This is a genomic window from Subtercola endophyticus (assembly GCF_021044565.1).
GTDB lineage: Bacteria > Actinomycetota > Actinomycetes > Actinomycetales > Microbacteriaceae > Subtercola > Subtercola endophyticus.
On record NZ_CP087997.1, the window covers coordinates 3,045,434 to 3,101,263 of the forward strand.

Sequence of the window (55,830 nt, forward strand, 5' to 3'; positions counted from 1 at the left end):
GGCTGAGCTCGCTCGGCGTGAAACGCGGCGACCCGGTTGCACTGTTTCTGCCGATGATTCCCGAGGCCGTGATCGCGTGTTACGCCATCGCGTCGCTCGGCGCCATCATCGTGCCGCTGTTCTCGGGTTTCGCACCCTCGGCCATTGCGGCGCGAATCCAGGACGCCGGGGCGGTCGCCGTGATCGTGGCCGATGGCACCCTTCGCCGCCACCGCCGTGTCGAAATGAAGAGACTGCTCGATGAGGCTGTGGCGAATTGCCCGAGCGTCGAGCACGTCATCGTGGTCGAGAACGTCGGGGGTGACACCGCGACATCCCCTCTCGACGTCGCGTGGAACACCCTGCTCGAGACGTCGACTGCGGCCGGCGAAGCGCTCGGAGTCTCCGCCACAGAAACGTTGCTGTTGGCGTACACCTCGGGCACCACCGGAAAGCCGAAGGGCGCCGTTCACACCCACGCCGGGTTCTTGGTGAAGACCGCCAGCGAAGTCGCCTACTCGTTCGACGTCGGGCCCGACGGGGTGTTCTGCTGGATCACCGACATGGGCTGGATCATGGGGCCGCTCTCGATCTTCGGCACGCACGCCAACGGGGCGACGCTCGTGCTCTACGAAGGCTCACCCGACGTTCCCGACATCGATCGGCTGTGGGCGCTCGTTCAGACCCATCGGGTGACGATGCTCGGGGTTTCGCCGACACTGATTCGAACGCTGCGGGCGGCGAACTCGACCACCTACGCCGACTACGACCTGTCGAGCGTGCACGTTCTCGGCTCGACGGGAGAACCGTGGGATCCGAGCGCCTATGAATGGCTCGCCGTCGATGTTTTCGACGACCGCGTTCCGATCATCAACTTCTCGGGCGGAACCGAGGTCGGCGGGTCGTTTCTCGCGCCCTACCCGGTCGAGACCATCCGCAGCTGTTCGCTCGGCGGCCCGTCGCTCGGCATGGATGTCGACGTGGTCGACGCGAACGGCGACTCGGTGCGCGGCGAGGTGGGCGAGCTCGTCTGCCGTCAGCCCTGGCCGGCGATGACGCGCGGCATCTGGAAAGACGACGCCCGTTACCTCGACGCGTACTGGAACACCTTTCCCGGCCTGTGGCACCACGGCGACTTCGCCCTCGTCGACGACGGCCAGTGGTTCATTCTCGGCCGATCAGACGACGTCATGAACGTGGCGGGCAAACGACTGGCGCCGGCCGAGGTCGAATCGGTGCTGATCACGCATCCCGCTGTGGTCGAGGCGGCCGCGGTCGGTGTGCCCGACTCGACGAAGGGCGAGACCGTCTGGGCATTCTGGGTGCCACGCGCCTCCTCGACCGAAGACGTGTCAGACGAGTTGCGCGCTCTCGTTGCCAGCGAGCTGGGCAAACCGTTTGCGCCGTCGCTGGTGCGGCGCGTCAGCCAGCTGCCGAAGACCCGCTCACAGAAGATCATGCGGCGCGCGGTTCGAGCCGCCGCGCTCAACCTGCCTCAGGGCGATCTGTCGGGGGCCGAGAATCCGGATGCGGTCGACGAGATCGCCCGCGCCGTGGGAAGCCAGACCACCAAATGACGGCGGATCACCCCGTGACGCCGGATCACCGCATGAAGCCGGAGAACCACATGAAGCCGGAGAACCAGGCTCGCGGTTACGGCAGCTCGATCTCGGCGCGTTCGTCGCGCTTCAGAATCTCTTGGGCGTAGGAATGCACATGGCGCTTCATACGACGCACGGCCGCCTCGCCGTCTTTGTCGCGGATGGCCGCGGTGATGGTCTCGTGCGACCGGATCGTGGTGTGCCGCACCTCGGTGTCGACGAAGTTCTCGTCTTCGGTCGCGGTGTAGATCGCGCGCGACAGAGCCGTCATCATGCCCGAGAGCAGCTCGTTGTGACTCGCTCGCGCCACCGCGACGTGCCAGTCGACATTGGCCTGCAAGAACTTCGCCAGCCCGCCGGTGTCGTCGGAGATCGCCGCGTTGGCGGCATCGAGGGCGGCGAGGTCATCGTCGGTTCGGGCACTCGCCGCGAGCTGGGCGCAGAACGGCTCGATGGCCTCACGCGTCTCGAGCAACGCGGCGAGCCGAATCTGACGGCCGCGGATGAGCAGGTTGACGGTTCGCGCCATGGCCTCTTCGCCCGGCTGCTGCACGAAGGCGCCGCCGGTGCGTCCGGCCTTGATGCGGATGAGACCCTGCACCTCGAGAATGCGCAGCGCCTCGCGTACGGTCGTGCGGCTCATTCCGGTCTGGGTGACGAGATCTCGTTCAGCGGGCAGCCCCATGCCCTCGGCGAATTCACCGGTCAGAATGCGCTCGCGAAGCTCGTTCGCCAGCACGTCAGACGCCTTCGGAACCTTCATCGGAGAGAGCTGGATCGACGAGCGCCCGCTTCGACCCTGCGCGTTCGTGTCCGACATCGAATCCCCTTTTATGGCCTGATATTTAGTCCCAATGTATCATTGACGCTTCGCCATTTACCGTTGAACGGTACCTGTGCGGGCACCTCGCAAAGGAGCACCCCATGCGGTGGGCAGTAGATCCAGAACAGCAGATGTTCATCGAAGCGTTCTCCGATTGGCTCGATCGCTTCGCCACAGCAGAACGAGTGCGCGCCTGGCTCGACGAGGGCGATGCCGCGACATTCGAGAACGGACTCGCCGAAGAAGGCTGGCTGGCCGTCGGGCTGGCCGAGGAGCGCGGTGGCCAGGGCGGCGGGTTGCTCGAACTCGCCCTGATCGCCGAACAGCTCTCCCGGCGCGCCGCGCCGTCGTCGGCGTGGCTTGCAACAGTGCTCGCGCTGCCCGCGCTCGACGCAGAGCAGGCGACGGCCTTCGTCGAAGAGGGCCGCTTTCTCGCCCTCGCCGTAAGCGCCGACAGCGCGATGCTGGCGAGCGACTTCACCGTCGAAGCCGGCCTCATCAGCGGCGTAGCGCACACGGTGCTCGGCGCCGATCGGGCACACTCGCTCATCGTCTCGGCCGACGGCGCGCTCTATCTCGTCGAGGCGACCTCGCCGGGCGTCTCGATCGAGTCGACGCCGTTGCTCGACCGAAGCCGCAGTACTGCGACCGTGACCCTTACCGGCGCCACCGGTACCCCGCTCGAGGCCGACGCCGACGACGTTCTGACAACGGCGCGGCTTCGAGCCGCTGTTCTCGTGGCCGCCGACAGTCTCGGCGCAGCGTCGCGCCTGCTCGAGTTGGCCGTCGAATACAGCAAGCAGCGCACGCAGTTCGGCGCACCCATCGGGTCTTTCCAGGCGATGAAACACGCTGCCGCAACCATGTTGGTCGACGAGGAAGCGACGCGTTCGATCGTGTACTTCGCAGCGGCATCCGTCGACCAGAACCTGCCCGAGAGCGCGCTTCACGCGGCGACCGCCAAGGCTCAGGGCACGGCGAACGGGTCGCATTCAGCGGAGTCTGCTCTCACCATGCACGGAGCCATCGGGTACACGTGGGAGCACGACCTGCAGCTTCTGTACAAGCGCACCAAGCTCGACGTGCCGCTGTTCGGCAGCCCTGCCGAGTGGAACGAACGGATCGCCGAGGCATTGGTGCTGGTGCCGGTAGCCTAAATGGTCAGTCCTTTGATAAGGTAAGTCCAAGAACGCGAAACGGAGTCATTGTGGATTTTGAGCTCACCGAAGACCAGGTGACGATACGCGACGCCGTCACCGACCTCGCCAAGCGGTTCGACGACGAATACTGGATGCACAAAGACCTCGACAAAGAATTTCCCACCGAGTTCTACAACGCCATGGCCGAGGGCGGCTGGCTCGGCATCACTACTCCCGAAGAATACGGCGGTCACGGTTTCGGCATCACCGAGGCGTCGCTTCTCATCGAGGCGGTTGCCGCATCGGGAGGCGGAATGAACGCCGCTAGTTCGATCCATCTCAGCATCTTCGGCATGCACCCGGTCATCGTGCACGGCTCCGACGAGATGAAGCAGCAGAACCTGCCGCGCATCGTGAACGGCGACCTGCACGTCTGTTTCGGCGTGACCGAACCCGACGCCGGGCTCGACACGACCCGCATCACGACCTTCGCCAAACGCGACGGCGATCACTACGTGGTCAACGGTAAGAAGGTGTGGATCTCGAAGGCCATGGAGTCAGAGAAGATTCTGCTGCTGACCCGCACGGCGAAGTTCGAAGACTCCCCCAAGAAGACCGACGGCTTGACCCTCTTCTTCACCGACCTCGACCGCTCGGCAATCGACGTGAAGCCCATCAAGAAGATGGGCCGCAACGCCGTCAGCTCTAACGAACTCTTCATCGACAACCTGCACATTCCGGTCGAAGACCGCATCGGCGAAGAAGGCAAAGGCTTTCGCTACATTCTCGACGGCCTGAACCCCGAACGGATGCTCGTCGCAGCCGAAGCGCTCGGAATCGGCCGAGCCGCCCTTCGCCGTGCGGTGCAGTACGGCAACGACCGTCACGTCTTCGGCCGGCCCATCGGCATGAACCAGGGGCTGCAGTTTCCGCTCGCCGATGCGCTCGCCCGGCTCGATGCTGCAGAGCTGATGCTGCGCAAGGCCACCTGGCTCTACGACAAGGGCCTGCCGTGCGCCCGCGAGGCGAACATGGCGAAATACCTCTGCGCCGACGCCGGCTTCGAGGCCGCCGACCGCGCGCTGCAGACGCACGGCGGCATGGGTTACGCCGAGGAGTACCACGTGGCGCGTTACTTCAGAGAGTCCCGGCTGCTGCGCATCGCTCCGCTCAGCCAGGAGATGGTGCTCAACTACATCGGCGAGCACGTGCTCGGTCTGCCGAGGAGCTACTGATGGGCATCCTCTCGGGGCGGTCGGCGCTGGTGACGGGCGCGGGCGGCGGAATCGGTGCAGCGGTGTCTCGTGCACTCGCGCGAAACGGGGCCGCCGTACTGGTCACCGACATCTATGCCGAGGCGGCACAGGCGGTGGCCGATGCCATCGTGGCCGACGGCTTCACCGCCGAAGCGTTCGCGTTCGACGTTCGCGACAGCTCGGCTGCCGCTGACGCTGCTGCGGCGGCCGCCCGTCTCGCCGACGGCGTGCTGCACATTCTCGTCAACAACGCCGGTGCGATCGCGCCCGCGATGTTCAAGAACCTCGACGAAGACGACTTTCGCCGCATCGTGGAGATTCACCTGATGGGCAGTTTCAACTGCAGCAAGGCAGCGCTCGGCTACCTTCCCGACGACGGCTCGGGGCGCATCATCAATGTGACCTCCGCCGCCGGCATCGTGGGCACCATCGGGCAGGCGAACTACGGCGCGGCGAAGGCCGGCATCATCGGGCTGACAAAATCGTTGGCCAAAGAGCTGGCTCGCCGGGCGATCACCGTGAACGCGATCGCACCGCTCGCTGCGACGGCCATGACGCAGAACATTCGCGACAACGAGAAGCTGGCCGCGGTCACGCTCGCCCGCATTCCCCTCGGCCGGTGGGCCGAACCCGACGAGATCGCCGAGACGTTCGTCTTCTTCGCCTCAGACGCGGCGGGGTACATCACGGGGCAAGTACTGCCGGTCGACGGTGGAACGGTGATCTGATGGTCTTCGACAATCCCTTCATCGCTTCGGGCCGCGAGGCCCTCATCGCCGAGGCGGTGCGCACCCCCATGGGCAAGGCCAATCCCGAAAAAGGCTGGTTCCGCGACACGCACCCGAACGTGATGCTCGGAGCGGTGTACACCGACCTACTGAACCGAAGCGGCATCGACCCGAGCGACATCGACGACCTCATCATCGGCTGCACCGCACAGTTCGGCGAGCAGTCCCGCAACATCGGGCGCAACGCCTGGCTCCAGGCCGGTTACCCGCCCGAGGTTCCCGCCGTGATGGTCGACCGGCGCTGCGGCTCGGCCCAGACCTCTGTCGCCATGGCCGCGGCGTTCGTCGCCTCGGGCACGCATGAGCTCGTGATCGCCGGCGGTGTAGAGAGCATGACCCACGTGCCGATGAACTCGGTCGGCAAAATCGAAGAGCTCTACGGCAAGGCCTGGCCGAAAGAACTGCTCGACCAGTACGAGATGGTCACCCAGGGCGAGAGCGCCGAACTCATCGCCGAACGCTGGAACATCAGCCGCACCGAGATGGACGAATTCGCCGTTCGATCGCATGCCCTGGCTGCTGCCGCCATAGCGGACGGGCGTTTCGACGCCGAGATGGTGCCCATGACCCTCGACGGCGAACAGCGGATGAGCGATCAGAGCGTTCGCCCCGGCACCAGTCTCGACACCCTCGCCGGTCTGAAAACCGTGTTCCGCCCCGAGAACGGTCGCGTGACGGCGGGCACCTCGTCCCCACTAACCGATGGTGCCGCCGGCGTGCTGCTCGCATCGCGGGCCGCCTCCGAGAAGCACGGGCTGAAGATCAGGGCCAGAATCCTCGACCAGACCACCGTGGGCGTCGACCCGATCATCATGCTCACCGGGCCCATTCCCGCGACGCGCAAACTGCTCGCGCGCAACGGCCTCACTATCGGCGATATCGACCTCATCGAGATCAACGAAGCCTTCGGCTCCGTGGTTCTGGCCTGGCAGCAAGAGCTCGAGCCCGACATGCAGCGGGTCAACGTGAACGGCGGCGCCATCGCTCTCGGGCATCCGGTCGGTGCAACGGGCTCGCGCCTCATCGCCACCCTTCTCGCCGAGATGGAACGCCGCGACGTCGAACTCGGCCTCGTCACGATGTGCTGCGGCGGCGGCCTCGGCACGGCCACGCTCATCCAGCGGCTCGAGACATGATAGATCTCACAGGCCTGATCAAGGCGGGCGATCAGGTCTGGTGGAGCCAGACCAGCGCAGAGCCGACCCCGCTCGTGCATGCCCTGCTCGACCAGCTGCACACCATCGGGCCGGTGACCGCGTTCGTGGGCCTGACCTTCGACAAGCGCGTCACTCGAACCCCGCCCGACGAACTGACCGTCATCTCGTATGGCGCCCTGGGCGACCTGCGGCACCTCAGCAAAGAGGGCCGGCTCGAGGTGATTCCCGCGAACTACTCGGCGTTGCCCGAACTGTTCGCCACCGGGGAACTGCCGTGCGACGTTGCGCTCGTGCAAGTCTCACCGCCCGACGAGAACGGGCTCTGCTCGCTCGGCGTCGGCGTCGACTACGCGGCAGACGCGCTGCGGCACACCCGCGTGATCATCGCCGAGATCAACGAACGGATGCCCGCCACCGTCGGCAGCGAACGCATCGCCCTCTCGCGGTTCGCCGCAACGGTGCGAACCGATAGGCCGTTGCTGCAAGCCCCGCTCACCTCACCGACGCCCGTCGACACGGCCATCGCGGCCGTCATCGCCGACCTGATCGAAGACGGCGACACCATTCAGCTCGGCGTCGGAGCCCTGCCCAGTGCCGTACTGGCCGATCTCAGCGAACACCGCGACCTCGGCGTGCACTCGGGCCTGATCACCGACGGCGTTGCCGACCTCGTCGACCTCGGGGTGATCACCGGCGCCCGCAAAGAGATCGACACGGGCCTCATCGTGACGGGCGCCGCCCTCGGCAGCACCGCCTTCTACGACCGGCTCGCTACGCTCCCGGTCGAATTCCGACCGGCCAGCTACACCCACGATCCAGGTACGTTGTCACTGCTGCGATCGCTCGTCTCGATCAACTCGGCCATCGAGGTCGACCTCAGTGGCCAGGTGAACGCCGAGATGCGGGGCGGCACCTATATCGGAGCCGTCGGCGGGCAGTCCGACTTCTCGAGGGCGGCGAGCCTGTCGGGTGCACGCTCGATCATCGCCGTGCGCTCTCGTGGCGGTTCGCACTCCACCATCGTTCCGATCGTCTCGACGGTCACCACTTCGCGCACCGACGTCGATGTCGTCGTCACCGAATACGGGGCGGCTCACCTCCGTGGCTGCGGATTCGCCGAACGCACTCGGCGCTTGATCGACATCGCTGCGCCCGAACACCGCGAGGCGCTCGAGCGCGCCGCCGGCAGCCTTGCGGAGCTGACGGCATGACCGCACGCACCAGCATGATCAGCATCACCAGCATCGAGAGAAGGAGACGCGCATGACGAGTCGCAGACCGAGCAGCGTGCTCATCAGAGAGGTCGGGCCTCGTGATGGGTTTCAGAACGAGCCCGAGGTCATTCCCACCGCAGAGAAGATCCGCCTCATCAATGCGCTGGGCCGAGCCGGCTTCAGCCGCATCGAGGTGGCGAGTTTCGTTCGCCCCGACGTCATCCCGCAGCTCTCCGACGGCGTCGCCGTATTAAAGGGAATCGACCTGCCCCCCGAGGTGTCGCGCATGGTGCTCATTCCGAACAGCAAAGGGCTCGATAACGCGCTCGCCGTGCGCGAGTATTTCGACGAGGCATCCATTTTCGTCAGTGCTTCAGAAACGCACAACATGAAGAACATCAATCGCACGGTCGAGCAGACCATGGCCGACGACACGGTGATGGCCACCCGCATTCTGGATGCCGGGCTGAAACTCGACGCCGTGATCGCCACCTCGTTCGGCTGCCCCTACGAAGGAAAGGTGCCGCTCGACCGGGTTCTCGGGCTCGCCGAGCGATTCGCCGAGCTGGGAGCAACCGAGATCGGCTTCGGCGACACCACCGGCATGGCCAACCCCGCCTACGTCTCCGACTTCTTCGAGGCAGCCTTCGAACGCCTTCCGGGCGTCGAACTGACCGCGCACTTTCACAACACGCGCGGCCAGGGCCTGACGAACGCCTATGCGGCCCTCGAGGTGGGCTGCCACAGCTTCGAGTCGAGCTTCGGTGAACTGGGTGGATGCCCGGTTCCGGCCGGCTCGACCGGAAACATCGCCACCGAAGACCTGGTCAGCATGTTCGAAGAGATGGGCGTCGATACCGGTCTTGACCTCGGTCTCGTCATCGACGCAGCCCGCGAGGCGCAGACCTGCCTCGGGCGAAAGCTCACCAGCCACTCGATTCTCGCCGGGCCCGTCGATTGGACGGGCACGCTCGTCAGTCACGGAACACCACTGGAACACCTCTGAAACACCGCTGAACACCCGAATCAGCACCCGCACCACCCACCCGCATCAGACATCAATGGAGATCAAGAATGAGTAACAGAGTCGCGTTCGTCACGGGCGGAGCCTCGGGCATCGGCAAGGGAATCGCCCTCGCCCTCGGCGCAGCCGGCTACCGGGTCGCCGTCGCCGACCTGAACGCCGAGGCAGCGAGCGGCGTGGCCGACGAGATCTCTGCGGCGGGCGGCGAGGCGCTGCCGGTCACTATCAACGTGACAGACAGCGCGTCGGTCGGTGCGGCGGTTCAGACCGTCGGCACCGAGTTCGGCCCCATCGAGATCGTGGTCAACTGCGCCGGCTGGGACGACTTCATGAACTTCGTCGATACCACCGAAGACTTCTGGGACAAGATCATCGACCTCAACTTCAAGGGCCAGCTGCGCGTGACCCACGCCGTCGTGCCGGGCATGATCGAGCGGGGCTGGGGGCGCGTCATCAATATCGGTTCCGACGCCGGGCGTGTGGGGTCGTCTCTCGAAGCGGTGTATTCCGGCGCGAAGGGCGGCACCATCGCCTTCACGAAGACACTGGCCCGCGAGGTCGCGACGAGCGGTGTCACCGCGAACACTGTCTGCCCCGGGCCCACCGACACCCCCGCACTGCGCAAGTTCGCCGACCAGTCCGGCGCCGACGCCGAGAAGGTCATCTCGGGCATGACGCGGGCCGTTCCGATGCGCCGCCTGGGAAAGCCGAGCGACATTGCGGCTGCCGTCGTCTTCTTCGCCTCCGAAGAGACGAGCTACATCACCGGTCAGACGCTGTCGGTCAGCGGCGGCCTCACGATGGCGTAGGGGGGCAGCTGATGCCCGAAAGCACGTCAGAGGCAGTGAGCTGGCAGTGGGCCTCGCCCGGCGTACTGCTCGTCGACCTGCACAGCGCGCCCGCAAATGCGCTCGGCACCGCCATCATCACGGGACTGGATGCCGCGCTCGACGCAGCGCTCGCACCTGAGGCCGGCACGAAGGTCATCGTCATCTCGTCGTCGATCGCGGGCTTTTTCGCCGCCGGCGCCGACATCAAACTCATGGCCTCGATCGATTTCGCGGGCTTCGAGAGTTACGGCGATCAACTCCGCGCCGTCGTCGACCGTCTCGCGAATGCACCGGTGCTGGCCATCGCCGCTGTTGAGGGGCTGGCCCTCGGCGGCGGACTCGAAGTGACGCTCGCCTGCACCCTTCGTGTAGCCGGCGGCGACGCCCAGTTCGGGCTGCCCGAGGTGAAACTCGGGCTCATTCCTGGCGCCGGCGGAACCCAGCGACTACCGAGGCTGGTCGGCCGCGGCCGAGCGCTCGACATCATGCTCACCGGTCGCCAGGTCAGCGCCGCGGATGCCCATTCCATCGGCCTGGTCGACCGCCTGGCTCTGCCCGGCGAAGCTCTCACCGAAGCGCTCGCGCTTGCGAAGACGTTGACCCGGGCATCCGCACCCGCCCAGGCGGCCGTCGTGCGCACTGTCGACGCTGCCTTCGACCTGCCGTTGGCCGAGGGAAACGCCTTCGAGCGGGCGCAGATCGCCGACCTCTTTCAGCACGGCGAAGGCCAGGAGGGCATCGCCGCCTTCGTCGAAAAGCGCCGACCCGATTTCTCCTGACTCACCGCTCTTCACCAATCGCCATTTCCCGAAAGGACACCCCCGACAACATGGAATTCACCGATATCACGTACGAGGTCGAGAACGGCCTCGCCTGGATCACCATCAACCGCCCGGAACGCTACAACTCGTTTCGCGCACGAACGGTCGACGAGCTCATCCACGCCTTCAAACTCGCGTGGAGCAGTGACGAAGTCGGAGCGATTACGCTCACCGGGGCGGGCGAAAAGGCGTTCTGCACCGGCGGCGATCAGAAGCAGCGAGCCGAGACGGGCGACTACGGCCCGTCAGAATCCGGACTGTTCGAGGTGGAGTCGTTGCACCGCGTCATTCGTGACGTGCCGAAGCCGGTCATCGCGGCGGTGAACGGCTTCGCCATCGGCGGCGGCCACGTTCTGCACATGCTCTGCGACCTGACGATCGCGTCTGACAACGCCATCTTCGGCCAGAACGGCCCGCGCGTCGGCTCGTTCGACGCAGGGTTCGGCACCGGGTACATGGCCCGCATCATCGGCGAGAAGCGCGCCCGCGAGATCTGGTTTCTCTGCCGCAAGTATTCGGCAGAGCAGGCCGAGGCCTGGGGCCTCATCAACAAGGTCGTCGCGCCCGATCAGCTGAAGGCCGAAGTGCGGCAGTGGGCCGATGAGATCTTGAACCTGTCGCCGACGTCTCTGAAGGTGCTCAAGCAGTCTTTCAACACCGACACCGAACACTTCGCGGGTATCGGGCAGATGGCGTATTCGAGTCTTCGCCTGTTCGGAGAATCGCCCGAGGCCCTGGAAGGCATCACCGCTTTCAACGAAAAGCGCGCCCCGAACTTCGCGCCCTACCGCGGAAATTGATCCGTCGAAGCGGATCTCGCTAAATGGTTGAATTAACGTTTGGTTAGTCCTAATCTAATGTACGACGGTTTTGTCTAGTTCGTCATAGAACGTGTAGAGCTTTCGAGAGCACCGCGCACAACAACCGCAATGAACGTAACGACCTGCAATGAAGGAGAGTCGATGAATGCTCTGAACGCACCACTCACGGTGTCGAGTTGGCCCGCCGAGGCGAGCAAGGGCGTGCGTGAGATAGCACTGCCCGGGTTGTTACGTGAAGCGGCGGCCGACGTGCCAGATCGTCTTGCCCTCGTCGACGGTGTCGCCGAGCCCTCCGCCCGCCGCCATTGGAGTTACGCGGAATTTCTCGCCGACACCGAAAAGGTCGCCCGCGGGCTCTTGCGTTCGTTCGAGCCCGGAGACCGCATAGCGATTTGGGCGCCGAACGCTGCGGAGTGGGTCATTCTGCAGCAGGCCATCGCGATGGCCGGCATGCTCGTCGTGGCGATCAACCCCGCCTACCGAGAGCACGAACTCGAGTACGTGCTCTCGCAGTCGGGCGCGGTGGGCATCTTCTTCGTCGACGAGTACCGCGGGTGCAATCTGCGCGAGATGATTCTCTCGGTCTCGCCGCACACCCCGGCTCTGCGCGAATTGATCAGCTTCACCGAGTGGAACGACTTTCGAGAGTCCGGCGACCCGGCGCAGGAGCTTCCGGCGGTGAAGCCCCTCGACCCCGTGCAGATTCAGTACACCTCGGGCACGACCGGCTTTCCGAAGGGCGCGCTGCTGCACCACAAGGGCATCGTCAACGAGGCGGCCTTCGTCGGCCAGCGGGCCGGAATGACCGATGGAGCGGTGTGCATCAATGGGATGCCGATGTACCACATCGGCGGCGGCGCGGTCACAGAGCTGGCGACCATCGCGGCTCATGGCACCTACGTCGTGATGCCTGCCTTCGATGCCGCGCTGACGCTCGAGCTCTTCGAGACCTATCGGGGCACCCATTCCCTCATGGTGCCGACGATGCTTCTGGCCGTTCTCGAGCATCCCGACAGCCAGACTCGAGATCTGTCGAGCATCCAGACCATCTTGTCGGGAGCGGCGACCGTTGCAGAGGCTCTGGTCTTGCGAGTGAATGAGCAACTCGGCTGTGACTTCAGCATTCTCTTCGGTCAGACCGAGATGCACGGCGTCATCAGTCAGACCAGAATCAGCGACTCGCCGGCCGACCAGGCGACCACGGTCGGGCAGCCGCTGCCCGAGCTCGAGGTGAAGATCGTCGACCTCGAGACCGGCGACGTGATGCCGCTCGGTGAGCAAGGCGAGATTCTCTGTCGGGGCTACCAGAACATGCTCGGGTACTACAACATGCCCGACGAAACCGCGGCGACCATCGAAGCAGATGGGTGGCTGCACATGGGCGACCTCGGCACCATGGACGAGCGGGGATTCATCAAGATCACGGGGCGCGTGAAAGACATGATCATCCGTGGCGGCATGAACCTCTACCCGCGCGAAATCGAAGAACTGCTGTTCTCGCACCCCGACATCGCCGAGGTTGTGGTGGTGGGTATACCCGACGAGAAGTGGGGCGAACAGGCCGGTGCGATCATCCGGCTGAAGGCGGGCGCAACGCCGCCGTCGCCCGCCGAGCTCAAGTCGTGGTGCCGCGAGCGCATCTCTGCGCACAAGACGCCCGCACACTGGTTCTTCACGGAGGCCTACCCGATGACACCGTCGGGCAAGGTTCAGAAGTTCGTACTGCTCGAGCGCATCACGGCGGGCGAGCTGGTTGCTGTCGAGGTGCCGCTGGCGGTCGCGCAGCACTGACCGTCGGCCAGCGTCGACGGCGCACGTTGCTCAGCGGTTCGGCGAATTGATTCTCTGCCACTGCTCGGCGACGTCTGCCGCCCAGCTCGCGCGCAGCGCCTGAAGGTGACGCGCAGTGCGTCGGCCGACCCAGTCGGGCAGCAGGGCCTCGGGGAGTTGCGGGTCGGAGAAGGGAAAGCGCTGCAGCTCGCTCAGTATACGAATGTGCGTGAAGAGCTGATCGTCTCCCGGCTGCGGATTCGGGTCGCGAAACTCTTCGAGCACGGCCTCGTAGTCTTCGGCTACCGCGTCGAGATCCCAGCCGCGCCGCACAATGTCGGGCTCGGTGAGGCCCACAGAATCGGCCGTACCGAGAAACGACATCGTCTCTTCTGTCAGGCCGAGCCGGTCGATCACGGCGGCCACCTGATCGCGGCGCTCGGTGTGCGGGCTGAGCCAGACTCCGGCAGAGGGATTGCCGAAGCCGGCCCACTCCAGATCGCTGTACAGGCGCTTCCGGTTGGCGCGCAGAGCCTGAGGCACGGTCACCAGCAGAACGAGCCAGCGGCCGTCCCACGAGTCGAACGGGTCGCTCAACGACGCGACGCGGCGCGAGCCCTCGGCGAAGGTCTGCACCAGCGAGGGACTGAGGGTCCAGCTCACTTCACGGCCGTGCCGGTGCGCCTGGATCCAGCCCGAATCCGAGCCGCGCACGATGGCCTGCCGCGCCGTGCGCTCCTCGATTCCGACACCGTTCATGGCATAGAGCAAGGCCGACGTGCGGGCGGGCTCGCCGCTGTGCCAGACGAGTTCGCCGAGAATGGTCAACAACAGAGACCGTGCACTACCGCGGGTCAGATCGGCGTGGCCGCCCTTGCGCTCACGCGGTGCGGTCGCCGTCGCCGGCGTCTCCGCTGATGTCGCCGCGTCTGGTGTCGCCGCGTCTGGTGTCGCCGCCGCCGATGTCGCTGCTGCCGCCGTCATGCGCCACCTCTCTGCCGAATGTCGGCTCGAGGGCCGCTTCATCCATTCTGCACGAGAGATAAAGCGCTACTGGCCCTCCGGTCGCAGACCCGCCCCGACGAGGTGGTTCAACTGCAAGATGACCGAGACAGGTCGATGCTCGTGCGTGTCGAGGTGGCCGTCACAGTCCGCGCAGTGCGGTGCGCCGGCAGATTGCGCCGCGACGAGCTGCCGCTCCGTGTCGACGTCGGCGATGGCTTTCGACAGAGTGCCCAGATGCTCGTCGCGCGCGATCAGCGCCGCACCCAGGGCGCCGGCGATCTGCGGATCGTCGAGCACTTCGATCGGCTGCCGAAGCGCCTCTGAGAGAAACTTGATGAGCGCGGGATTCTTCGCCACTCCGCCGGTCATCACGACCGGACTCGCCTTACCCACCTGGGCGATCAGACCGAGCGTGCGCCCGGCCACCGCTCGATGCACGGAGGCCGAGATGTCGGCCTTATCGGCCCCCTGAGCGAGCAACGAGATGACTTCCGTCTCGGCGAACGTCGCGCACATGCTGCTCACCTCGAGGTCTGTGCTGCCGTCGAGCGCGAGTTGCGCCACCTCGGGCAGGTCGACCTCGAGCGCACGGCTGAGCACATCGAAGAACCGCCCCGTGCCGCTCGCGCACCGGTCGTTCAGCGCAAATCGGTCGACCAGGCCTTCGTCGTCGACCGCGATGGCTTTGCTGTCTTGGCCGCCGATGTCGATGACGAGGCGTACCCCGGGCGACAATGCCGCAGCGCCCCGAGCGTGACAGGTGATCTCGGTGAACATCTTGTCGGCGCCCGGCACCAAGCGGCGGCCGTAACCGGTGCTGATCGTTCGAACGATGTCTTCGGGCCGAAGCTGCGCTTCAGCGAGCACCGCCTCCATCGCGACGCGCACGCCCTCACGGCTCACGGCACCCATCTGCACGACGCGCGACGACACCATGTCGCCGGCGCTGTTCACGATGACAGCCTTGGCTGTCGTCGACCCGAGATCGACTCCCATCACGAACCATTCAGCCGCATTGCTCTCCGCCATGATCGCTTCTCCTAGACCTTCGCCCGCTGCTGGTCGATCGACTCGAGCATGGCGACCAGGCCGCTCTCCAGCGACTCGTCTTTGTAGAACGCGGCGTCGGCGACGTCGCCCTCGAACGAGAACGACTTGATACCGCGGTCGCGCTCGGCCGTTCTGGCGAGAATGTGCTGCGGATTCGTCATGGCGCGGCACGTACGGGTGGAGTGGAACGCGATGCCGTCGATGGCGTATTCATCGCACCGCTTCAGCAGGAGCTCCTCCATGATCTTCAGCCCGTGGTTGATGGGGCAGATGAGGTAGTGCTGAGCCATGCCGAGCAGCGGCCGGTCGAGGTCGATCAGCTGGGGCTCTTGCCAGAACGAGTCGTGGGTGTACCGGCCCGCCACCACGGCGACGTCGAACTCGGCGAACTTGCGGGTGAGAAAGCCGAGCTTGTTCCAGTTCATGATGCCGTCGAAGTAGACCCGATAGCGCTCGTTCTGCACCGCAGAGATGTTGTTGACGATGCGCTGCTGAATCTCGTCTTTCACCGCCTGAAAGTAGTCCACGAGCAGCTGGTTCGCCGGCAAGAAGTTGATGGGCGCGATGCTCGCCACCCAGTCCCAGTACGTGGCGGGGGTCGGCGCCGCGGCGCACAGCGCCATCGCCTCCAGCCGCAGTTCGGAGGCCCGCTTGATGTACGACATGTTTTCGCTCAGCGCGTCCCAGTCGAACGGCTTCTTGGTCTGGTACTCGATGAACTCGATCAGCTTCTTGAGCTGCTCTTCGACGTAGAGCGGCGTCTTCTCCCACTCGGTACCGCGCAGGTATCCGGAATCTTTCTTGTTGCCCCAGATCATGGGAAGCGACACGTTGAAGATCGGAAAGTCTTTGCCGAACACGCGGTACGTCATCGCGTCCCACTGCTGACCGGTGCTGCAACCGGCGTAGGCGTTCACGAAGAAGTCGGGAGACGGGAGCTTCGAGGCGAGTTGGTCCTGATCGACCATGCCCACGATTCCGGACTGCTTCTCGGTGATGCCCTTCTGCGTCATCACGGCGCAGCCCAGGTGGGTACGGGCGTAGGAACACAGCTCGGCGATGTAGCCGTACTCCTCGCCGGCCTGCTGCGCAGGGCCCTCCAAGTGCATGGCCGCGAGGCGAGCGGAAAACGCTTCGCCGTGGCACCACTCCAGGCCGGCGGCCTGGAAGATCGGGTTGAGCGCGGTGCCGTTGTACCAGACCACGTGCTTGCCGCGCTCTTTGGCGGTGAAGATGTTGTCCCAGTACTCGGCCACCATCTTGCCGCCGAGGCTTGTGCTCTTCAGCCGGTTCGATTTGTCGACCACCTCGAGCGTGCGTGTTCGGGTGGGCGAGAGGTCGAGCGACTGCTTCGTCGAAAGCGAGAGATCGAGTGTCATGTCGTGATCCTTAATGATCGGTGTCGCTGCAGGGTCAGGCGAGGGTCGGAACCTTGAGCTTCTGGCGCCGAATCCGTTCTACGAACGTCTCGACCCGGGTTCTGATCGATTCCGCAGCCAACCCCTCGTGCTCTGTCTCAATCAGCAGAACAGGAATGTCACGGGCATCCAGAACCTTGCGCAGCTCGGGGTAGTAGAGCATCAGCGGCTCGCAGAACTTGGCCATCAGCGTGATGACCCCGTCTGCACCGCTGTCGTCGAGACTGTCGACGAGATAGCTGTCCCAGTCGACGTTGCGCTGAACCCGGGTTCCGCACGGGGCGGAGACGTTGCGGTCTAGATACCAGGTGGCGAGAGCATCGAACGGATCGCCGTCTTCGGGAACGTCGGTCGAGATGTACCGCGTGCCGTGATAGAGATCGTCGTTGACGACGAGCACGCCGCACTCTTCGATGAGGTCGAGAAGTTCGGGCCGGGGCGGCGCGCAGAAGTGCCCCGAGAGGTGCAGGCGCACCAGCGAGTCCGGCGGCTCGCTCGGCAGCTCGAGTCCACTGAGAATGCTCTCGAGCAGCTCCGTGTGTTCGGTGATCTCCATCACCATGCTCGACTTCACGAGCACCTGCAGCTGGCGAGCAGAGACTCGCAGCCGCCCGGTCTTGCGAAGCTCGTAGAAGCGCCTGAGCAGGTGCCGGTTCACGTTGAATGCGCGGATGCTCGCCCGCAGCGCTTCGGGAGTCACCGTCACTCCGACGATCTCTTCGACCTCGACTCGCAGCGAGGCGACCTTGTCTCTGACCTGGGCGCCGCTCCACGGGTCGTCCATCGAACTGATGAACTGAGCGAAGTGCATCGGCTTCTCGGGCTTCGCCCACCGGATCACGTCGGCGGCACCGAGCAGCTGAACGCAGTGGTCGGCGAGAACGAAGGCGTCGAACACGTCGAGTTCACCGACCGCCGCCTGATCGGCGACACTGCGGGTATAGCTGCAGTAGAACTCGGGCAGCAGGCTGCGACCTTCGGTGATCGGGGTGCGGCTCTCTTGCACGATGACGGGCAGTGCGCCCGTGGCGTGCACGATCTCCGAGGGAAAGTTCATCGGAAACGACCCGACGACCGGGCGGCCGGTGCGGCGCTTCCACTCGACCGCGTAGCCCACGGGATCGGCGGCGACCGTCTCGAGCACCGAGAAGGCGACCGACTCAAGTTCGTGCATCGATCTGCCCCTCATCGTCGTTGAATATCGCGCGCTATCGCACGTCAACTATGATTGTTGACGGAAGAACATAAGTCAATGACGGGAAGTAAGTTTCTTGTTCTGTCGACTATTAATCTGCTGGATGCGACAAGGAACCCGCCCATGACCCCGACCGTCGAAGCCGCCACCGCCGTGCCACAGTGGTTCACGACTGCCATCGAAACGATTCCCACCACCGGCGAAGTCGGGGTGCGCGACGCACGAATCCGCTACCGCTCCTGGGGCACGGCAGGCAAGCGCAACGTCGTACTCGTGCACGGCGGAGCGGCACATTCGCGCTGGTGGGATCACATTGCCCCCTTGCTCGCCACCGAGAACAGAGTCGTCGCACTCGATCTCTCGGGTCACGGCGAGAGCGACCACCGCGCCACGTACGACGTGCCGACCTGGGTGGCCGAGGTCGTCGCCGTCGCCGAAGCAAACGGGTTCGAACCCGGGTACACCGTCGTCGGGCACAGCTTGGGCGGGCTGGTCACTCTCGAGGTCGCCAAGCTGGCATCTTCACCGGTACACGAGGCGATCGTCATCGATTCGCCCGTCGGCGTCTTCGGCTCGAAGGTTCCTGTCGAAGCGCGCGGCCTGTCAGAGGTGAAGAGAAAGTTCTACCCGAGCGCGGCTGAGACGATCGCCCGCTTCCGGCCCGTGCCGCCGCAGGAGTCGCTCACCTTCGTCTCCGACTACATCGCCGCAGCCTCCGTGGTCGAAACCCCCGAGGGCTGGAGCTGGAAGTTCGACAGCACCATTCTCGCCGGCGATCACCTCACCGCCGCGCAATTCACCACGATGGATGCCCGGCTCGCCTACTTTCGTGCGGAGTACGGCGTCGTGAGTTCGTCGGTACGGGCCATCGTCGAGCGAGCGGGAGCCAGCTTCGTGGAGCTGCCGCAGGCGGGTCACGCGCCCATGCTCGACCAACCGCTGGCGCTGGTCACGGGCATCCGCACCGCCTTTGCGGCGTGGGACGCCGAGAAGGCGCGAGCGGCCGTCGCTGCCTGCGAGTGAGCCTCAGCTCGCCGAGATTCCGCCGTTCACGCTGATCGCCTGCCCGGTGATCTTGGCCGCGGCCGGCCCGCCCAGAAAGACGACGAGCGCCGCGAGATCTTCGGCCTCTGCCACGCCCAGGTGGGCGAGCTTCGCCGCCTTCTCGAAGAGCGCCTTGCTGAATCCGTCGGTGAGCACACGCTCGGCCGTCGCGGTGCCGGCGATGAGCGAGGGGGTCACCGCATTGACGCGCACGCCGTTGCGCTTGGCCTCGATGGCCACCGTTCGCGCGAACATCACGATCGCGGCCATGGCCGCGCCCAGCACCGATTCACCCGGTGTCGCAACCTTCGCCGCATCGGAGGCCACCAGCACGATGCTGCCGCCGCCCTGCTCCTGCATGATCGGCAGCACCGTACGCGTCAGATACATGGGCGGCAGCGCTTGAGCGGTCAGGATGCGCGCGATATCGCTCGGGTCGATGCGGTGCAACAGCTCGGGCCGGTATTGAGCCGTGACCGAGCTCAGCAGCACGTCGATGGAGCCGAGGGCGGTGTGCGCCTTCTCGACCGCCCGCGAGACCTGGTCGAGATCGTCGACATCGAGCGGAACGAACTCGATGGTGGCGTCGGGGCAGCGCTCACGCAGGCGATCCCGGGCCGAAAGCCCGCGCTCCGGCGAACGCGACAGTAGGGCGAGGCGCGTCACGCCGGCGTCGAGGAATCCCGTTGCCGAGGCGAAACCGACACCACTCGAGCCCCCCGCTATGACGACGGCAGCTTCTTTGTACGTGCGGACTACGGGCATCGGTTCTCTCTTCTCGAAACGGCGACACTGTCGGGCGAGCAAAGGTCTGCGTTTTTGGCCTGACCTTTTTGTATATTCTACCAATAGGAGATAATAGACCTGTCGCGCACCGTCGCGCGCCAGACCGTCGTTTGTGGGACACGCACACATGCTCGATTTCAGCTTCTCTGAAGACCACGAGGAATTTCAGAAGACTCTCTCTACCTTCGCCCGAAGGGAGCTGCTGCCCGGCTACACCGCGCGTTCCGCGAGTTCGGAATTCCCCTTTGCACTGCTGAAGAAGATCGGCGATCTCGGCGTGCTCGGCATCGGGCTGCCCGAACGATTCGGGGGCACCGGAGAAGACGATCCCGTGCTGCTCGGCATCGCTTCGGAGGCTCTGGCCTACGGCGACGTGAACCTCGCCTCGGCTCCCATTCAGGTGGGTCTGGTGGGGGCACAGCTGCTGCACGGCACCGAAGAGGTTCAGCAGCGCTACCTGCCGCCGGTGATCGCCGGCGAAGAGAATCTCGCGATCGCGCTGACCGAGCCGGAGTCGGGCTCTGACGCGAGCGCGCTTCGAACGACGGCCAGGCGGGTTGCCGGCGGCTGGCTGCTCAACGGCGAGAAGACGGCCATCAGCTGGGCCATGAGCGCTTCGGCCGCCCTCATCTACGCCAGAGAAGAGGGTACGACCAGATCGAGCGGAGTGAGCTGTTTCGTCGTCGACCTGGCCTCTGAGGGCGTGGCCGTTCGGCACATGATCGGCATGGGCTGTCTTCCGCTGGGCTGGGGCTCGATCACGCTCGACGGCGTCTTCGTGCCCGACAGTCACCTGATCGGCGAGGAGGGGCGCGGGTTTCAGGTGGCCATGAATCACTTCGACTTCAGCCGTGCCGCCATCGGCCTGATGTGTCTGGGTGCAGCAGAGCAGAGCCTCGAAGAAGCCGCCCTCTATGCGACCCAGCGCAGCACTTTCGGCAAGCCGATCTCGGAATACCAGGGCGTCTCGTTTCCGCTCGCCGAACAAGCGACGTACATCGAGGGTGCACGGTGGGTCTGCTACCGCGCGCTGTGGTTGAGGCAGCAAGACCGCCCGCACACCTCGCTCGCCTCGATGAGCAAATGGTGGGCTCCGGTGGTCGCGAAAGACGCCATCGAGGCCTCGATGAAGATCCACGGCAACCTCGGGTATTCGGCCGAGTTTCCCTTGCAGCAGCGCTTTCGCGACGTGATGGCTTACCTCGTGGCCGACGGCACGGCCGAGATTCAGAAGGGCATCATCTCCAAAGAGATTCTGGCCAGAAAGACGGTGTCGCTGTGACCGGGCCTCTGCCCGAACCGAAGTCGCTCGCCGAAAGCGGCGCATTGGTGGTCGGTGGGTCGGCGGGCATCGGCTACGCCTCTGCCGAAAAGCTCGCCCTGGGCGGTGTGCGCCGAATCGTGATCGTCGCTCGCAACGTCGAGCGCGGTGAAGAGGCCCGGGCGCGCCTGGCCCAGACCGGCGCGACGGTGCACTTCGTTCAGGGCGACGCCACCAGCGCCGCTGAGGCCGCCCGCATCACCCGCGAGGCCGAGGCATTGCTCGGCGGCATCGACATTCTGGTGGTGTCGACCGTGGCCGAGAATAGACCCGACCTGTTCCGCGATATTCCGACCGAATCTATCGGCGGCATTCTGCACGAGATGTTGCTGCCTCCCATGCAGCTGGTGAGCGAGGTCATGCCCTACATGGTCGAGCGGCGCGGCGGGGTGATCATCACGGTCGCCTCCGACGCCGGCAAGACGGCGACGCCCGGCGAGACGATCATCGGCGCCTGTAAGGCTGCCATCATCATGTTCACCCGTACGATCGCCATCGAAGCAAAACGCAATGGCATTCGGGCGAACGTGCTGACCCCGTCGCTCGTGCACGGCACAGCATCCACCGCTCGCATCACCGGCGACGGATTCAGCGCGAAACTCTTCGCCAAAGCAGCAGAACAGGCGCACCTGGGCGTACCCGACGCGAACGATCTGGGCGATCTGGTGGTCTTTCTGGCCAGCCCCGCGGCCCGGCGGCTTACCGGTCAGGCGATCAGCGTGAACGGCGGAATCAGCGCGGCGTGACCTCGGCTTCGTCGACGACAGGTGGTTGGTCGCGCCCGGTGTACCACGCCGGCAGCAACTGCAGCAGATGCTCGAGCAGTTCGTCGGCGGTGGCCTCGAAGTCGCTTTCGAGCCACTCGTCGAGAAACCCGACGACGGCACTCGAGATGAGGCTCGCAGCCAGATGAGGCCGAATCGACGTCGGCAGATTCGGATGCCCGGCGATCCACGGCTCGATGTCGGCCGCCATCGCCCGAACCGCGTTGGTATGAACCTCGCGCGAAAGGGGAAGCGCCAGCACGGCGACGTAGAACGTACGGTGTTCGATGTAGTGCCGGATCAGCCGCTCATACGACTCCCGCACGATCGAGGCCGGCTCGAAGTCCGGCGCCGCAGCGAGGCGCCGATTGATGTCACGCAAATGCTCGTATGCCCGCTCGACGACCTGCAAGGCCAGATCGTCGAAGCTCGAGAAGTGGGTATAGAACGATGTCTTCGAGATACCGGCCTGCCGAACGATGTCGGCCACCGAGATGCTCTCTGGAGACTGCGCGATGAGCAGCTCGACCGCGCTGAAGATCTTCGCCCGAGTGCGGTAGACCCGAGGGTCGCGCGACGCTTCGTGCGTGCGCCTGACACTCTCGATGGTCGTCGGTTCAGAGGAACTCACCTCTAGAGCCTAGGGCGTGCGGGCATACAGACCTGGAGGGCACCGACTGGAGAGCACCGATTGGAGGGCACCGGCTGGAGGGCACCGAGCGGTGAACAACCACCCGGTGCCCTCGCATGATCAGAACGAGGTGATGACGACTCGCGCCACAGACGGATCTTTCAGCATTTCGTAACCCTCGACGACCTGGTCGAGGGAGATCTCGCGTGACACGAGACCGTCGAGCTGAATCTTGCCGGCGAGATACATGTCGACATACGTCGGCACGTCGTGTCGCAGCGTTCCAGAGCCCATGTAGATGCCTGTGATGGTCTTCTGGCCTTGCAGCAGATCGTAACCGTCGACCGTCATCGTCTGGCCAGGCGTCACTCCGATCACATAGAGGCCGCCACCCTTGGCCAGCATCGCCACGCCCTGCTCTTGAACTGCGCCGATGCCCACGAAATCGAAGACGTAATCGACGCCGCCCGGCACGATCTGCTTCACCGCCTCGACCGCGTCGACCGAGCGGGAATCGATCACATGGGTGGCACCGAACCGTGTCGCCTTCTCGAGCTTCTCTGCTGCGACATCGATGACGATGATCGGTGAGGCACCCGCCACGACAGCGCCGTTGATGGCGTGCAGACCCACGCCCCCTGCGCCGACGATCACAACGCTCTGGCCGGGCTGCACATCAGCGGTATTCAAGACGGCACCCGTGCCGGTGAGGCCGCCGCAGCCCAGAAGCGCGGCCTGCGGAAAGGGCATCTCAGCGGCGATCTTCACGAGCTGGTTGGAGTGCACAAGCGCCTGCTGAGCGAACGCACCGAGGCCGAAGCCCTGGGTGACATCGGCGCCCTCGCGCTTGAGTCGCGGCGGCTGCTCGGGCGTGCGCACGGTCGCCTCCGGGTGCAGACACTGAAAGCTGCGACCGGCCAGACAGTTGTTGCACCGACCGCAGTACTGAATCAACGAGCCGACCACGTGATCTCCCACCGCGAAATCGGTCACGTCGGGGCCGATTTTCGTGACAACACCCGCCAATTCGTGACCGAACACGGCGGGCACCGGGTAACCGAGGTCGTAGTTCGCCACGCTCATGTCGCTGTGGCAGAGCCCAGAGGCCTTCACCTCGACCAGCACCTCCAGCCCGATCGGATCGTCGATCGTGATCTCTTCTGTGTGGAATCCGCCACCGAAGGTGTCGACGACAACTGCTTTCATGATGTTCCCTCTCCGTTGAGTGCATTTCTTGAACCACCGTACACAATGTTATGAACTAGTGTTCACAACACCCTTGGCACGGCGAAGCTCGCGGCCTACACTTTCGAACAACATCGCCCGGGCATCGGAGCTCGGGCGCTGATTGGAGAGAACACGATGTCTATTGAAACTCCCACCCTCGATCTGTTCGAGCCGCAACACGTCTCGCGAGAAGAGCTGCAGCGCATCCTCTCGCTTCAGCGCCGCTCGTTCCTCGCCGAGGGCGCCGTGAGTGCCGAGGTGCGCAAAGACCGGGTGAGCCGAATGGCCCTGGCCATCCTCGAGAACATCGACGAGATCGCCGCGGCCCTCAGCCAGGACTACGGCTTTCGGCCGCCTGAGCTCACGAAGGCGTTCGAGGCCACTTCGTGGGTGCCCGACGTGCAGGCGACTCTCGCCTCACTCGACGAGTGGATGAAGCCCATCGACATTCCGGGCGGATTCGTGCAGCAGAAGCCGAAGGGCGTAGTTGGCGTCATCGGTGCCTGGAATTTTCCGATCATCCTCGCCTTCGAACCGGCCATGGCCGCTCTGGCTGCAGGAAACCGGGTCATGCTGAATTTCTCGGAGTTCCACGTGCGCACCGGCCGCCTTCTCTCCGACATCTTCAGCGAACGCTTCGACGAATCGGAATTCGCCCTCATCACGGGCGACTTGGCCACCGCGAGGGCATTCGCCGAACTGCAGCTGGATCACCTGTTCTTCACCGGCTCTCCCACCGTCGGCAGCCTGGTGGCGCAGGCCGCCGCGAAGAATCTCGTTCCGGTGACGCTCGAGCTCGGCGGCAAGAATCCCATCATCGTCGCTCCGAATGCAGACCTGGAACTCGCCGCGCACCGCATCGCCGGCACGAGAGCCCTCAACAGCGGGCAGATCTGCCTCTGCCCCGACTTCGTGTTCGTTCCGGCCGACCGCAAAGACGAGCTGATCGCCGCGCTCCGCACCGAATTCGAGGCCCTGTTCCCCGACTTTCTCGAAAACCCCGGCGTCGTCGCCATCGTGAACGAGCGCAATTTCGACCGCGTGGTGGGGTTGGTCGACGACGCCGTCGCGAAGGGGGCGACGAAGATCGTCATCGCTCCCGAGAACGAACTCGACTCCCTGCCCGATCGCGCGACCCGGCGCATCGCCCCGACCCTGTTACTCGACGTGCCCGAAACGGCGACCATCGCCGACGAAGAGATCTTCGGCCCGATTCTGCCGATCTACGTGTATACCGATCTCGAAGAGGTCATCTCGTACTTGCAGGCTCGGCCGACACCGCTCGGCTCGTACTGGTACGGCAAAGACGATGCTGACTTCCGCACCTTCCTCGACAGAACGAACAGCGGCGGAGTCACTCTCAACGACGGCATCGTGCACGCCTTTCTACCCGAAGCGCCCTTCGGCGGATCCGGTAATTCCGGCTCCGGCTCGTACCACGGAAAGAACGGCTTCGACACCTTCACCCACAAGCGCACCGTGGCCAATGTGACCCAAGAGCGCGGTATTGCAGACGGGTTGATCGGCCGCGCGCTGCTCGACGACCAGTTCCAGGCCGTCATCGGCCAAGTCGTCTCCGACTCCGCCGACGCCTTCCGGGTGTACCTGAAGTAGGCGCAGCGCGTTCACGGTGCCGAGCGGGAGCCGAATCCCGGCCCCTGAGCGGCACCGTGAGCGTCAGTGAGTTTCGAGAAGTAGACGCCCTTCTTCTCGGCACTCGGCTCGATGAACAGCGCCTCGGCCTCGACGCAGACGACCTCGGGAGCAGAAGCCACCACAATGGTGCCCTTCACGACCGTCTTGCGCCCCGACGTCGACACGATGTGCGAGCGAAACACGAGTTCGACCTCGAGCGGCAGCGCAGAAAGATAGGTGACGTTGAGGTAGGCGGTCATTCCCCACCGGTCGGCCTGTGTCGCCGCCTGAGCCAGAACAGAGTCGAGTATCAACGCGGAGACTCCCCCGTGCAGATGCGCGGGCGGCCCCTCGAAACGGCGGTCGAGAATCGCGCGCGCCACGACGCCGCTGCTGGTGTGTTCGAAGACGATGGGCGGGGAGGCCGGGCTGCCGAGCCCCGTAACGGGGTTGAAATAGCGGATGCCCCGGGCCATGTCGTCGACCGAGGGAACCTCCCAGATCGACCGCCTCTTCGCCCCGACGATCGCAGTGATCTCGCGGGCCAGCGCGGCGGCGCGGTCGAGTTGCCCAGAATCGACGTCGGTTGCGGCGAGCGCTGCCCCGACCTCGCGCAGAGCACTGCCGAGCGCCGCCAGCGATGCCCGGTTCTGCTCGAAGGCCGACGATGGACTGCTGCTCACGTTCTCTGGTGGATCTTCTGCCACGATCATCCCCTTCTTTGGACTTCACACTACAATGGTCAGACCAAATGATGAGCACCTGATCGACGATGGAGAGATCATGACCGACACCCTTGTTCGCACCGATCGGCCGGATCCGGGCATCGCCGTCGTCGTTCTCGACAGCCCCGCGACGCGCAATGCGCTGAGCGACGCACTCGTCGACCAGCTGCTTGCGGCCCTCGAGGCGGCCCGCGACGACAACGAGGTGCGGGTGGTCGTCATCCGTTCGTCGCACGACCGCGTTTTCTCGGCCGGCGGAGACCTCAAGGCCTTCGCCGACGATCGACCCGTCACCGAGAAATACGAAGGGCTCGGCCGCTTTCCCCGTCTCTTCACCCTTCTCGGCTCGCTCGGCAAACCGGTGATCTGTGCGGCGAACGGCGACGTTCTCGCCGGCGCCTTCGGCCTGGCGCTGGCCTGCGACCTCGTCATCGCGAAGGAGTCAGCGAAATTCGGCTGCCCCGAGATCAATGTCGGAGTTTTTCCCTTCATGATCTCGGCGCTGATCTACCGCAACATCGACCGCATGAAGGCGAACGAATTGATGATGATCGGAGACCTCGTCACCGCGGCCGAGGGTCGCGAGATCGGCTTCGTCAACCGGGTCGTGCCCGATGCCGACTTCGACGACGAAGTGCTCGCCTGGGCCCGACGCATCGCGGCCAAGTCTCCTCTTCTCATGCGACTGGGTAAAGAGGCCATCGATGTCACCCGCGATCTGCCTCTCGCAGAGGCTCTGAAGATTCTGCAGTCTCAACTGGCCGACGCCTTCGGAACGGCCGACATGAGAGAAGGGGTCGCCGCGTTCCGCGAAAAACGCAGCCCCGTCTGGGTGATGCGCTGAGGCCGATGCGCCGAGGTCGATGGGCCGAGGTCGCGTGCGCACGACCGGCGAAGGTCCAGACTCGTGAGAGCCTGGAGTCATGCCCGCAGAACCCGTCGACGAATGGGCCGGGCACAAAAAGGGCAGTTCCGCCTACCGCCGGCTGCTCGCGGCGCTCTTCTTCGCCGGCATCGCGACCTTCGCGCAGCTGTACTCGCCTCAGTCGGCCCTGCCGCAGATCTCCGCTGACCTTCACATCGGTGCGGCATCCGCTTCGCTGGTGATCTCGGCGGCGACCATCGGGCTGGCGATCGGCGTGATTCCGTGGTCGGTGGCCGCCGATCGGTTCGGGCGGCTGAAGTCGATGTCGTTCGCCGTCATCGCCGCATCCGCTTTCGGCCTGCTCGTGCCGTTCGCGCCCACGGTCGAGTTGTTGCTGGCCGGCCGGTTTCTCGAGGGAATGATGGTGGGCGGGGTGCCCGCGATCGCAATCGCCTACCTGAGCGAAGAGATTCATCCCGGGCACGCTGCTCGTGCTGCCGGCACGTATGTGGCCGGCACGACCATCGGGGGGCTGCTCGGCCGACTTGTCGCCGGGCCGCTCGCCGAACTGTTCAGCTGGCGCCTCGGGGTGTTCACCGTTGCCGTGCTCTGCACGGTCTCAGCCATCGTGTTCATCAGACTCGCCCCCGCCGCTCGTGGTTTCGTGCCGCCGGCGTTGCGGCATGCCCCGACCTCGCTATCGCTCTGGCAACGACTCGGGGCGAACCTCCGCTCGCCCCGGCAGCTCGTGCTGTACGCGCAGGCCTTTCTGCTCATGGGTGGATTCGTGGCCCTGTACAACTATCTCGGCTTTCGCCTCGCCGCCGCACCCTTCTGGCTGCCACCCGCCGTGGTGAGCCTGGTCTTCGTGGCCTATCTGGCCGGCACCTGGTCGGCTCCGCAGGCGGGCGCTCTGGCCGCTCGCCTCGGCCGCTGGCCCGTGCTGCTGATGTCGATCGGGGTCATGGTGGTGGGCGTGGCGCTCACTCTCACGCCGGTGCTTGCCGTGGTGTTGGCCGGGCTGGTTCTCGCGACAGCCGGGTTCTTCGCCGCCCACGCAACCGCCTCCGGATGGACGGCAGCAGCCGCACCCGTCGGCCGGGCTCAGGCATCCTCTCTCTACAACCTCGCCTACTACGCCGGCTCGAGTCTCTTCGGCTGGCTCGGCGGCGTCTTCTTCGACGCGGCCGGATGGGGCGCCACGGCCGCCATGATCGGCGGCCTCGCTCTCGCCGCCGGATTGCTCGCGCTGTTCGCGCTGCGCGGCCGTGCGTCCGGCGCCCTTACGGCCTCCGTGCGTTCGAACGAGCGGGGGTAGCGCCTCGTCCGTCGGCGTCGAGCACACCTGCGCTCAGGGCGACGTTCGCACGAAGATGCAGAACGGATGCCCGGCCGGGTCTGCATACACATAAAGCGGTTCTTCGGCATCCGTCGACCGGTCTTGCAGCACGCGTGCGCCGAGGCCCACGGCTCTCACGTGCTGTTCGGCCAGCTCGGCAGGCGTATCGACCGCGAAGTCGAGGTGCATCATCTGCGGCCTCGGGCCCTCAGGCCAGGTCGGTTCTGGCAGGTACGCGACCTGCTGAAAGGCGTAGCGCCAGCTGCTCGCCGGGTCGAGCAGCGTGACCCAGTCGCCGCCGTTCACGTCGGGTGATGAGTCGGTCGGCGGCTCGTCTCCCGCTCGGTAGCGCAGCCCCAGCAGCTCGCGGTAGAACTCCGCCAGCCCCCGGGCGTCTTCGGTGTCGATGACGACCTGGCGAATGTCGGGCGTCAGCCTCTTCGATGTGACCATGCTCCATTCTGCTGCGGCCAACAGCGGCTGCGGCGCCACGGCCAATCCGGCGGTCCGCCGCCGGTGGAGCCTATCGGTCGATTTGGAGGCGTTCTATCGGTCGATTTGGAGGCAAACTATCGGTCGATTTGGAGGCGCACGTGACGATCTACGAAGCCACCCGCTGAGCCGCTACGGGATCCGCCGTGCAGACCGAGGCGCACAGGCCGCCCCAGGTGTCGTTCGCCGCGGCGACCGCCTCGTCTTCGGTGTCGAACGGGAATAGTGTTGTGATCGAGGGGGCGGTGTTGCTGTCTCGATTGATCTGACCGCGGCCGGAGGTCTCATGAGTACTCTTTCGTCTGACATCAAGACGCTCAGCCACGAGGCGTACACGTTTCTGTACTCCTTGGTGACGATGGAAGTCACGCGCTTGCAGAGCACGAACGTCGCCGAGCGCACGGGGGCGGCGAAGGGGCCAGCGAACACGTTCGTGCACATTCGGGAGTTCCCGAGCGCGGATTTCCGGTCAGTCGTGCGCCCGAACTTCGACACGCTCTACTCGAGCGGGTGGCTCGATCTGACCAACGGCCCGCAGATCGTGCACGCACCCGGCACGAATGACCGGTACTACATGCTGCCCATGCTCGACATGTGGACCGACGTTTTCGCCAATCCCGGCAAACGTACCACCGGTACAGCTGCCGCCGATTTTCTCGTCGCGGGCCCGGGCTGGGCCGGCGAGGTGCCCGATGGCATGACGCTGATCCAGGCTCCGACACCGCACGTCTGGATCATCGGGCGCACACAGACCAACGGTCCCGGTGACTACACTGCGGTGCACGCGGTGCAAGACGGGCTCACCATTCGGGCTCTGGATCCTGCGAGCGTCGTCGAGCCGACCGTCGATCCGAGCGTGGATATGACAACGGAGCCGCTGAAACTCGTCAACAGTCTCAGCGCCGTCGAGTTCTTCGGCTGGGCCGCGAAAATTCTTGCCGTGAACCCCCCACACGCGACGGACTTCTCCGTGATGGCACGCATCGCCCGCCTCGGAATCGTACCTGGCCAACCATTCGACGCCAGCGGTTTCAGCGCCGACCAGCTCGCCGAATTCGAGGCTGGCGCAAAGGCGGCACAGCAGGAGTTCATGCTCACTCTGCCGAAACTCGGAACCCACGCGAACGGCTGGACGTCGTACCTGGACACGATGGGCGTGTATGGCAACTTCTACCTCAAGCGCTCCATCGTCACCCTTGTAGGGCTGGGCGCCAACCCGGTCGAAGACGCCATCTATCCTCTGCTGATCTCCGATTCCGACGGCAACAAACTTCTCGGCGAAAACAGTTACGTCATCCACTTCGACGTCAAAGACCTGCCGCCTGTTTTCGCATTCTGGTCGATCACTATGTACGACGAAGAGGGCTACCAGGTCGCGAACGAACTCGACCGGTTCGCGATCGGTGATCGAGACGCGCTCACCTACAACCCCGACGGGTCGCTCGACATCTACCTGCAGCACACCAACCCGGGTTCGAACCTCGAATCGAACTGGCTGCCAACATCAGAATCCGGCGCGCTCGGAATCACCATGCGACTGTACGGCCCGAAAGCAGAAGCCATCAGTGGCATCTGGACTCCACCCGTCGTCATGAAGACTTCGGCGTGATCCTGCGCTACGACGCGTCGAGGCGGGAGGCTGCAGCACCGCGATGGCGCTGCGGGGCCACTCGCTCAGACCGTGCCTGTGCGTTTCGCAAGAAGTAGGCGAGCGGATGCCCTGTCAGGCCTGTTTGCTAACGTCGACGCTATGCCACAGACCACCACACCGCCCTTCCGCGCCGACGCGGTGGGCAGCTACCTTCGCACAGACGCCGTGCACGAAGCCCGCGCCCGGCACGCCGCCGGCGAGATCGACGACGCGGCGCTCGCGGCCATCGAAGACCGCGACATCGTGGCCCTCATCGGCGAACAAGAGAAGCTCGGGCTCGAGGCGGTCACCGACGGTGAGTTCAGGCGCGCATACTGGCACTTCGACTTCTTCGCCGGCCTCGACGGCATCGAGCTCGGCGAAGGTTCGACGGGCATGGACTTCAAGGGTCAGGCCATCAAGCCCGTCGCGGTCGAGATCGTCGGCAAGCTCGGGTTTCCGGCCGAACATCCCATGCTCGCGCACTTCCATTTTCTGCAGGCTCACACCGAGCGCCTCGCCAAGATGACGATTCCCTCGCCGACCGTGCTGCACTTCCGGTTGGCGCACGACTCGTTGCTGACTCCGCTCTACCTCGACCGCGACTCGCTGTTCGAAGATCTCGCTGCCGCGTATCGGGGCGCCGTCGCCGCGTTCTACGCCGCAGGCTGTCGCTACCTGCAGTTCGATGACACCGCCTGGGCGTACCTGTGTTCAGAAGACGAGCTGGCGAAGGCGCGCGCACGCGGCCTCGACGTCGACAATATTCAGGCCGCCTACGTGAAGCTGATCAACGACTCGATTCGCGACAAGCCGGCCGACATGGTCATCACCACTCACGTCTGCCGCGGCAATTTCCGATCATCCTGGATCGCCTCGGGCGGCTACGAACCCGTCGCCGAGAACTTGCTGGCCAACTGCCACTACGACGGCTATTTTCTCGAGTACGACTCCGAGCGGGCCGGCGGCTTCGAGCCGCTGCGTTTTCTGCCGCACGGCGACAAGAGGGTTGTGCTCGGCCTGATCACGTCGAAGTCGGGTGAACTCGAAAACACCGACGCGGTCATCCGGCGCATCACGGAGGCGGCACAGTTCGCACCTCTCGAGCAGCTCGCGCTCAGTCCGCAGTGCGGATTCGCGTCGACCGAAGAGGGCAACGTGCTCACCGAGCAGCAGCAGTGGGCGAAGATGGGCGAGGTCATCGACATCGCCCACCGCGTGTGGAACTGATCGGGCCGTGATCTGAACGCAGCCAGGGCGTAGCGTCTGGCTACTGGTCGAGTTCACGGATGAACGAGGCGAAGCCAGGGATCGTAAAGCCCAGCAAACCTCTGCCTTCTGACTGCACCAACCCTTTGTCAATGAGTCGTGCGCGGGGAACGGAGAGGCTCGAAGCCGTTACCCCCATTCGAACGGCGATGTCTGCACGGTTGACCGGGTCGTCGCCGAGCTGGGCCATCGCCGTCATCACATCTCTCTCCTGTGGCGCCGCGTTCGCCCACCGCGCGCGAAAAAGAGCGTCGAGGTCGCCTCGCATCGCTTCTTGACCCTTCTGCACGTCGACTAATGCGATTGCGCCTCCCGGATCGGGTCGCCCAGCCGCCGCCCACGAAGAGTCAGCGATGAGCTGAACCGAATAGGGATATCCGCCCGCTACAGAAATCGCGGCAGCGAGTGCGTCTGCCTGCCAGGTCACACCGACAGCGCGGGCCGGGGCGCTGATTGCGATTTCTTCTGCATCGGCGCTGAGGCGCCCTAGCGGACGATAGGCAATTCGCTCTGCGAAGGTCACCACAGCCGAAATCTTGTCTGGCGCGTCGGGCAGACCGGCCGCGAATATGGCGGCGGGCACATCGGCGCCTTCGGCCTGGAGATGCTGCCAGGCATACGCGAGTGTGCGTAGCCCAGCGGCGTCGGCAGCCTGAATCTCGTCGATGAATATGACGACTCCGGCAGCGTTACCTGCTTCGGTCGTTGTTCGTATGACGTTTTCGAACTCTCTGACACCCGCAGAGCCCGCCGCGGCAAGCGGACGCTTGGCGCTCACCTCAGCTCTGGCAATTCCCGGCACACCAACACCAATCGTGACAGAATCGAGCATCGAGACGAGCCTCGTTCGCTTCTCGGATTGCCATGTCACTGTCTCTTGGCGTATTGCAGCGAGAATCTGCCCGATCAGTCCGGATTGTTCGCCCGCGGTCACCCATATAGTGAGTGCGCCGCGCTCTTTAGCACGGCGCTGATATTGGCGCAGCAGCGAAGTCTTGCCAAAGCCACGTGGAGCAAGATCAACACGGATCCGACCTACGAGGCGGTTCAGATCTACTAGGTATGAAAGACGCTCTTCGAAGTCTCCCATCTGAAGCGATCTTCCGGGCACAGACTCGGCGACCTCGCCGGGGGTATAGGGACTGGGTTGCATCTCGGTTCTTGTTATCGATTGTTATACTTGGCGCGTTATATAACAAACTATAACAAGTCACCGGCTCCTCTGCTGGCAACGCCTGATAGATTGGTGGTCTGACTAGCCACGTTGGCTCGTGTGGTTGAGGCGCTCGGCGCCTTCGATCCGAGGCTTGAAACCTCCGGCATCCGTAAAAAGAACCCGGAGGTTTTTTTATGTCTGCATCCGTCTCATCGAGCACGGGGCTGCCCTCGTCGCCGGCCGCCAACCCGAATCGGTGGCGTGCGCTGTTCGTGCTTTCGCTGACACAACTCGTCGTCGTGCTCGACGGCACCATCGTCAATATCGCGCTGCCGCAGGCTCAGATCGACCTGGGGCTGACCGACACCGAGCGACAGTGGGTGGTGACGGCCTACGCTCTCGCGTTCGGTTCACTCTTGCTGCTGGGCGGCCGGATCGCCGACTACTGGGGTCGTAAACGCACCTTCATCGTGGGAATGATCGGCTTCGGTGCGGCATCCGTTCTCGGCGGGCTCACTCAGAGCGGCACCGAGCTGATCATTGCGCGCGGGCTGCAGGGTGCGTTCGCCGCCCTGCTCGCGCCGGCGGCCTTGGCGCTGCTCACCGTGACCTTCACACACGGAAAGGAACGGAACACCGCGTTCGCCGTCTTCGGAACCGTGGCCGGAGCCGGCGCTGCCGTGGGACTCGTGCTGGGCGGGGTGCTCACCGAGTACGCCAACTGGCGCTGGTGCCTGCTGGTGAACGTGTTCTTCGTGATCGTCGGACTCGTCGGAGCTCTGCTCTTCGTGGCAGAGAGCAAGGCAGAAGGCGACAACCGCTACGACATTCTCGGCGCGATCACGGTGACGCTCGGCCTGGGCTCGCTCGTCTACGGCTTCAGCCTCGCCGATTCCGGCTGGGGAACCCCGCAGACCATCGGATTCCTGGCCGCCGGCGCCGGGTTGCTCGTTCTGTTCGTCGTCGTCGAATCGAAGGTGGCGCAGCCACTGCTTCCGCTGCGCGTGCTGACCAATCGGGTGCGCGGCGGGGCCTTTCTTATGCAGGCCATCGCCGGCAGCGTCATGATCGGTGCGATGCTGTACCTGACCTTCCACCTGCAGATCGTGCTGGGCATGCAGCCTCTCGAAGCGGGTCTGGCTACGCTGCCGCTGCCGATCGCCATCACCGCAGTCGCGCCACTGGCCACGAAGCTGCTCGCCTCGATCGGTGCGCGGCCTCTGATGATCGGGGGCCCGATCATCGTCGCAGCGGGGCTGTTCTACCTGAGCTTCATCACCGCAGACGGCAGCTACTTCGCCCAGGTTCTGCCCGGCATGGTGCTGCTCGGCATCGGTATGGCGTTCATCTTCATTCCGCTGCAGAACGTCGCCCTGAGCGGAATCGCACCGCACGACGCCGGCGCCGCCTCGGCGACCGTCAACGCATCCATGCAGATCGGCGGCTCTATCGGGCTCTCGATCTTCACGGCCATCTACGTTTCGACGAGCGCCGACGCGGCAGCCTCCTCGCCGGGGCTGGCAGCTCTGACGGCGGGCTACTCTGCGGTCTTCTTCGCTTCGGCGATCGCGATGATCGGGGCGGCCGTCATCGCTGCCATCTTCATTCGCGGCCCGAAGTCGCAGCTGTCGCCCGGCGGCACGGCCGAATTCGTGCACCTCGGCTGAGATCGGCCACTCGGCAGGTCTCGTCGTGCGTCATCCGGAGGGCAGCGTCTGCAGAATCGCCGTGAGCACCTGGTTCGCCTGAGCAGAGCTGTCGAACGTGTCAGACGACGCAGAGACCCAGAACGGGCCGCCGATGAGTTCGGCATCGCCGGTCGCCTTATCGAAGTATCCGTCGGTGCCGAAGTCGGTCGTGGGCGCCGACCCGTTCGCCTCGAGAAACGACTTCAGGTCGGAGATCGAATCGGGCGTCACCTTCGCCACACCCACGACGAGGCTGTCGCCGGCCGCGTCAGAGAGCACACACCCGACTCCGCCGATCGAGGTGGCCGCCGCAGCAGCGGTTCCCGGACCCGGGGTGAGGTTCGGCTGCACGGCCCAGGTGGGCAGGGCAGTGTCGATGTCGGCGCAGGTCGACGTGACGTCGCCCGCCGAGTGCAGGGCCGGAAACTCGATGCGTGTCGCGGTGGCTGTCGGCGTGCTGCCGGGCGAGGTCGGCTGCGGAGAGGCGGTGGCCGTGCATCCTGCGAGCAGAAGTGCACCCGTCAGGGCCGCGGCCGCGCCGGCCAGCTGGATGTTCGTCTTCTTGGTCATTTCGGGTCCTCCACAATCCACCACTGAGCCTGATTGGTTGCGTCGCAGGGTTCTGCGGTGACCGGCGTTCCGGCGCCGCCATCAGCCTCGATGCAGGTGCCGCCGCCGCTGCCGATGGTGTCGGTCTCGACGAACATCACGGCGTTGTAGACCTGGCCCGCTCCCCAGTCGATGTAGGAGAACTGTCCGCCCGAGGGCGGGCTCCCTCCGCTGTCGGAGACAAATTGGTAGCCGCCACCGCCGGCCGCGATAGCCGTCGAGAGCACCGGATCGATGTCACCCGGGTCTTGCCACAGACCGTAGGTCGCAACGCCGTCGTAGAAGTCGCTGCCGCCCGTCGAGCCTTCGAGGTACCAGTTCTGAGACGAATCTCCGGTGCTGTTCTGCACGAGCACCTGGCCGCCGTCACCGCCGTTCGGGTCGAGCATCATCTTCGTAGCGAGATTCTGATATTGACCCGCGGTAGAGCAGTACCAGCAGCCGGGCCCGATTCCCTGAGTCGCCCCCATGCGAACGCTATCGCCGGTCGCCGCACTCGGGCTCGCGTACCAGCTCGGCACCGCGTCGCACCAGAAAGTGACCGAGGCATGGTGCGAGCTGAGCAGACTCCAGTTGTGGAATTGCACGCTCATGTTCTGAAAGATGTTCCCGTCACCCGTGGTCGGGTAGGTCTGCGATACTCCGTCGTCATCGGAATTGTCGACGTCGGGCCCGGTGCTCTGGTGGTACGAGGCGGTGATGTCGGCGGGGGTCCAGACGCTCGGGGTTCCGGGGCGCACGTACCAGCCCGCCGGGCATCCGGTGTAGATCGTCTGCCACTTGCCGGGCGAGATGTTGCGCGACGAGGTATAGGTGAAGCTCGCGGTGCCCGCAGGCGCAGGCGGAACGTCGGTGACGGCATTCGGGTCGTAAACGTCGGCGGCGGATGCCGGACTCGACGAATGCGTCGCCGCGGGCCCAGGCGCCGCAGTCGCCGTCGCTGATGTCGTGCCGGATGCCGCACTCAACGACGTGGCAGGCGCACTCGGCGCCGGCGTCGATGACGCGGCGAACGCCGTCGTCGAGCCTCCGATAACAAAAACCACGGCTGCGATTGCTCCCGCCGCCACGGCAAACCCGCGTCGAGTCGCGGATTTCGGCCGCGATCTCTCCCCTGTCACTTTCATGCTGTGATTCCCCTCGCGCATTCTCCCGGCGCATTTCGCGCCGGTGCGCACATCAGCATTCCAGCGCGAACCCTCGGGTGCACTAGGGCTTCTTACCAGTCCTCGGCACCAGTTCTCGGGGTCAGTTCTTCCGGGTCAGCGATCGAGACGAGCGCGAGGGACCAGTGCTAGGGAGTGTCGGCCGAGAAGCGCCGCAGCGCCTCGGCGATCACCGCGTGGTCGACGACGTCGGGCTCGCCCGATGCCGAGATTGTTGCGACGATGTCTTCTCCGACGAAGATCGGAATGCAGCCACCCCAGAACTTGTACTCGTCGCCGAGGCCCTCGGCAAGACGGGGGTCTGCGTCTTTCTTCAGCCGAGCGAGCAGCGAACTGTGCTTGAAGTGCTTGGCTACGAGACGTTTGCCGACAATGACGTCGGCGTTCTGCTGACCGGTTTTACCGAGCTGGGCCCGAAAGGCGAGTTGCTCTCCGATGTGTACGTCGGTCTCGAGGCTCAGCCCTCGTTCGCGCGTCACCGCGACGGCGATCTCGCCCAGACGTACGGCGTCATCGCGGGTGAAGTCATCGAATCGTGCGTCGGGCACGGCCCCGAGCTGGGCGATCGAGTAGTCGGAGTCTGGGTTGGGCACGGGCATCCTTCGGGTAAGAGAGCGTAAGGCTCCATTGTCGGGGCCGCGCAGCCCGACGGCAATTCCTGAGCCTGGGCGCTAGCGGAGCGAGCCCGGCGTCACCCCGAAACGCTGACGGAACGCGCGATGAAAGGTCGAGACGTCTGCGAAACCCGCGGATGCGGCGATGCGCGCGATGCTCCGGCTCTGCCACGCCGGGTCGGTTATCCGATCGCGGGCGATGTCGAGTCGTTCGGCGCTGAGCCACTCCGAGAAGAGCGAGCCCACCGAGAAGAGCCGCAGCCGGCCACCACCAGGCCATCGGCGGCGTTCCCGTTGCGGCCAGCTGCGATGAAGACGGTGCCGCTGGGGTTCTTGCGTTCGCGGCACCCGTCGGCTCGTTTGTGCTCTCGGTGACTGCGGGCACGATCGCTGTCGAAGTGGGCGTCGCGGGCGGGGCGGTTGCAGAGGTCTGCTCTGGCAGAGAGAGCAGCTGTTCGGGTTGGTCGGGAAGCTGATCGATGAATACCGAGCCCGAGGTTGCGCGGGTGCGCTTGTCGTCGAGCGTGTAGGCGAGAATCTGTTCACCGACGCGACTCGCGACGTACAACTGCCCGTCGCTGCCGAACGCGATCCCTGACGGATGATCGAGCACAGCCGTGCCGAGCTTCTTGGGCACCACTTCATGGGTTTTTCCTGTGCTGAGGCTCAGACTGACGACATTGTCGGTGCCTTCGCTCGAGACGTAGAGTTCGTCGCCGTTCACCATCAGAGCGACAGGATTGCCGATTCCGCCCGTCTTCGGAGTGAGAACGTCACCCAAGAATTCGCCAGTGACGGCGTCGTAACTGCGCACGGCCTGCTCGGCATTGTCGGCCACGTATAACGTCGGGTCTTCACCCTGAGAGTCGGCCGGAACGGTCACGATGCCACGCGGCGCGGTCAGCCCTCCGTCTTTCGCCGGCACGTCGGTCGTCGACGGAACGAGCGTTCCTGCCGCGAAAGACACAGCGGGGTAATGATCCGCCCACCACGTCGATGCGCCGACGGCGGGTACGGGCATCCCCTCGGCATCGAAGACGGTGACGTCTGCGCTGTCTTGGCTCGAAACGAGAAGCTCCCCCGTTGCCCCGTCCGCTAATCCGTACGGATGATCGAGGCCCGGATTCGCGGGCGCACCGGCGGCGAAGACTCCCGCAGGCGGCACGGGATTCAGCGGCGCCGAGGGTGTCGCAGCCTGCTCGAAGTGCAGCACAGCACTGTCAGACTTCGTGGCGTTGGCGACATAGAGGCTCCCATCGGCGGCCAGGAGCATTCCGCGAAGTTCCGCCAAAGGGGGGTCGCCTGCGCCGGTAGCCAAGACCGCCTTCGCAACGAGGTGCCCACTCGCGTCATAAGAATGGATGTTGTTGGCGTGGCCTGAAGGATCGTCGGCGTCACCGGCAAGGGTCACGTACCAGGCCGCCGGATGATCGGTCGCGGCGAACGCGGGTGACGCTGTGATGGCGCCGAACCCGAACAGGGCTACGGCGAAGGCAAAGACACCGAGCACACCGCTTCTCATTCTTCCCCGTCCGCAAACCCCGTGAGCACAACTGTAACGCCGAGGAGTACGACCTACGATCGGACGTAACGGCGTGCGCCTGCGTCGCCACCAATTGAGCGAACCTGACGCCGACGAAAAAATGCGTCTCTACGCAGCCGGCACCTCATTCGAGAAACTCCGTAAGCAGTACCAATGCGGCATGCCGATGTTGCGGCAGATCATGCTAGGTCACAACGGGACGTGACCCACCGCTCGGCTTGGCTTCTTCGCGCGCCACGTAACTCGCAATGACGAGCGCAAATCTCTACCAAGGCCAGATACGGACCCCGTTTCCAAATTCGCTGAACCATCAATCACCCGGGTAGCGATTCGGCCGAGTGCTCAATTTGGCGGGGATGGGACGTTGACGGTGCGTATCGTTTCCACTACTCCTCGGCGCTGACGATGAGAAGTGGGTCATATACCTCTTGATCGTTCCAGTCCGCCATTGCAGCGATGTCGTACACCACAAGTGACGGCAAATCGACCTTGGCTCGTCGCCCGAACGCATTCATGCGCCACAAGTGCTTATTTGGGGTGTGCCAGATAAAGTAGTCTGCCTCGGACTCGGCTACGATCTGCGTGAAGTGGGCATCAAGGAACCAAGGGTGCGCGCGATCTGGGAAGATCACACCGTTTGCAGGCTGCTCTGTTGCATCTTCGGCCTGGACGTACGCGGACGACTCATCGTGCACCAGCAGCGCCAAGACGTATCCCGGATGATGCTCCCGGTACGCCGTGACATTCGCGACGTGCTTGCCGACGATCCGTGCGAATGAATCGCGGTAGGCCGTGAAGTTGTGATCGTCTTCGGTCGGCAAGCCGGTATTGGCGATGACGGTTATCGGGATGTCTGGGCTTACCGATGGGAATGCCGCGCGAATCTCTCGCTCCAATTCTGCCTCGCGGGCGAGCGTCGGATTATGGAGATTGCCCACCTTTGGGTGGTCATCGACCCGCATCACCTCGACCGTAAACCGCAGCCCATCCGTGTAGAAGTCCGGTCGCTCGCTCTGCGTCCAGAGCGAGAAGTCCCGCACCGCAGAAAGGAAGGCGACAGCCTCGTCTGTCGGATCCGGGATGAAACAAACCTCGGGATCTTCGATCAACTCGATGCGCTTCAGAATCGCACGCTCGTTTCCTGAGCTCGCCACACTGTCTCCTGTCTGGTCGAAGTTCCCCGCGAAGTAGCGAACGTTGGGTGTTGATGCCGTTCCCACCCACGGCAATCACTGTGAAAACGTGACGCTTCTTCGCTCATCGCTCACATTAAGGATGCCCAAGCCCGTGCACACACTTCAACCGGCTGCTAACGCAGCCACCACCAAGCGGTTCGGTTGAAGTTCATGACCCAAGTATTTCGTCCGAACCGCTCGAATCGATAGGCCGCAGCACATACGTTGCCCGACACAACCGCGTCGACTGCAGTCTGTCCTCGGTTTTGTAGAGTTGCTGGGTGAACGAGTCAAGGCGTGTGGTCACGGCTGCGGATGGTGTGAGGGTTTCGTACGCGGTCTTCGAGGGTGAAGGTCCCGCGGTCGTGGTCCTTCACGGGCTGGCAGGGAGCAGCAGGGAGTTCGTTCCGACCGCGCGCCGCCTCGCAGGCCGAAAGGTAATACTGGTCGACCAACGCGGCCACGGGTTGAGCACACGGGTGCCTGCCGACGTGTCGCGGTCGGCGTTCGTCGGTGACGTAATCGAGGTCATCGAGGCCGAGTCGGCGGAGCCGGTGGATCTAGTGGGGCACTCGATGGGCGCTCACACCGCCATGCTCGTTGCTGCCGCACGCCCGGATCTCGTGCGCCGACTTGTACTCTTGGAGGGCAACGAAGGGAGCGGTTCGACCGCCGATCATGCAGCGCTCGGTGACTACTTCCGGTCGTGGGCGGTTCCGTTCGCTGACCAGGCTTCAGCAAAGAAATCGCTTGGTGACGGCCCCCTGCAGCAGGCCTGGGTAGCCGACCTTGAAGAGCGACCTGACGGCCTGTACCCAAGATTCGACGTCGACGTCATGCTTGCAACGAGCGCGGCCGTTGCACGACCGCGCTGGAAGGAATGGGAGTGCATCTCAGCCCCGGTGCTCGTGATTTACGCCGACGGCGGCATGTTCACGGATGAACAGAAAGCCGCATTCGTCGAGCGCGGTAACGATGTCACCAGAGTCGATCTCGCCGGTGCCTCTCATGATGCACACCTCGATTCCTTCGAACCATTGATCTCAGCGTTGCGTGCATTCCTCCTCACCGGCTGAGGTACCTTCCTTCTGCAGGCTCGGACGCGGCGCACTAACTCTTGCTAACGTGCTGGGATGGGCTTCCCGTTGGATGAGTTCGATTCGGCTGACGACGCAGCGCTTCGACCGAAACCTCTTGCGGTTCAAGGTGAGTTCCCGAGTATTGCAGTCTTGTGCTTCTTTCCCGAGGCAATCGAAGATCTACACCAGCGCGAGCATCTCGTCCGGGTCGGGAAGTTCAGTGATCAGGTCGGCGGTGCCGGCATCTTCGTTACGCCCAGTCGCGATGTGGCCGTGTTTCATCCCGGCGTTGGTGGCCCGCTGAGCGCGCACTGTCTCGAACAGGCTATTGCGAGCGGGGTCCAATCTGTTCTCGCAGTCGGGGGTGCTGGCGCTCTCGACGAGAGCTTCGCGAAGGACAACGTCATCGTGGTCGACGCAGCCGTGCGCGACGAGGGAACCTCGTATCACTACCTCCCGCCGAGCCGGAAAGTAGTGTTTGACGTTGCGGAGAACCTGTTGGCAATCCGCGACCTGGCCGAGCTCGGGATCAACGCCCGCGAGGGCACGACGTGGACAACGGACGCGGACTTCCGTGAAACACGTGCCCGCGTCGAGCGTCGGCGCGCAGAGGGGTGCGTTGCCGTCGAGATGGAGGCCGCTTCGCTGGCCGCTGTGTGCCATTTCCGCGGCGTGCGCTACGTTCACTTGCTCTATAGCGGCGACGATCTGCACGGCCTTATGTGGGAGGAGCGAGACTGGACGACCTCGAACCGTCGCAGCCAACTCCTCGAAGCCGCGATTATCCTCAGCGCCGCCCAACAGGTACGCCTGCAATGAGTGCTGAAGAAGGGTGGGTCGAGGTTCGAGCCTACGATCCTCTCTGGCTCGGTCGATTCGAAAGCGAGTCATCAGCCGTCCGCGCGGCTTTAGTCGAATACGCCGTGGCAGTTGAACACTTCGGGAGTACGTCCGTGCCCGACATGGCGGCCAAGCCGATAGTCGACATCTTGGTCGGAACGACAGCAGCCGGCGTTCCTGAAAACGTGCATAGTGCGCTCGCGCTTCTTGGTTATGAATACCTCGGCGAGGACGGCCGGCGACCGGGCCGATTCTTCTGGCGAAAGCGAGGACAATACGCTTTCAACGTCAGCGTCGTCCCGGTCAACGGAGAAATGTGGAACGACAATCTGGCCCTGCGTGATTTTCTACGGGCTCACTCTGACTGGGTCCAGCGTTACGCCGATGTCAAACGCGCTGCGGCCAAGGCGTCACCAAACAGCATGCTCGGCTACCAAGAAGGCAAACGCGCCTTCATCGAAGAAATGAAAATCGCCGCGCGAGCCTGGGTCGCCTCTAAGCCCGCCCAGAGAGGCCTTATGCAGCAGTGAGCTCAACGCTCTACGTGATGGCTTGTCGGACTGATTTAATGAGCGAAGACATTTCTTCCGCCGATGAACCCGTTGCGAGGTGTTCATCAGTGCCCGGAGGCGGCCCGCAAGCGGCAGTCAGCGCTCGACGCCAGGATGCGCGCTGAGGGATGCGTCAAGAGCATCCCTTAGCGGTCGAACTCAGAGGGAACCCGCTTGGTATGCGACGATCATTTGATGAGTCTTCAGACCGCGCACGTAGCACTTGAGCCGATTTCGCCGTCACTTGCTCGTCGGATCGTTGTACGAGACGAGCGTCAAGGCGACAACTGGCACCCCGAGTATCCATTTGCCGACGAACTCGACCCACTCCGATCACTGGGCGCCATGACCGACCCAGATCCCTACTTCACCATGTACGTGATCCGACGCATTTCCGACCATCGTGCCGTCGGCGGTTTCAGCTTTTTCGGGCCGCCTGATACGACTGGGCGTGTTGAGTTCGGATACGGACTGGTGCCGAGTGCTCGCGGCGGAGGGCTGGCGACCGACGCGGTCACTCTTGCCCTCAATAGCGCGAGAGCTCACGGTGCGGCCGTTGCGGCCGCAGACACCGATCAGGACAATCGTGCTTCGCAGCGCGTGCTTCTAAAAAGCGGCCTGATAGAAGTGGCACGCCGTGATTCGCTCATCTTCTACGAACGCGATTTGACCGCCTGACGCAGGAACCAGACGTCGGCGCGGTCGATACCAAATTTGGCGGCGTAGACCTGAGATACCGATTCAACAGCCGCGCCAGTTTCTTCGAGATTCATGGTCTGACGATAACGACAATCTCGGACGCTCATCACCGAGCATCCATCACACCGTCATCCTCACCGCGGACCTCGACGCCAGGCTGTTCATGCTGTCTTATTTCGTCGACGTCGAGGAGACATTGGCGAGGTTACATGCTCTAAACCTGGGCGGTGTACCCCATCAGGTCGAGCAGTCCACGCCGAACGGCTCGATCACAATAGCGACCGTCAAAGACCCCGACGGTGTGACCATTCTCCTCACCCCCGGGTCCATCACTCAACATCAGTGAAGAGGCGTGGTCCCCGAAACGAATCGATCCGCAGCTACGGGAGTGGGTGGGCAGCTGGGATGAACGCTCCTGTTCTCTCGCCGTTCGGATTCTCTGGCGCGCGGGTGGGGATTTCGCAGCTGCCTGATTCGGCGTTGCAGTAGCCGTCGACCTCGGTGGTGCTGATGACGAGTGTCATGGTTTTCCTCAGATAGTGATGATGTAGCCGACCGCGGTGAACGCAGCCAGCAGGAGCAAGAAGGTGTTGAAGGGAAGCGATTTGACGGCGTCGCCTCCCATGCGGATGTGCGTGATGATTGCGCCGACCTGCAGCAACACGAGACCGATGGCCGCCGCAACCGCGAACCAGGGCAAGATACCGAGCCAGACCGGTAAGACGACACCGATCGCACCGAGCACCGAGAGGGTTCCCACGGCGCGGACCTGCCAGGGCGTGGCAATGTGAGCCCATTCCATCTGCGCGGGAATTAGGCTGATCGGTAGCACGAGCTTCATGCCTCCGATAACTAGGTAGAGGACGGCCAGAATGGTCGCCGTGATCGCAACTGCGACGTTCACCGTTCGGCCCACGCTGTCGCGATGGCATCGCTGTATCCGCCGACAGAAATGACGCCGGGAACACCGTATTTCTGATCGATCACCGTGAACGGCACGCCTCTCGCACCGAGCTGTAGAGCTTCGGCGCGATCGGCGGCAACCTCCTCGGTGAATCGGGTTCCATCGAGAACGTCGGTCGCTTCGGGTTCGGGAATGCCGGCGCTCACGGCGGACTGAAGCAGGAACTCCCGGCTGTAGGTGTCGGCCCGCCCGGCGAAGAGCGCGTTCTGCACGGTGCTGAAGAACGCGCAGGCGGCGTCGTATTCGGCTGCGAGATGCACCAACCGGAGTGCGTCGAAGCTACTCGCGTGAATTCGTTCGACCGTGAAGCCGAGCCCTTCGGCAGCCGCGAGCCCGCTCATCCGCTGCTCGAGCTCGACAGCCTTTTCGACGGTGACGCCCATATGGCGCGCCACATATTGAGGGTTCGACACCGGCACTTTCGGTGCACCAGGATCAAGTTCGAACGTGTGCAGCACCAGGTGGATGTCATCGCTGTGCCCTGAGCTGGCGATCGCGGTTTCGAGTCGTTTCTTACCGACGTAACACCAGGGGCAGGCCACATCCACCCACGCATCGATTCTGAGAGGTGCGGACTGCGTGGTCGTATCGATTGGCATCGCCAACTCCGTATTTCTGAGGTGATTCATGCGGCAGGATGGATTTGTTCTGCGCGGTTTCGGTTCGTGTACAGCTCCCAGTACTGATCGGCGAGATCATCGGGGCTGACCACGGGCAGGGTCTGCCCCTCCGGGAGGTGGATGGCGAATTCTCCGCTGGTCGCCGCGGAGTGGCCTTCGCTCCGCTCGATCATCGCGGTGACCGTGAGGGTGCCGGCGTAGATGCCGAGAGGTGCGAGCTCGCCGTGAAGGGAGTAGATGTAGTTGCGGGCGGCAGCCATCACTGGGCCGACACCGCTCATGAAGGGAGCGCCTTCCACCGCGGAGTAGCCCTGGCCAAGCAGGATCGCGCCGTCGCTGCGCGCGAGCATCTGCGGCAATACCGCCCGCACGAGCTCCACGGGTGCCAGCAGGTACAGGTCGACGAGACCCTGCAAGAGCTCGGCAGTGAGTTCCATGGCAGGGTGGAAGGTGAGGTTCGAGACGGGTGCGTACTCGATCACGTCGATGCCGCCGAAGTGATGCGTGATCTTCTCGACGAACGCGGGCAACGCCGTGACGTTGGAAAGGTCAGCGGGAAACGCGTGTGCTTCGATCCCGTCGGCCGCAAGGTCGCGCACGAGAGAGTCGAGCGGAGCTGGTCGCCGACCGATCAGAGCGATTCTGAACCCTTCTCGACCGAACCTGTGGGCTACGGATGCGCCCAGCCCGGTGCCAGCACCGAAAATAGCGATTGTCTTGGGCATAGAGACTCCTCCTGCTGTATCTTGAGACAAGTGTCAAGTTCGCTCCGAACTGTAGCAGCTAACTTGATACACATGTCAACTTAGATAGTGATGGTGAAATTCCCATGCCAGACAAGACTCAGGAGCAACCGCGACTGCGAGCGGATGCGCGAGCAAACATCGAGAAGTTGCGCCTGGCCGCCATCGAGGTCTTCCGTGAACAAGGGCTTGGCGTGCCGCTGGATGAGATCGCGCTGCGGGCTCACGTCAGCCCAGGCACGCTGTACAACCGCTTCGGTAGCCGCGAAGCACTGATCGATTCGGTGGTCGAGGAACTCGCTTCCGACTATCTCGTCGCGGCGGCGAACGATGCGCGATCCACAGCCGATCCGTTCGACCGGTTTGCGCTTTATGTTGAGAAATTGTGCGAGCTCCAGGCGGTCTTCCCTGACCTAAACGATGTGATAGCCCGCAAGTATCCAGGCTCGCGCCGCCTGGCGGAACTATGCGACAGCTCGCTGGTCTACGCGGCGGAATTCATCACGTCCGCCCAGGCGGCCAAGAGCCTGCGCGCAGATTTTACCGTCGACGACCTGTTTCTTTTCTTCACCGCGAATGCGGCCGTCGTCGCCGCGACCCGCGCGACCGGGCCCGACATCTGGCGACGAAACGTCGGGTTCATCATCGATGGACTCCGATCAGAAGCTGCCCGGCCACTCCCGACCCAGGCTGTAGCATGCGCACCCGTTCTGGAACACTTCTAGTTCTGTTTCTGGTTTCCCCGGCGCAGTCCGTCGATCCACAGGTCGAGAAGGCGGCTGGTGATTGCCGCCTGATTCGGGTCGCCGGCGATCAGTGTCACACCACCTATTCCGAGGAGCACGTCGTAGGGATCGACATCCGTTCGAAGTGTGCCCTCCGTCGCGCCTTCAGACAGAAGCATGCCGATCGCGTCGGCCAGAAGATACCGGGTTTTCATCTTCATGTCATCGTCGACCAGAATGACCCGCAACGCCTCCCCCATTCCCTCCTTCGTAGCCATGAATGCGACAAACAGGTCCATCCACATGCGCAGTGATTCAAGCGCAGGACGCGATTCCAGTAATTCTGTCGCCGCTGCGCATAACCGAGCGACCTCACTTCGATAGGTTGCCTCGACGAGGCGGTCGCGGGTCGGGAACCGACGATACAGCGTTCCGACGCCAACGCCGGCCGACTTCGCAATCGCGCGCATGGAGGTATCCGCACCCTCCTGCTGGAACGTCGCCGCGGCGACGGCGAGGAGACGATCGAGATTGCTTTGCGCGTCTGCACGAAGCGTCTTTTGGGGTGTGACAGGCACGACGACTCCAACTTTCAACTCACACTTGTAATCGGAACGTGTTCCGCATAGAGTTACACACGGAACGCGTTCCGCTTACGAGTCTATGGCCCACGGCGACAAAACGCATCCCTAGAACAGGTTCCACGTTCGAGTTTTTCCGCTAATGAACAGAAGGGCACCATGAGTACCAATCGGATTGTCACCCCCTTCGGCGCTGAATCCACAGCCGCCGACGTCATCGCCGGAATCGACCTGACCGGCAAGCGCGCCATCGTCACGGGCGGATCCTCCGGAATCGGCATCGAGACCGCACGTGCCCTTTCCTCGGCAGGGGCACTCGTAACCCTCGCCGTACGAAACGTGAGTGCTGGCCGCACAGTGGCCGACACCATCCAGGCAGACACCGACGTTCCCGTCGCTGCGGTCCAGCTCGACCTCGCCGATCAGGATTCCGTCGCCCGATTTGCTGCCTCCTGGGCCGATCCGCTTGACATCCTGATCAACAACGCCGGAGTCATGGCGATCCCGGAACTCCAGCTCAACGGTGACGGCTGGGAGATGCAATTCGCTACCAATCACCTCGGCCACTTCGCCCTCGCGACCGGCCTGCACGACGCCCTTGCCGCGGCAGGGAACGCGCGGAATGTGGCGGTGAGCTCGGTCGGTCACATCGACGGCAACATCGACTTCGACGACATCATGTTCGAGCGTCGCCCCTACAACGAATGGCTCGCATACGGCCAGTCGAAGACCGCGAACATCCTCTTCGCGGTCGAGGGATCCAAGCGCTGGGCAGCCGACGGGATCACGATCAACGCTCTGAACCCCGGCCGCATCCCGACCACCGGCCTCATGCGGCACATGGACAACACTCCCCCGCCTGCTGCGCCAGGCGTCACGAGCAGCACCGGCGTTTCGGTGAAAACCGTCGAGCAAGGAGCCGCCACCTCTGTGCTGCTGGCCTCGGCGCCCATCATCGACGGAGTCAGTGGTCGCTACTTTGAGGACTGCAACGAGGCAGGCCCGCTCGTGCCCGGGATTCGGCGAGGTTTTGCCGACTACGCCCTCGACCCTGCAGAAGCCGAACAGCTGTGGAATGTGTCCTCGGCACTCGTCACCAGCAGAGTGCCCGCCCGATGAACTACGTGAAGCTCGGATCGACAGGACTAGACATCTCTCCCGCAGCCATCGGCTGCATGAACTTCGGAGAACCAGAAAAGGGATAAGCAAAGCATTGAACAACAATGACCAAACCGGGTATCTGCTTAGGTCGAGTTGCTTTTGAATGGGGCGGAGATCGGACGATTGTATATTTAGGCGTCAGCCGAGGGCCTCACCCAGCCCATATGGTGGCGTCCGGTGCCGGGCTCGTCAACACCCCGCTCATCGCTACTGGTCGATCCCCCGAAGTCATGGCCGGGTGATGCTTCCCACCCCGGAATCAAGTGCCGCTTGAAGATTCTTGGTAGTACCCGTGGCCAGCATCATCAACACCCCGCCCTGAATTCCTGCAAGAAGAGACGACGCAGCAACCTCGGGGTCAAGATCTGCACGGGCCTCGCCACCCTTTTGAAGGGCGCGGACGCCGTTCGCCAGAGCATGCTCCCAGGTGTTGTACATGTCGACGATAATCCGCTGGACTGCAGGATCATTCGGATCGAGCTGCCCCATCAACGCGCTCAGCGCACAATGAGCGCCCTGACGTTCGTAGTTGGCGAACAATTTATCGGACCAGACGTTCCACCCCTCTACCGTTTCAAGGTTGCTCAGTTCAGGCTGTTGTTCATCCAGTATCTGACCGGCTTCAAATTCTGCGACCGCCAAGAGAATCTGAGACTTGCCGTCGGGGAAATAGTGAAAAAGCTGACTCCCGCTGGTCTCCGTCACCGAGCGGATCTGCTCCAAGCCGGTGTTTGCGACACCGACATCGCGAACAACAACGGCAGCGCCCTCAATGATGCGTTGGCGTGTGGCGGCGCCCTTCTTCGTCAAACCCTGCGGCATGGCATCAGCTTACAGAGTGGGTTTGACAATCCATAACGAAAAGCCCAGTATGGGTTCACAAATCCAATTTGAGGAGATGCCATCTCATGACACGTTTTGAGCAGAAATCTGTACTCGTTACCGGTAGCACAAGCGGGATCGGCCGGTCGATCGCCGAAGCGTTCGCGAAAGAGGGTGCTTTCGTGGTCATCACAGGGCGCAACGAGCAGCGCGGCGAACAAACCGCAGCCTCGATCGTGAATCAGGGCGGTCGCGCGACCTTTGTCCGCTCCGACCTCGCCGCGGGAGGGGATGCCATCTCGGTGCTCGCTGACGCCGCGCTCACGGCCAGCGGTGGAACCATCGACATACTGGTCAACAACGCCGCCGCACTCATTCCCGCGCAGTCCCTTTTCGATGCGACTGAAGCACAAATTGACGACGCCCTCACCGTGAACGTCAAGGTCCCTTTTCTCTTGACGGCGGCGATAACTGCCCCCATGATCGCTCGGGGTAGCGGGGTCGTCGTGAACATCGGATCGGTCAACGGCATCGTCGGCATGTCTGTCGCAGCGCTGTACGGCGCTAGCAAAGCGGCGCTGCATTCACTCACCAAATCCTGGGCCGCCGAACTCGCGCCGCTAGGGATCCGGGTGAACACCGTCGCGCCTGGACCAACGATGACTGATACCAACGAGCCATACTGGTCGGTTCTGCAGGAACTCTCCACGGACGTCCCTGACGGGCGTCCCGGAACCGCGCACGAAGTCGCCTCGGCCGTGCTGTTCCTCGCATCTGACGAAGCGAAACACATCCACGGCGCGACGCTCACCGTCGATGGCGGAATGACCACCCGATGAAAACGCCGAACTGGACGAGATGAAGCGCCGCAAGCTCACCCCCGACAAACCTCCCCTCATTGAGGGTTTCGCCGCTGAGTGTTCTTCACGAAAAGCGTTGACATTCCTTATTCGATATAGCTAGCGTAAGGTCATGGAGCTGATTCAGCGCGTGACCGCCCCGACCGTCGATGTGCTCAGGGTGCTTCTTGAGCGCAGCGTCCCGGTGTGGGGTCTACAGATAATCAAGCAGACCGGCCGGCTCCCGGGAACGGTGTATCCGGTGCTGGAGCGTCTGGAGCGACAGGGCTGGGTGACGGCCTCATGGGAAAAAGACTCATCCAGGACCGGGCCCCGCAGAAAGCTGTACGAATTCACGGCCGACGGTGAAACCGCCGCGAGAGACGTCTGCCGTGCTTTTGAGAAAAAGAACCAGCAGGTTCCCCACCCGAGTACAGGACAGGTGGCCACGTCATGAACCACCACAAAAGCTTTGTCCTATCGATCGCGATAGCACTGTCTCCATACGATCAACGAGAAAGCCGCACCGAGCAGTGGGTTGCCGATCTTCGCGACGCTGAAGAACTCGGAATCCCCAGGTGGAGCATCACTACCGGTGCCCTACTGACTGCCGCGACCAGCACGCATAAACGACAGCCCCTCGTTCGAGACACGATCACTGAAAGCGGGAACATCATGGAATTCAGCAAGGTCCGATCACGCCCCCCAGCGATGACTCAGCTCCAATGCGTGGCTGAGGCTCAGTCGCTGTTGAAAATCCTGGACCAGGCTGTTCCTCTGGTGGAGTCCGCGGAGGCTTTGATAGCGAAGTTGAGCGCGGAAGAGCGGCCCACGTCGGACAACGCTCGTGACGGGTTGCGTCTTCGCCTCCGCTTCGTGGAACTGTTGGGCCCTCTGAACGAGCTCCGTTGCCCGGAGCACGCCGACATCCGGAACGAGACGGCGCGGTTTTTCACCTTCTATCTGCACATGATCACTCGCTCGTTCGAGGTTCGGTTTTCGACGTTGGGACGCACGGAGTACGAGATCGTCAACGCTCCTTCCACGGCCCCGACCCGGTACGCCCGGTTGCTTGGGCTTCGAGCCTCCCTCGTTGAATCTCTTGAGGACCTGCCCGAGCTGCGCGCAGAAGATTCGCCCGCAACCCCTGAGCTGCCTGCTCCTGGTGAAGTAGATCGGAGAATACCTTTTGGCCTGATCGCGCTAGGTCTGATCGTTGTTGTACTATCCATCTTGGCTGTGATTTGGCAGTCATCTGCCGCGCAGAAGGTCTCCTTCACCTGCGGTGACCTTGGCTGCCAAGCATCAGATCCAGGTCTCTATTTCCTCACCACCGCCGCATTGCTCTTTGCCCCCACGCTCCTCGCGGCGGGTGCCATTTCAGCAGTGATCTCCTTCGGCATGACGCGTCTATTGGTCAGCAAGCGGCTCTCCCGCAAACCCGCGACCGCCAATGGGGCCTGGCTCCGTTTTCTGCCAATGGCCGTGAGCTGGGCTCCCGGGATTGTCCTTACCGCGGTGTCAGCGATCGCAATGCTGTACATCTCGCAAGCTTCGAAGTCGCCTGGTGCGCTCTGCCTGGCGGGCAGCTGCACCGACGAATACGCCTTCACTGAAACTCTTCACACCCTGGCACCAGCCGGCTTGCTCACAGGGATCACTTGCCTCTTGGTCGTCGCGCTCGGCCGAGCACTCCCCCGAGCCGACGTCGCCCGTTCAACGCCCTATGGCGAACCTGCACCGGTTCGTTCGGTCCAAGAGCCAGGCATGGTCGTGGGTGAATTGGAAGCTCAACCACGCTACTCGCAGACCGACGCTGCGCTCTTCATGCGCCCGACCGACGGCCCGAACTCCGACGCAATCTAGTCGTCTGGTCACCCGAGTACCGGCATGCTCGTCGGGTATATGCGGGTTTCGAAAGCTGACGAATCCCAAAGCACCGATCTGCAACGGGACGCGCGCCCGCGGCAGGGGTGGCCGACCCCCGCAGGTAGTTCATCTAGGCTCCGATGCTTCGCCCTTGCTCGACGGCGAAGGCAACGGCGGGGACACAAACCCCGCCAATGGGATCCCAACTGCGGTCGCTACCAGCGCTATTACCCATCGCAACGGCCACAGAACACGCGCTGCGAGCCGTACGGTCGGTCCGGCGGGGACGACCAACTTACCGTGCTCGATCGATGTCGGTTCGTTTCGGTCCCACGCTCGGCCCATCATGTAGAGAGAATAGTCCGCCGACGAAACCCGCGCACCGCTCGGCAAATAAGAAATTCCCTAGCCACGGCCGTCTCGTGAACCTTCGTTTACGGACTGACGATCTCAGGCGGCCCCGAGGGTCTTCCTCGAGCGGACCGTCTCGAGCGCGCCGGCCCATGACAGAACCTGGTCGAGCATGACGCCGACTTGAGTCGCGATCGCTGCGGTCGGCTCGTAGCCGTCGGCGTCGAATCCTGTGTGCGTGTTGGCAGCGGGTTGAGCGCGGACCGTTGCAACCTGCACCTCGGCGAGAACGAGGCGGAGAGCTTCAGCTGCACGCACGCCGGCCGCCCAACCGCCGTAGCTCACGATGCCGGCGGGCTTGTCGTTCCATTCCCTATAGATGTAGTCGATTGCGTTCTTCAGGGCTCCGGGGAATGAGTGGTTGTACTCCGGGACGACGAAAACGAAGCCGTCGAAACTGTCGATGACGCGGGACCACTGGAGGGTGTGTTCGTGGGTGTACTGCGCGAACGTGGGGTTGCCCGGCTCGTCGAGGTTTCCGAGATCATGGTCGGCAAGATCGATCAGTTCGTATTCGGCGCCACCGTGCTCGCGTGCGGCACAGAGCACCCAGGAAGCGAGTGCGGCTCCTCGGCGGCCGGGACGGGTACTGCCGAGGATGATTCCGATGCGAAGTGACATGACGAACCTTTCAAGAGTTGATGCGTCAACACTATTGAGGTAGCGTTGATACGTCAACTCTTCTGGCTTATGCTTGTCCGGTGACCCGCCGATTGCTTACGCCTGCTGAGTGGGATCTGTGGCATTCGTGGATGGAGGCGCAACGCATCGTCGTTGCCCAGATCGACGGATCGCTCCAGAACGTAGCCGGCATCTCGAAAGCCGAGTTCAGCCTTCTGCGAACCCTCGGGAACGCGCCAGAGGCCGTTCTTCGCGTCGGAGCTCTCGGGGCTGCGCTTCGGTGGGAGAAGAGCCGCGTATCCCATTTGCTGAGCCGCATGGAGAATCGCGGCCTGGTTGAACGAATTGAAGCTGGCGCGCCCGGCCGCCGAACGGCAGTCACTCTCAGCCCCCACGGCCTCGATGTCCTGACGACGGCGCTGCGGGTGCATGAGAGAAGTGTCGGTGACCTTTTCATCGACCGCCTAACCGGCGAGCAGTCCACTGCCATCCGCACCTGGAGCCAGCAAACACTGAACAGATCACCACTTGCCGAGCCAGGGAGCACGTCGAGCGAGCGGTAGATCGCAACTCTGACCCGCGCTCCGCCAATCTGCGGCAACAGAGTGCCGCCGTCGGGTGCCCACAAATTCGTGCAGTCGGAGAAGATGACGATTGTCGAACCCGGCTCGGAGCACGACAACGGGCCCTACGACATCATCATCGAGCTCGTCTCTGCCCCCGGCTTTCTCGATCGCACTGCACTCTTAGCGAGAGGGGGCAAGCTCGTGATCATCGGCATTCTTACGCCGATGAACGTCGATCCCGGCATGGCGTGGCTGGGTTCGCTCTTACTGAACAACTGCACGATCATCGGAACGACCATCCGCGGGCGAAGCCACGCTGACAAGGCGATTCTCGCCCGTGAACTCGAGCGGTCGGTGATGCCCCTAATCGCCAGCGGCGCGATCCGTATTCATCTCGATTGCGCCGCGGCACGCCGCTTCTTGACGACGGACACCACCGCGATCAGCACGATCACGACGACCAGCCAAATGAGAAGCTGTAAAATCCATCGGCCTGCTTGAGCGCCGTCGAAGTACAAGATGCTTCGCATCGCCTCGAGACCCCCGGCACCGACCCAGGTGTTGTGCACCACCTGCCAGAACGGAGGCAGCATAGACATCGGCACGCTTCCGCCGGCAGAGGGGAAGTTCAGCGCGACAAGGAACAGAATCTCGGCTAGCACAGCGGCCTGCCCAAGCAGGAGGGTGAACAACGTCGCCAGTAGCGCGACCGTGAAGGTGTAGATCATCCCCACTCCAATCACGCCGGCGGCCGTGCCGAAGGTGACACCGAAATCGACGAACAGGCTGATCATCGCGAAACCCAGCACGGGAACGACGATGCCTGCTCCGACGGCGGTGAACAGCTTGCTGCGCAGGCTCCCCTTTCGAATGGCCTGACTGATCACTGTGATACTCAGAAACGCACCGATCGTGCAGATGATGAGGTAGAAGAACAGCACAGTGCCAGAGGGATCGTCGGCAGGAAGCGGCGCCACGTCATCGACCGTGACGGTCGCACCGAGCTGGGTAGCGATCGGCGTAGCCACGCTCTCGACGACTTGCGCAGCGAGCCTGCTGCCTGCAGACGCGACGACGACCGTGACCGTGGCGCCGTCGATGATCACGGCACCGACCGAATCACGATTGGCTACGGACTCACGAGCGGCAGCGGCATCCGTCGTCTGAGTGATGTCGAATGCACCGGCCGCCTTGTCGTTGACGGCGTCCGTGAGTTGCTCGGTGACGGCAGCGGGCCCCGCGATCGTGAGCCCCATGTCATGCGGCGACGGCGCGTGAGTCGCGCTGACATAGCACAACGAGAACGCCACCAAGAAGAACAGCGGCATCGAGATGACAGCGATCAGGCGGGTGCGCAGCGAAGCCCGACGACTTGAGTCGAGCGAATCGGGGGTCACCACCACGTCGAGGTGGTTTTCGGGCATTTCGAGCAGGTCTTCTGGTGTGCTCGGGGTGGTGCGGGGGGTTTCGGTGGTCATCGGTTCGCTCCTTCTCCTGCGGTGATCGACCGGGTAGCGGGATCGCCGATGCTTTCATGGATGAGTTCGTGATCGTCGATCTGGTAACTCTCGACTTTCACATGCCTGTGCGCGAGCGAATCACTGACGGCTTCTTCGTGAGCATCGGGGTCCGAGACGGGCTCAGTATCAGCCTGGGCGGCAGCGGATGTCGCGGTGAGCGCCAAGATCTCTTTCTTCTGCCTGCGCACTGTCTTGGTCTGGTACACGACGAAGTTGACGAGCACGAGGCCGACGGTCCAGGCCAGCAGCTGTGGCAGGAACCGCTCGACTCCGTTTCCGCCGAAGTAGACGATCGATCGGAACGAGCAGAACGACTCCTGGCCGATGAGCCACTCGAGGTCGCAGCCCACGAAGGAACGGCCTATATCACTCACCAGCCGATGGGCATCATCTACGCCGTCGAACCCTGGAACGGCCCTTTCTCGCAGGCAATCCGCCCGATTTGCGGCAACCTCATGGCCGGCAACGTCGTCATCCTCAAGCACGCCAGCAACATTCCCGCCTGCGCCGACGCCATCGACCAGCTCTTCAAAGACGCCGGCCTGCCCGAGGGTGTCTTCACCAACTTGTTCGTCACCCACGCCCAGTCGGCGACGATCGTGGCGGATTACCGGGTGCGGGGCGTGACCCTCACCGGAAGCGACGAAGCCGGCTCCCGGCTCTCGGAGCAGGCCGGCAGGGCCATCAAGCCTGCCGTGATGGAACTCGGCGGCTCGGATCCGATGATCGTGCTCGAAGATGCGAACCTCGACCTCACTGCGCAGTGCTCGAGGTTCCGCTTCGCTCTGAGCGGCCAGGCCTGCATCTCCAACAAGCGGATGATCGTGCTTGACGGCGTCTACGACGCCTTCGTCGAGAGATTCACCGCACTGACCGAGTCGATCGTTCCTGGGGACCCGTCAGTGGCGACCACGACCTTCGGCCCACTGTCGTCACGAGAGGCGGCCGACGGCGTACGCGACCAGATTCGCCGCGCCGTGGAAGGCGGCGCGACCGCGACCGAGCTGGGGCCTGTGGTTCCCGATCTGCCCGCCTTCGTACAGCCGACGCTGCTCACCGGCCTCACCCCCGACAATCCGGTGTTCTACGAGGAGATCTTCGGACCAGTGCCGATCTTGTTCCGGGTCGACGACGAGGCTGCGGCAGTGGGGCTCGCCAACGACTCGCGCTACGGCCTCGGCGGCACCGTCTTCAGCGAAGACATCGAGCGCGCCCAGCGAGTGGCTCGCCAGATCGACACCGGCATGGTGAGGATCAACCAGCCGACGGGCCAGCCCGCAGACATGCCGTTCGGCGGCACCAAGCGGTCGGGTCTAGGCCAGGAGATGGGCCCGCAGGGAATCAGGGAATTCGTGAACTCCAAGCTGATCAGCATCGCACCGCAATACTCGGCCTGACCCGAGACCGGCAGCTTGCCCTGCACGAGAATGATCGAGCCAGACACGTTCTTGCCTCTAACCCGATGAAGATGTAATGGTTAGGGTCGAAAACCAAGAAAACCCCCGGCAGGCGGGGGTTTTCGGTGGTGCGCCCGGAGGGATTCGAACCCCCGGCCTTCTGATCCGTAGTCAGACGCTCTATCCAGCTGAGCTACGGGCGCATCTGCGTGAAGCCGACCTGCAAAGGTCGCTTTTCACACAAGGGAAAAC

General features: G+C 63.8%; 57 protein-coding genes and 1 tRNA gene (1 of these 58 running past the window's edge). 31 read left to right on the top strand and 27 right to left on the bottom strand.

What is annotated here, in order from left to right; translation table 11 throughout:
- On the top strand, positions 1-1,556 hold the 3' portion of the coding sequence (locus LQ955_RS14100; protein ID WP_231025136.1) for an AMP-binding protein. It extends 385 nt beyond the left edge of the window; the window shows 1,556 of its 1,941 coding nt (coding positions 386-1,941); its start codon lies off the left edge, out of view; it ends in the stop codon at positions 1,554-1,556.
- Between the two features lie 76 nt (positions 1,557-1,632).
- Here the strand turns inward: LQ955_RS14100 and LQ955_RS14105 are convergent, their stop codons facing one another.
- Entirely contained in the window at positions 1,633-2,400 is a 768-nt protein-coding gene (locus tag LQ955_RS14105; protein ID WP_231025137.1) for a FadR/GntR family transcriptional regulator, read from the bottom strand.
- Positions 2,401-2,504: 104 nt separating this feature from the next.
- Between LQ955_RS14105 and LQ955_RS14110 the strand changes: the two genes are divergently transcribed.
- From LQ955_RS14110 to LQ955_RS14155, 10 genes are all read left to right on the top strand, one after another.
- Positions 2,505-3,560: an acyl-CoA dehydrogenase family protein gene (locus tag LQ955_RS14110; protein WP_231025138.1), complete on the top strand. Its 1,056-nt coding sequence runs from the start codon at positions 2,505-2,507 to the stop codon at positions 3,558-3,560.
- A 50-nt stretch (positions 3,561-3,610) separates the two neighbouring features.
- Positions 3,611-4,777 (top strand): acyl-CoA dehydrogenase family protein, encoded by a 1,167-nt coding sequence (locus LQ955_RS14115; RefSeq protein ID WP_231025139.1) that lies wholly within the window; start codon positions 3,611-3,613, stop codon positions 4,775-4,777.
- Positions 4,777-5,526 carry an SDR family NAD(P)-dependent oxidoreductase gene (locus LQ955_RS14120; RefSeq protein ID WP_231025140.1) on the top strand — a complete coding sequence of 250 codons (750 nt, stop codon included), beginning with the start codon at positions 4,777-4,779 and terminating at the stop codon, positions 5,524-5,526. Before LQ955_RS14115 ends, LQ955_RS14120 begins: the two co-directional genes overlap by 1 nt.
- Positions 5,526-6,722, top strand: coding sequence for a thiolase family protein (locus LQ955_RS14125; protein ID WP_231025141.1), 1,197 nt, complete (start codon positions 5,526-5,528; stop codon positions 6,720-6,722). The genes LQ955_RS14120 and LQ955_RS14125 overlap by 1 nt, the downstream gene beginning before the upstream one ends.
- The gene (locus tag LQ955_RS14130) at positions 6,719-7,954 is read left to right on the top strand and encodes an acetyl-CoA hydrolase/transferase family protein (RefSeq protein ID WP_231025142.1); all 1,236 of its coding nucleotides are present in this window, start codon (positions 6,719-6,721) and stop codon (positions 7,952-7,954) included. Before LQ955_RS14125 ends, LQ955_RS14130 begins: the two co-directional genes overlap by 4 nt.
- A gap of 52 nt (positions 7,955-8,006) precedes the next feature.
- The gene (locus LQ955_RS14135; protein ID WP_231025143.1) at positions 8,007-8,963 is read left to right on the top strand and encodes a hydroxymethylglutaryl-CoA lyase; all 957 of its coding nucleotides are present in this window, start codon (positions 8,007-8,009) and stop codon (positions 8,961-8,963) included.
- A gap of 68 nt (positions 8,964-9,031) precedes the next feature.
- Positions 9,032-9,790 carry an SDR family NAD(P)-dependent oxidoreductase gene (locus tag LQ955_RS14140; RefSeq protein WP_231025144.1) on the top strand — a complete coding sequence of 253 codons (759 nt, stop codon included), beginning with the start codon at positions 9,032-9,034 and terminating at the stop codon, positions 9,788-9,790.
- A gap of 11 nt (positions 9,791-9,801) precedes the next feature.
- A complete protein-coding gene (locus LQ955_RS14145) occupies positions 9,802-10,590 on the top strand; it encodes an enoyl-CoA hydratase/isomerase family protein (protein ID WP_231025145.1) in 789 nt (262 codons plus the stop codon).
- Positions 10,591-10,640: 50 nt separating this feature from the next.
- A complete protein-coding gene (locus tag LQ955_RS14150) occupies positions 10,641-11,432 on the top strand; it encodes an enoyl-CoA hydratase-related protein (protein ID WP_231025146.1) in 792 nt (263 codons plus the stop codon).
- Between the two features lie 162 nt (positions 11,433-11,594).
- Complete coding sequence (locus LQ955_RS14155; RefSeq protein ID WP_231025147.1) at positions 11,595-13,244, top strand: AMP-binding protein; 1,650 nt, start codon at positions 11,595-11,597, stop codon at positions 13,242-13,244.
- Positions 13,245-13,274: 30 nt separating this feature from the next.
- Here LQ955_RS14155 and LQ955_RS14160 read toward each other — a convergent pair whose 3' ends face one another.
- From LQ955_RS14160 to LQ955_RS14175, 4 genes are all read right to left on the bottom strand, one after another.
- Positions 13,275-14,207 (bottom strand): PaaX family transcriptional regulator, encoded by a 933-nt coding sequence (locus LQ955_RS14160; protein WP_231025148.1) that lies wholly within the window; start codon positions 14,205-14,207, stop codon positions 13,275-13,277.
- A gap of 66 nt (positions 14,208-14,273) precedes the next feature.
- On the bottom strand, positions 14,274-15,257 hold the full coding sequence (locus tag LQ955_RS14165) for an acyl-CoA dehydratase activase (protein ID WP_231025149.1): 984 nt from the start codon (positions 15,255-15,257) through the stop codon (positions 14,274-14,276).
- 11 nt (positions 15,258-15,268) lie between these two features.
- On the bottom strand, positions 15,269-16,657 hold the full coding sequence (locus LQ955_RS14170; RefSeq protein WP_231025150.1) for a 2-hydroxyacyl-CoA dehydratase subunit D: 1,389 nt from the start codon (positions 16,655-16,657) through the stop codon (positions 15,269-15,271).
- 34 nt (positions 16,658-16,691) lie between these two features.
- The gene (locus tag LQ955_RS14175) at positions 16,692-17,870 is read right to left on the bottom strand and encodes a 2-hydroxyacyl-CoA dehydratase subunit D (RefSeq protein ID WP_231025151.1); all 1,179 of its coding nucleotides are present in this window, start codon (positions 17,868-17,870) and stop codon (positions 16,692-16,694) included.
- A gap of 78 nt (positions 17,871-17,948) precedes the next feature.
- Between LQ955_RS14175 and LQ955_RS14180 the strand changes: the two genes are divergently transcribed.
- Positions 17,949-18,914, top strand: a complete 966-nt coding sequence (locus LQ955_RS14180) for an alpha/beta fold hydrolase (RefSeq protein WP_231025152.1) — start codon at positions 17,949-17,951, stop codon at positions 18,912-18,914.
- A gap of 3 nt (positions 18,915-18,917) precedes the next feature.
- Here LQ955_RS14180 and LQ955_RS14185 read toward each other — a convergent pair whose 3' ends face one another.
- The gene (locus tag LQ955_RS14185; RefSeq protein WP_231025153.1) at positions 18,918-19,700 is read right to left on the bottom strand and encodes an SDR family NAD(P)-dependent oxidoreductase; all 783 of its coding nucleotides are present in this window, start codon (positions 19,698-19,700) and stop codon (positions 18,918-18,920) included.
- A gap of 148 nt (positions 19,701-19,848) precedes the next feature.
- On the opposite strand from LQ955_RS14185, the gene LQ955_RS14190 reads away from it, so the two are divergent.
- Positions 19,849-21,003, top strand: a complete 1,155-nt coding sequence (locus tag LQ955_RS14190) for an acyl-CoA dehydrogenase family protein (RefSeq protein WP_231025154.1) — start codon at positions 19,849-19,851, stop codon at positions 21,001-21,003.
- A complete protein-coding gene (locus LQ955_RS14195) occupies positions 21,000-21,788 on the top strand; it encodes an SDR family NAD(P)-dependent oxidoreductase (RefSeq protein ID WP_231025155.1) in 789 nt (262 codons plus the stop codon). Before LQ955_RS14190 ends, LQ955_RS14195 begins: the two co-directional genes overlap by 4 nt.
- Here LQ955_RS14195 and LQ955_RS14200 read toward each other — a convergent pair.
- On the bottom strand, positions 21,775-22,437 hold the full coding sequence (locus tag LQ955_RS14200; RefSeq protein ID WP_231025156.1) for a TetR/AcrR family transcriptional regulator: 663 nt from the start codon (positions 22,435-22,437) through the stop codon (positions 21,775-21,777). The two genes, LQ955_RS14195 and LQ955_RS14200, sit on opposite strands and share 14 nt — an antisense overlap.
- 120 nt (positions 22,438-22,557) lie before the next feature.
- Complete coding sequence (locus LQ955_RS14205; protein WP_231025157.1) at positions 22,558-23,643, bottom strand: zinc-binding dehydrogenase; 1,086 nt, start codon at positions 23,641-23,643, stop codon at positions 22,558-22,560.
- Between the two features lie 156 nt (positions 23,644-23,799).
- On the opposite strand from LQ955_RS14205, the gene LQ955_RS14210 reads away from it, so the two are divergent.
- Positions 23,800-25,278: an aldehyde dehydrogenase family protein gene (locus LQ955_RS14210; RefSeq protein WP_231025158.1), complete on the top strand. Its 1,479-nt coding sequence runs from the start codon at positions 23,800-23,802 to the stop codon at positions 25,276-25,278.
- Positions 25,279-25,289: 11 nt separating this feature from the next.
- Here the strand turns inward: LQ955_RS14210 and LQ955_RS14215 are convergent, their stop codons facing one another.
- Positions 25,290-26,006, bottom strand: a complete 717-nt coding sequence (locus tag LQ955_RS14215) for a PaaI family thioesterase (protein ID WP_231025159.1) — start codon at positions 26,004-26,006, stop codon at positions 25,290-25,292.
- A 76-nt stretch (positions 26,007-26,082) separates the two neighbouring features.
- Here LQ955_RS14215 and LQ955_RS14220 point away from each other — a divergent pair, with 76 nt between their 5' ends.
- Positions 26,083-26,868: an enoyl-CoA hydratase/isomerase family protein gene (locus LQ955_RS14220; RefSeq protein ID WP_231025160.1), complete on the top strand. Its 786-nt coding sequence runs from the start codon at positions 26,083-26,085 to the stop codon at positions 26,866-26,868.
- A gap of 79 nt (positions 26,869-26,947) precedes the next feature.
- The gene (locus LQ955_RS14225; RefSeq protein ID WP_231025161.1) at positions 26,948-28,207 is read left to right on the top strand and encodes an MFS transporter; all 1,260 of its coding nucleotides are present in this window, start codon (positions 26,948-26,950) and stop codon (positions 28,205-28,207) included.
- 33 nt (positions 28,208-28,240) lie between these two features.
- On the opposite strand, the gene LQ955_RS14230 is transcribed toward LQ955_RS14225, so the two are convergent.
- Both LQ955_RS14230 and LQ955_RS14235 read right to left on the bottom strand, forming a co-directional pair.
- Positions 28,241-28,681 (bottom strand): VOC family protein, encoded by a 441-nt coding sequence (locus LQ955_RS14230; protein WP_231025162.1) that lies wholly within the window; start codon positions 28,679-28,681, stop codon positions 28,241-28,243.
- A 148-nt stretch (positions 28,682-28,829) separates the two neighbouring features.
- Positions 28,830-29,045, bottom strand: a complete 216-nt coding sequence (locus LQ955_RS14235; protein WP_231025163.1) for an aldehyde dehydrogenase family protein — start codon at positions 29,043-29,045, stop codon at positions 28,830-28,832.
- On the opposite strand from LQ955_RS14235, the gene LQ955_RS14240 reads away from it, so the two are divergent.
- Both LQ955_RS14240 and LQ955_RS14245 read left to right on the top strand, forming a co-directional pair.
- On the top strand, positions 29,007-30,329 hold the full coding sequence (locus LQ955_RS14240; RefSeq protein ID WP_231025164.1) for a DUF1254 domain-containing protein: 1,323 nt from the start codon (positions 29,007-29,009) through the stop codon (positions 30,327-30,329). The two genes, LQ955_RS14235 and LQ955_RS14240, sit on opposite strands and share 39 nt — an antisense overlap.
- A gap of 141 nt (positions 30,330-30,470) precedes the next feature.
- Entirely contained in the window at positions 30,471-31,580 is a 1,110-nt protein-coding gene (locus tag LQ955_RS14245) for a 5-methyltetrahydropteroyltriglutamate--homocysteine S-methyltransferase (RefSeq protein WP_231025165.1), read from the top strand.
- Positions 31,581-31,620: 40 nt separating this feature from the next.
- Here LQ955_RS14245 and LQ955_RS14250 read toward each other — a convergent pair whose 3' ends face one another.
- On the bottom strand, positions 31,621-32,709 hold the full coding sequence (locus LQ955_RS14250; protein WP_231025166.1) for an ATP-binding protein: 1,089 nt from the start codon (positions 32,707-32,709) through the stop codon (positions 31,621-31,623).
- Positions 32,710-32,969: 260 nt separating this feature from the next.
- Between LQ955_RS14250 and LQ955_RS14255 the strand changes: the two genes are divergently transcribed.
- Complete coding sequence (locus LQ955_RS14255; protein ID WP_231025167.1) at positions 32,970-34,442, top strand: MFS transporter; 1,473 nt, start codon at positions 32,970-32,972, stop codon at positions 34,440-34,442.
- A 30-nt stretch (positions 34,443-34,472) separates the two neighbouring features.
- On the opposite strand, the gene LQ955_RS14260 is transcribed toward LQ955_RS14255, so the two are convergent.
- From LQ955_RS14260 to LQ955_RS14280, 5 genes are all read right to left on the bottom strand, one after another.
- The gene (locus LQ955_RS14260; protein WP_231025168.1) at positions 34,473-35,033 is read right to left on the bottom strand and encodes a hypothetical protein; all 561 of its coding nucleotides are present in this window, start codon (positions 35,031-35,033) and stop codon (positions 34,473-34,475) included.
- Positions 35,030-36,118, bottom strand: coding sequence for a hypothetical protein (locus LQ955_RS14265; RefSeq protein WP_231025169.1), 1,089 nt, complete (start codon positions 36,116-36,118; stop codon positions 35,030-35,032). Before LQ955_RS14265 ends, LQ955_RS14260 begins: the two co-directional genes overlap by 4 nt.
- Positions 36,119-36,366: 248 nt before the next feature.
- On the bottom strand, positions 36,367-36,831 hold the full coding sequence (locus LQ955_RS14270) for a heme-binding protein (protein ID WP_231025170.1): 465 nt from the start codon (positions 36,829-36,831) through the stop codon (positions 36,367-36,369).
- Positions 36,832-36,909: 78 nt separating this feature from the next.
- Positions 36,910-37,497 (bottom strand): helix-turn-helix domain-containing protein, encoded by a 588-nt coding sequence (locus LQ955_RS20245; protein ID WP_390623387.1) that lies wholly within the window; start codon positions 37,495-37,497, stop codon positions 36,910-36,912.
- A 1,284-nt stretch (positions 37,498-38,781) separates the two neighbouring features.
- A complete protein-coding gene (locus tag LQ955_RS14280; RefSeq protein ID WP_231025172.1) occupies positions 38,782-39,549 on the bottom strand; it encodes a hypothetical protein in 768 nt (255 codons plus the stop codon).
- A gap of 302 nt (positions 39,550-39,851) precedes the next feature.
- Between LQ955_RS14280 and LQ955_RS14285 the strand changes: the two genes are divergently transcribed.
- From LQ955_RS14285 to LQ955_RS14300, 4 genes are all read left to right on the top strand, one after another.
- Complete coding sequence (locus tag LQ955_RS14285; RefSeq protein ID WP_231025173.1) at positions 39,852-40,646, top strand: alpha/beta fold hydrolase; 795 nt, start codon at positions 39,852-39,854, stop codon at positions 40,644-40,646.
- 57 nt (positions 40,647-40,703) lie between these two features.
- A complete protein-coding gene (locus LQ955_RS14290) occupies positions 40,704-41,468 on the top strand; it encodes a nucleoside phosphorylase (protein ID WP_231025174.1) in 765 nt (254 codons plus the stop codon).
- A complete protein-coding gene (locus LQ955_RS14295; RefSeq protein ID WP_231025175.1) occupies positions 41,465-42,019 on the top strand; it encodes a GrpB family protein in 555 nt (184 codons plus the stop codon). The genes LQ955_RS14290 and LQ955_RS14295 overlap by 4 nt, the downstream gene beginning before the upstream one ends.
- 216 nt (positions 42,020-42,235) lie before the next feature.
- Positions 42,236-42,718, top strand: a complete 483-nt coding sequence (locus LQ955_RS14300; protein WP_231025176.1) for a GNAT family N-acetyltransferase — start codon at positions 42,236-42,238, stop codon at positions 42,716-42,718.
- A 401-nt stretch (positions 42,719-43,119) separates the two neighbouring features.
- Here LQ955_RS14300 and LQ955_RS14305 read toward each other — a convergent pair whose 3' ends face one another.
- Genes LQ955_RS14305 through LQ955_RS14320 form a run of 4 tightly spaced genes read right to left on the bottom strand, consistent with a single transcriptional unit; the run spans position 43,120 to position 45,048 of the window.
- Positions 43,120-43,263 carry a hypothetical protein gene (locus LQ955_RS14305; protein WP_231025177.1) on the bottom strand — a complete coding sequence of 48 codons (144 nt, stop codon included), beginning with the start codon at positions 43,261-43,263 and terminating at the stop codon, positions 43,120-43,122.
- Positions 43,264-43,271: 8 nt separating this feature from the next.
- Positions 43,272-43,643, bottom strand: coding sequence for a DoxX family protein (locus tag LQ955_RS14310; protein ID WP_231025178.1), 372 nt, complete (start codon positions 43,641-43,643; stop codon positions 43,272-43,274).
- Positions 43,640-44,302 carry a DsbA family oxidoreductase gene (locus LQ955_RS14315; RefSeq protein WP_231025179.1) on the bottom strand — a complete coding sequence of 221 codons (663 nt, stop codon included), beginning with the start codon at positions 44,300-44,302 and terminating at the stop codon, positions 43,640-43,642. The genes LQ955_RS14310 and LQ955_RS14315 overlap by 4 nt, the downstream gene beginning before the upstream one ends.
- A 26-nt stretch (positions 44,303-44,328) precedes the next feature.
- Positions 44,329-45,048, bottom strand: coding sequence for an SDR family NAD(P)-dependent oxidoreductase (locus tag LQ955_RS14320; RefSeq protein WP_231025180.1), 720 nt, complete (start codon positions 45,046-45,048; stop codon positions 44,329-44,331).
- Between the two features lie 104 nt (positions 45,049-45,152).
- On the opposite strand from LQ955_RS14320, the gene LQ955_RS14325 reads away from it, so the two are divergent.
- Entirely contained in the window at positions 45,153-45,791 is a 639-nt protein-coding gene (locus LQ955_RS14325) for a TetR/AcrR family transcriptional regulator (protein WP_231025181.1), read from the top strand.
- Here the strand turns inward: LQ955_RS14325 and LQ955_RS14330 are convergent.
- Entirely contained in the window at positions 45,788-46,369 is a 582-nt protein-coding gene (locus LQ955_RS14330) for a TetR/AcrR family transcriptional regulator (protein WP_231025182.1), read from the bottom strand. The two genes, LQ955_RS14325 and LQ955_RS14330, sit on opposite strands and share 4 nt — an antisense overlap.
- Before the next feature lie 162 nt (positions 46,370-46,531).
- Between LQ955_RS14330 and LQ955_RS14335 the strand changes: the two genes are divergently transcribed.
- A complete protein-coding gene (locus tag LQ955_RS14335; protein ID WP_231025183.1) occupies positions 46,532-47,491 on the top strand; it encodes an SDR family NAD(P)-dependent oxidoreductase in 960 nt (319 codons plus the stop codon).
- A gap of 270 nt (positions 47,492-47,761) precedes the next feature.
- On the opposite strand, the gene LQ955_RS14340 is transcribed toward LQ955_RS14335, so the two are convergent.
- Positions 47,762-48,355: a TetR/AcrR family transcriptional regulator gene (locus tag LQ955_RS14340; RefSeq protein ID WP_231025184.1), complete on the bottom strand. Its 594-nt coding sequence runs from the start codon at positions 48,353-48,355 to the stop codon at positions 47,762-47,764.
- Positions 48,356-48,441: 86 nt separating this feature from the next.
- Here LQ955_RS14340 and LQ955_RS14345 point away from each other — a divergent pair, with 86 nt between their 5' ends.
- The 3 genes from LQ955_RS14345 to LQ955_RS14355 all read left to right on the top strand — a co-directional run bounded on the left by LQ955_RS14345 (position 48,442) and on the right by LQ955_RS14355 (position 51,060).
- Entirely contained in the window at positions 48,442-49,194 is a 753-nt protein-coding gene (locus tag LQ955_RS14345; RefSeq protein WP_231025185.1) for an SDR family NAD(P)-dependent oxidoreductase, read from the top strand.
- Positions 49,195-49,327: 133 nt separating this feature from the next.
- Positions 49,328-49,651, top strand: coding sequence for a PadR family transcriptional regulator (locus LQ955_RS14350; protein WP_231025186.1), 324 nt, complete (start codon positions 49,328-49,330; stop codon positions 49,649-49,651).
- Positions 49,648-51,060, top strand: coding sequence for a hypothetical protein (locus tag LQ955_RS14355; RefSeq protein ID WP_231025187.1), 1,413 nt, complete (start codon positions 49,648-49,650; stop codon positions 51,058-51,060). Before LQ955_RS14350 ends, LQ955_RS14355 begins: the two co-directional genes overlap by 4 nt.
- 453 nt (positions 51,061-51,513) lie before the next feature.
- On the opposite strand, the gene LQ955_RS14365 is transcribed toward LQ955_RS14355, so the two are convergent.
- Positions 51,514-52,095, bottom strand: a complete 582-nt coding sequence (locus tag LQ955_RS14365; RefSeq protein ID WP_231025188.1) for an NADPH-dependent FMN reductase — start codon at positions 52,093-52,095, stop codon at positions 51,514-51,516.
- A gap of 80 nt (positions 52,096-52,175) precedes the next feature.
- Here LQ955_RS14365 and LQ955_RS14370 point away from each other — a divergent pair, with 80 nt between their 5' ends.
- Positions 52,176-52,658 carry a MarR family winged helix-turn-helix transcriptional regulator gene (locus LQ955_RS14370; RefSeq protein ID WP_231025189.1) on the top strand — a complete coding sequence of 161 codons (483 nt, stop codon included), beginning with the start codon at positions 52,176-52,178 and terminating at the stop codon, positions 52,656-52,658.
- A 392-nt stretch (positions 52,659-53,050) separates the two neighbouring features.
- On the opposite strand, the gene LQ955_RS14375 is transcribed toward LQ955_RS14370, so the two are convergent.
- Both LQ955_RS14375 and LQ955_RS14380 read right to left on the bottom strand, forming a co-directional pair.
- Positions 53,051-54,139, bottom strand: a complete 1,089-nt coding sequence (locus LQ955_RS14375) for a hypothetical protein (protein WP_231025190.1) — start codon at positions 54,137-54,139, stop codon at positions 53,051-53,053.
- The gene (locus tag LQ955_RS14380) at positions 54,136-54,555 is read right to left on the bottom strand and encodes a hypothetical protein (RefSeq protein ID WP_231028252.1); all 420 of its coding nucleotides are present in this window, start codon (positions 54,553-54,555) and stop codon (positions 54,136-54,138) included. Before LQ955_RS14380 ends, LQ955_RS14375 begins: the two co-directional genes overlap by 4 nt.
- On the opposite strand from LQ955_RS14380, the gene LQ955_RS14385 reads away from it, so the two are divergent.
- Entirely contained in the window at positions 54,499-55,578 is a 1,080-nt protein-coding gene (locus LQ955_RS14385; protein ID WP_390623489.1) for an aldehyde dehydrogenase family protein, read from the top strand. The two genes, LQ955_RS14380 and LQ955_RS14385, sit on opposite strands and share 57 nt — an antisense overlap.
- Positions 55,579-55,704: 126 nt before the next feature.
- Here LQ955_RS14385 and LQ955_RS14390 read toward each other — a convergent pair.
- Positions 55,705-55,781: transfer RNA gene (locus tag LQ955_RS14390), tRNA-Arg, on the bottom strand.
- Positions 55,782-55,830 lie beyond the last annotated feature (49 nt).

Bases quoted from the DNA above. Each gene is read 5' to 3' on its own strand.
- LQ955_RS14210 (WP_231025158.1), top strand. From the start codon at position 23,800: ATGTCTATTGAAACTCCCACCCTCGATCTGTTCGAGCCGCAACACGTC.
- LQ955_RS14245 (WP_231025165.1), top strand. From the start codon at position 30,471: ATGCCACAGACCACCACACCGCCCTTCCGCGCCGACGCGGTGGGCAGC.
- LQ955_RS20245 (WP_390623387.1), bottom strand. From the start codon at position 37,497: ATGAAGTGGTGCCCAAGAAGCTCGGCACGGCTGTGCTCGATCATCCGT.
- LQ955_RS14340 (WP_231025184.1), bottom strand. From the start codon at position 48,355: ATGCCGCAGGGTTTGACGAAGAAGGGCGCCGCCACACGCCAACGCATC.
- LQ955_RS14145 (WP_231025145.1), top strand. From the start codon at position 9,802: ATGCCCGAAAGCACGTCAGAGGCAGTGAGCTGGCAGTGGGCCTCGCCC.
- LQ955_RS14255 (WP_231025167.1), top strand. From the start codon at position 32,970: ATGTCTGCATCCGTCTCATCGAGCACGGGGCTGCCCTCGTCGCCGGCC.
- LQ955_RS14305 (WP_231025177.1), bottom strand. From the start codon at position 43,263: ATGACACTCGTCATCAGCACCACCGAGGTCGACGGCTACTGCAACGCC.
- LQ955_RS14120 (WP_231025140.1), top strand. From the start codon at position 4,777: ATGGGCATCCTCTCGGGGCGGTCGGCGCTGGTGACGGGCGCGGGCGGC.
- LQ955_RS14175 (WP_231025151.1), bottom strand. From the start codon at position 17,870: ATGCACGAACTTGAGTCGGTCGCCTTCTCGGTGCTCGAGACGGTCGCC.
- LQ955_RS14240 (WP_231025164.1), top strand. From the start codon at position 29,007: ATGAGTACTCTTTCGTCTGACATCAAGACGCTCAGCCACGAGGCGTAC.
- LQ955_RS14315 (WP_231025179.1), bottom strand. From the start codon at position 44,302: ATGCCAATCGATACGACCACGCAGTCCGCACCTCTCAGAATCGATGCG.
- LQ955_RS14230 (WP_231025162.1), bottom strand. From the start codon at position 28,681: ATGGTCACATCGAAGAGGCTGACGCCCGACATTCGCCAGGTCGTCATC.
- LQ955_RS14165 (WP_231025149.1), bottom strand. From the start codon at position 15,257: ATGGCGGAGAGCAATGCGGCTGAATGGTTCGTGATGGGAGTCGATCTC.
- LQ955_RS14345 (WP_231025185.1), top strand. From the start codon at position 48,442: ATGACACGTTTTGAGCAGAAATCTGTACTCGTTACCGGTAGCACAAGC.
- LQ955_RS14375 (WP_231025190.1), bottom strand. From the start codon at position 54,139: ATGACCACCGAAACCCCCCGCACCACCCCGAGCACACCAGAAGACCTG.
- LQ955_RS14140 (WP_231025144.1), top strand. From the start codon at position 9,032: ATGAGTAACAGAGTCGCGTTCGTCACGGGCGGAGCCTCGGGCATCGGC.
- LQ955_RS14290 (WP_231025174.1), top strand. From the start codon at position 40,704: ATGGGCTTCCCGTTGGATGAGTTCGATTCGGCTGACGACGCAGCGCTT.
- LQ955_RS14365 (WP_231025188.1), bottom strand. From the start codon at position 52,095: ATGTCACTTCGCATCGGAATCATCCTCGGCAGTACCCGTCCCGGCCGC.
- LQ955_RS14295 (WP_231025175.1), top strand. From the start codon at position 41,465: ATGAGTGCTGAAGAAGGGTGGGTCGAGGTTCGAGCCTACGATCCTCTC.
- LQ955_RS14170 (WP_231025150.1), bottom strand. From the start codon at position 16,657: ATGACACTCGATCTCTCGCTTTCGACGAAGCAGTCGCTCGACCTCTCG.
- LQ955_RS14260 (WP_231025168.1), bottom strand. From the start codon at position 35,033: ATGACCAAGAAGACGAACATCCAGCTGGCCGGCGCGGCCGCGGCCCTG.
- LQ955_RS14155 (WP_231025147.1), top strand. From the start codon at position 11,595: ATGAATGCTCTGAACGCACCACTCACGGTGTCGAGTTGGCCCGCCGAG.
- LQ955_RS14110 (WP_231025138.1), top strand. From the start codon at position 2,505: ATGCGGTGGGCAGTAGATCCAGAACAGCAGATGTTCATCGAAGCGTTC.
- LQ955_RS14250 (WP_231025166.1), bottom strand. From the start codon at position 32,709: ATGGGAGACTTCGAAGAGCGTCTTTCATACCTAGTAGATCTGAACCGC.
- LQ955_RS14225 (WP_231025161.1), top strand. From the start codon at position 26,948: ATGCCCGCAGAACCCGTCGACGAATGGGCCGGGCACAAAAAGGGCAGT.
- LQ955_RS14355 (WP_231025187.1), top strand. From the start codon at position 49,648: ATGAACCACCACAAAAGCTTTGTCCTATCGATCGCGATAGCACTGTCT.
- LQ955_RS14205 (WP_231025157.1), bottom strand. From the start codon at position 23,643: ATGAAAGCAGTTGTCGTCGACACCTTCGGTGGCGGATTCCACACAGAA.
- LQ955_RS14320 (WP_231025180.1), bottom strand. From the start codon at position 45,048: ATGCCCAAGACAATCGCTATTTTCGGTGCTGGCACCGGGCTGGGCGCA.
- LQ955_RS14105 (WP_231025137.1), bottom strand. From the start codon at position 2,400: ATGTCGGACACGAACGCGCAGGGTCGAAGCGGGCGCTCGTCGATCCAG.
- LQ955_RS14325 (WP_231025181.1), top strand. From the start codon at position 45,153: ATGCCAGACAAGACTCAGGAGCAACCGCGACTGCGAGCGGATGCGCGA.
- LQ955_RS14180 (WP_231025152.1), top strand. From the start codon at position 17,949: ATGACGGGAAGTAAGTTTCTTGTTCTGTCGACTATTAATCTGCTGGAT.
- LQ955_RS14350 (WP_231025186.1), top strand. From the start codon at position 49,328: ATGGAGCTGATTCAGCGCGTGACCGCCCCGACCGTCGATGTGCTCAGG.
- LQ955_RS14335 (WP_231025183.1), top strand. From the start codon at position 46,532: ATGAGTACCAATCGGATTGTCACCCCCTTCGGCGCTGAATCCACAGCC.
- LQ955_RS14300 (WP_231025176.1), top strand. From the start codon at position 42,236: ATGAGTCTTCAGACCGCGCACGTAGCACTTGAGCCGATTTCGCCGTCA.
- LQ955_RS14160 (WP_231025148.1), bottom strand. From the start codon at position 14,207: ATGACGGCGGCAGCAGCGACATCGGCGGCGGCGACACCAGACGCGGCG.
- LQ955_RS14220 (WP_231025160.1), top strand. From the start codon at position 26,083: ATGACCGACACCCTTGTTCGCACCGATCGGCCGGATCCGGGCATCGCC.
- LQ955_RS14135 (WP_231025143.1), top strand. From the start codon at position 8,007: ATGACGAGTCGCAGACCGAGCAGCGTGCTCATCAGAGAGGTCGGGCCT.
- LQ955_RS14125 (WP_231025141.1), top strand. From the start codon at position 5,526: ATGGTCTTCGACAATCCCTTCATCGCTTCGGGCCGCGAGGCCCTCATC.
- LQ955_RS14130 (WP_231025142.1), top strand. From the start codon at position 6,719: ATGATAGATCTCACAGGCCTGATCAAGGCGGGCGATCAGGTCTGGTGG.
- LQ955_RS14190 (WP_231025154.1), top strand. From the start codon at position 19,849: ATGCTCGATTTCAGCTTCTCTGAAGACCACGAGGAATTTCAGAAGACT.
- LQ955_RS14185 (WP_231025153.1), bottom strand. From the start codon at position 19,700: ATGCCCGTAGTCCGCACGTACAAAGAAGCTGCCGTCGTCATAGCGGGG.
- LQ955_RS14150 (WP_231025146.1), top strand. From the start codon at position 10,641: ATGGAATTCACCGATATCACGTACGAGGTCGAGAACGGCCTCGCCTGG.